This window comes from Telmatobacter bradus (genome assembly GCF_048629425.1).
Lineage (GTDB): Bacteria > Acidobacteriota > Terriglobia > Terriglobales > Acidobacteriaceae > Telmatobacter > Telmatobacter bradus.
On sequence record NZ_CP184532.1, the window covers coordinates 3339170 to 3396840 of the forward strand.

General features: G+C 56.8%; 32 protein-coding genes and 2 tRNA genes (1 of these 34 cut by a window edge). 12 read left to right on the forward strand and 22 right to left on the reverse strand.

Annotated elements, in window-relative coordinates; translation table 11 throughout:
- The 5 genes from ACOBR2_RS13750 to dacB all read right to left on the reverse strand — a co-directional run.
- Positions 1–649: the 5' portion of a hypothetical protein gene (locus ACOBR2_RS13750; protein ID WP_420236687.1), read on the reverse strand. 245 nt of this gene lie to the left of the window's left edge; only the first 649 of its 894 coding nucleotides appear in the window; its start codon is at positions 647–649; the stop codon falls past the left edge of the window.
- 633 nt (positions 650–1282) lie between these two features.
- Positions 1283–2578: a class II aldolase/adducin family protein gene (locus ACOBR2_RS13755; protein WP_420236688.1), complete on the reverse strand. Its 1296-nt coding sequence runs from the start codon at positions 2576–2578 to the stop codon at positions 1283–1285.
- Between the two features lie 274 nt (positions 2579–2852).
- Entirely contained in the window at positions 2853–4001 is a 1149-nt protein-coding gene (locus ACOBR2_RS13760) for an iron-containing alcohol dehydrogenase (RefSeq protein WP_420236689.1), read from the reverse strand.
- Positions 4002–4097: 96 nt separating this feature from the next.
- Positions 4098–5351: an L-rhamnose isomerase gene (locus ACOBR2_RS13765; RefSeq protein WP_420236690.1), complete on the reverse strand. Its 1254-nt coding sequence runs from the start codon at positions 5349–5351 to the stop codon at positions 4098–4100.
- 834 nt (positions 5352–6185) lie between these two features.
- Positions 6186–7784 carry a D-alanyl-D-alanine carboxypeptidase/D-alanyl-D-alanine endopeptidase gene (dacB, locus tag ACOBR2_RS13770; RefSeq protein ID WP_420236691.1) on the reverse strand — a complete coding sequence of 533 codons (1599 nt, stop codon included), beginning with the start codon at positions 7782–7784 and terminating at the stop codon, positions 6186–6188.
- Between the two features lie 54 nt (positions 7785–7838).
- On the opposite strand from dacB, the gene folP reads away from it, so the two are divergent.
- Positions 7839–8750 (forward strand): dihydropteroate synthase, encoded by a 912-nt coding sequence (gene folP / locus ACOBR2_RS13775; protein WP_420236692.1) that lies wholly within the window; start codon positions 7839–7841, stop codon positions 8748–8750.
- Between the two features lie 141 nt (positions 8751–8891).
- Here folP and ACOBR2_RS13780 read toward each other — a convergent pair whose 3' ends face one another.
- From ACOBR2_RS13780 to purS, 6 genes are all read right to left on the reverse strand, one after another.
- A complete protein-coding gene (locus ACOBR2_RS13780) occupies positions 8892–10412 on the reverse strand; it encodes a methyl-accepting chemotaxis protein (RefSeq protein WP_420236693.1) in 1521 nt (506 codons plus the stop codon).
- A 121-nt stretch (positions 10413–10533) separates the two neighbouring features.
- A complete protein-coding gene (locus tag ACOBR2_RS13785) occupies positions 10534–10956 on the reverse strand; it encodes a hypothetical protein (protein ID WP_420236694.1) in 423 nt (140 codons plus the stop codon).
- A 21-nt stretch (positions 10957–10977) separates the two neighbouring features.
- The gene (locus tag ACOBR2_RS13790; protein WP_420236695.1) at positions 10978–12132 is read right to left on the reverse strand and encodes a hypothetical protein; all 1155 of its coding nucleotides are present in this window, start codon (positions 12130–12132) and stop codon (positions 10978–10980) included.
- A gap of 607 nt (positions 12133–12739) precedes the next feature.
- Complete coding sequence (gene glmS / locus ACOBR2_RS13795) at positions 12740–14623, reverse strand: glutamine--fructose-6-phosphate transaminase (isomerizing) (protein WP_420236696.1); 1884 nt, start codon at positions 14621–14623, stop codon at positions 12740–12742.
- Between the two features lie 110 nt (positions 14624–14733).
- A complete protein-coding gene (locus tag ACOBR2_RS13800) occupies positions 14734–17175 on the reverse strand; it encodes an ABC transporter permease (protein WP_420236697.1) in 2442 nt (813 codons plus the stop codon).
- Between the two features lie 275 nt (positions 17176–17450).
- Complete coding sequence (purS, locus tag ACOBR2_RS13805; RefSeq protein ID WP_420236698.1) at positions 17451–17696, reverse strand: phosphoribosylformylglycinamidine synthase subunit PurS; 246 nt, start codon at positions 17694–17696, stop codon at positions 17451–17453.
- A gap of 121 nt (positions 17697–17817) precedes the next feature.
- Here purS and ACOBR2_RS13810 point away from each other — a divergent pair, with 121 nt between their 5' ends.
- Complete coding sequence (locus ACOBR2_RS13810; protein ID WP_420236699.1) at positions 17818–18366, forward strand: inorganic diphosphatase; 549 nt, start codon at positions 17818–17820, stop codon at positions 18364–18366.
- A 220-nt stretch (positions 18367–18586) separates the two neighbouring features.
- Here the strand turns inward: ACOBR2_RS13810 and ACOBR2_RS13815 are convergent.
- From ACOBR2_RS13815 to ACOBR2_RS13830, 4 genes are all read right to left on the reverse strand, one after another.
- Positions 18587–18661 (reverse strand) — tRNA-His (locus ACOBR2_RS13815).
- Positions 18662–18770: 109 nt separating this feature from the next.
- Complete coding sequence (locus ACOBR2_RS13820; RefSeq protein ID WP_420236700.1) at positions 18771–19721, reverse strand: metallophosphoesterase family protein; 951 nt, start codon at positions 19719–19721, stop codon at positions 18771–18773.
- A gap of 204 nt (positions 19722–19925) precedes the next feature.
- Entirely contained in the window at positions 19926–23408 is a 3483-nt protein-coding gene (locus ACOBR2_RS13825; protein WP_420236701.1) for a carboxypeptidase regulatory-like domain-containing protein, read from the reverse strand.
- 547 nt (positions 23409–23955) lie between these two features.
- Positions 23956–24049 (reverse strand) — tRNA-Ser (locus ACOBR2_RS13830).
- Between the two features lie 186 nt (positions 24050–24235).
- Here ACOBR2_RS13830 and ACOBR2_RS13835 point away from each other — a divergent pair.
- From ACOBR2_RS13835 to ACOBR2_RS13855, 5 genes are all read left to right on the forward strand, one after another.
- On the forward strand, positions 24236–25624 hold the full coding sequence (locus ACOBR2_RS13835) for an APC family permease (protein ID WP_420236702.1): 1389 nt from the start codon (positions 24236–24238) through the stop codon (positions 25622–25624).
- A gap of 782 nt (positions 25625–26406) precedes the next feature.
- On the forward strand, positions 26407–35664 hold the full coding sequence (locus ACOBR2_RS13840) for a pectinesterase family protein (protein WP_420236703.1): 9258 nt from the start codon (positions 26407–26409) through the stop codon (positions 35662–35664).
- A gap of 249 nt (positions 35665–35913) precedes the next feature.
- Complete coding sequence (locus tag ACOBR2_RS13845; protein WP_420236704.1) at positions 35914–37353, forward strand: Nramp family divalent metal transporter; 1440 nt, start codon at positions 35914–35916, stop codon at positions 37351–37353.
- A 164-nt stretch (positions 37354–37517) separates the two neighbouring features.
- Positions 37518–38246 (forward strand): response regulator transcription factor, encoded by a 729-nt coding sequence (locus ACOBR2_RS13850; protein ID WP_420236705.1) that lies wholly within the window; start codon positions 37518–37520, stop codon positions 38244–38246.
- Positions 38243–39676 (forward strand): sensor histidine kinase, encoded by a 1434-nt coding sequence (locus tag ACOBR2_RS13855; protein WP_420236706.1) that lies wholly within the window; start codon positions 38243–38245, stop codon positions 39674–39676. Before ACOBR2_RS13850 ends, ACOBR2_RS13855 begins: the two co-directional genes overlap by 4 nt.
- Positions 39677–39789: 113 nt before the next feature.
- Here ACOBR2_RS13855 and ACOBR2_RS13860 read toward each other — a convergent pair whose 3' ends face one another.
- The 4 genes from ACOBR2_RS13860 to ACOBR2_RS13875 all read right to left on the reverse strand — a co-directional run bounded on the left by ACOBR2_RS13860 (position 39790) and on the right by ACOBR2_RS13875 (position 45088).
- Positions 39790–40290: a Rid family hydrolase gene (locus ACOBR2_RS13860; protein ID WP_420236707.1), complete on the reverse strand. Its 501-nt coding sequence runs from the start codon at positions 40288–40290 to the stop codon at positions 39790–39792.
- A 55-nt stretch (positions 40291–40345) separates the two neighbouring features.
- Positions 40346–42235 carry a beta-propeller fold lactonase family protein gene (locus ACOBR2_RS13865; RefSeq protein WP_420236708.1) on the reverse strand — a complete coding sequence of 630 codons (1890 nt, stop codon included), beginning with the start codon at positions 42233–42235 and terminating at the stop codon, positions 40346–40348.
- Positions 42236–42295: 60 nt separating this feature from the next.
- Positions 42296–43678 carry a hypothetical protein gene (locus ACOBR2_RS13870; protein ID WP_420236709.1) on the reverse strand — a complete coding sequence of 461 codons (1383 nt, stop codon included), beginning with the start codon at positions 43676–43678 and terminating at the stop codon, positions 42296–42298.
- A 144-nt stretch (positions 43679–43822) separates the two neighbouring features.
- The gene (locus ACOBR2_RS13875) at positions 43823–45088 is read right to left on the reverse strand and encodes a cupin domain-containing protein (protein WP_420236710.1); all 1266 of its coding nucleotides are present in this window, start codon (positions 45086–45088) and stop codon (positions 43823–43825) included.
- An 84-nt stretch (positions 45089–45172) separates the two neighbouring features.
- Between ACOBR2_RS13875 and ACOBR2_RS13880 the strand changes: the two genes are divergently transcribed.
- Positions 45173–45439: a hypothetical protein gene (locus tag ACOBR2_RS13880; RefSeq protein ID WP_420236711.1), complete on the forward strand. Its 267-nt coding sequence runs from the start codon at positions 45173–45175 to the stop codon at positions 45437–45439.
- Positions 45440–45669: 230 nt separating this feature from the next.
- A complete protein-coding gene (locus ACOBR2_RS13885; RefSeq protein WP_420236712.1) occupies positions 45670–46146 on the forward strand; it encodes a single-stranded DNA-binding protein in 477 nt (158 codons plus the stop codon).
- Between the two features lie 290 nt (positions 46147–46436).
- On the opposite strand, the gene ACOBR2_RS13890 is transcribed toward ACOBR2_RS13885, so the two are convergent.
- Positions 46437–50075 (reverse strand): carboxypeptidase regulatory-like domain-containing protein, encoded by a 3639-nt coding sequence (locus ACOBR2_RS13890; RefSeq protein ID WP_420236713.1) that lies wholly within the window; start codon positions 50073–50075, stop codon positions 46437–46439.
- 1019 nt (positions 50076–51094) lie between these two features.
- On the opposite strand from ACOBR2_RS13890, the gene ACOBR2_RS13895 reads away from it, so the two are divergent.
- Entirely contained in the window at positions 51095–52684 is a 1590-nt protein-coding gene (locus tag ACOBR2_RS13895) for a malectin domain-containing carbohydrate-binding protein (protein WP_420236714.1), read from the forward strand.
- Positions 52685–52894: 210 nt separating this feature from the next.
- Here the strand turns inward: ACOBR2_RS13895 and ACOBR2_RS13900 are convergent, their stop codons facing one another.
- Together ACOBR2_RS13900 and ACOBR2_RS13905 are read right to left on the reverse strand one after the other, a co-directional pair.
- A complete protein-coding gene (locus ACOBR2_RS13900; protein ID WP_420236715.1) occupies positions 52895–53536 on the reverse strand; it encodes a TetR/AcrR family transcriptional regulator in 642 nt (213 codons plus the stop codon).
- Between the two features lie 278 nt (positions 53537–53814).
- Positions 53815–54537: a hypothetical protein gene (locus tag ACOBR2_RS13905; protein WP_420236716.1), complete on the reverse strand. Its 723-nt coding sequence runs from the start codon at positions 54535–54537 to the stop codon at positions 53815–53817.
- A 461-nt stretch (positions 54538–54998) separates the two neighbouring features.
- On the opposite strand from ACOBR2_RS13905, the gene ACOBR2_RS13910 reads away from it, so the two are divergent.
- Positions 54999–56942, forward strand: a complete 1944-nt coding sequence (locus ACOBR2_RS13910) for a PAS domain-containing sensor histidine kinase (protein ID WP_420236717.1) — start codon at positions 54999–55001, stop codon at positions 56940–56942.
- 3 nt (positions 56943–56945) lie between these two features.
- Positions 56946–57413: a response regulator gene (locus ACOBR2_RS13915; RefSeq protein WP_420236718.1), complete on the forward strand. Its 468-nt coding sequence runs from the start codon at positions 56946–56948 to the stop codon at positions 57411–57413.
- Positions 57414–57671 lie beyond the last annotated feature (258 nt).

Consider the following 57671-nt stretch of genomic DNA (forward strand, 5'->3'; position numbering starts at 1 on the left):
GGCTATTGGAGTCCATTTCATTCGCTTGACGAAGTATCTTGGCCCGCATGGTCCCGGAAATCTCCGGATAAATGCGTTTGTCCAGGTAGGCGGAGGCCAGCATATGGGGGGTAACACTGCCACTCGCTCCACGAAACATGTTGCCATGATCGACAAAAAGGGCCTTCAGGTGGCCGCTCGCCTCGCGCAGGAACAATGCCTGACGGTTGTCGGTATGGCCAGCGGCCACATCCAGCATCCAGGCCTGCAGAAAGACCTCAACATTGCGGACGCGTTTGAAGCTGGAACGGGGCAGGATTTCCAGAAGGTCCTGGTCATTTCCGCCCATGTATCTAGATCCAAAGCACATACCCTGCTCATGCGCAATTCCGCAGAGGGCAATATTTTCCCGCATGAAGTTGCGGTTGGATTCCAGAAACTCGTCTGTCAGCAGCAACTGCTTCCACTTGGGCACCGGCAGGCGCATGGATTTGAACAATTCATTGCCGGCAGCCTCATTAAAGAGAAGGTTCCTTCCCTGCGGATTGGCGAGGAACTTGACGACATAAAGTTGATCATCGCTGGCGCGGGCGAGGATGGGCTGAGAGCCACCCCGCAGCCGGCGTAGATAGTTTGTTACGCGAACTTGATCCTTCGACGAACCCCGCATGGCCTTCCCCAAAACCAGAAAATATCAGCGACAGCAAAACAACAACGAATCGGATACACCGGAAAAACGAACCCCAACCTTCAGGATCCTCTCTACGGAGGACTGGAGTTGCCACAAAATCTTCCAATGTTGAAGTTTGGAAGGGCACCGTTGGGAGGTAATTTCCACCGGATTTTGCACAACTTATCCACAAAAAACGTATCGTTTAGGGACAGTTTGTGTCAAGTCAGGAAACGAAGTCCCCCTACCCTGGTAACCAGTCGAACCAGACCTTAACGTGACCGTCATCACATTACCAAAAATTGGAGTCAGAAATTCCAACTTCAACCGTCATCACCAGGTGAATCTTTCAGGATGAAATCCACAGGTTAATCTTTTATTTGGCAGTCATATATATGGGATACCGTACATCCAATCGGCAACATTTTGCAAAGACCGGCGAGAGGGGTGGTTTCAAAACAGGACGCTATAGTTTCACTGTGGGACTATATAAATAATTCCCCGTTCCGGAAAAAATTCACCCCTTTTCCATGCCGTTTACCAAAGCCTTAGAAACGCTCTCCGCAGACAAAGAAAGCCCGCAGGACGTCAGCCGGAAAGGAGACGTCCTGCGGGCACGGACTTGCTTGAAAACTATATCCCGAAGAAAACCCGGTCCAGATCGCGGGTGATCTGGTCGTCGAGCGGCTGCAGGGTACCGATGCCCTTGGAGTTGATGATGGCCTCGGCAGTAGCCTCCAGGACTTCCAGACGATCAAAGGCCTGCAGGGGATCCTTGCCGGTGGCCAGCACGCCATCGTTTTCGAGCACCAGCGCCGGGCGGGTGGTGGAAAGCATGTCGGCTAGTTCATGACCGTCGCCGAACTGCTTGCCGTAGTCCACCCAGCCCACGTTGCGAATCACCACGTAGCTTTCGGGAATGGTGCGGCTGTCGAGCTTGTTGCCGGAGACGCTGAAAGCAGAAGCGTTGACCGGATAAGCATTGACGACCGAACCGATCTCGGGGTGCTTGTCGTAAATGGCCTTGTGGTTCATGAGGCCACGGCTGGGAGTTTTACCGGCCTCGATGCGGCCATGCGAGACGAGCACGAAGTCCTGCGGCTCGATGGTGCTGCGATCCACGCGGGTAGGCGTGATGAGGAAGGTGTCCTTGTCGAGGCGGGCCGAGTAGCTGCCCTGCGTGCTGATGAACAGGCGCTGGCGATAGGCGCGGCGCACGAACTCCGTCAGCTGGCCACGCAGTTCGTTCTCCCGGCTGGAAGGATACTGGGGTGTAAAGCTCTCAAAGCTGGCGGGACGGCGGGCTTCATCGGAGAGTTCTGCATCGGTGAGGTAGTGAATGTTACCGCCCAGCAGCTTGGCCTTGATGATGATTTTGGCAGTGAACTCCAGAGTCTCAAAGCAGCGGAAGGCGTCCAGGAAGGTCTTACCGACGGTGACGACGCCATGGTTTTCGAGGATTACAGCGCTATAGCCCTTGGCAAAACCCTCGGCCACACGTGCGCCCAGTTCGGCGCTGCCGGGAATCTCATAGGGGATAAAGCCGGCCTCACCGCAGGTGCGATGCGACTGATGGAAGAGGCGGGTGTTGGGCACCTGATGCACCAGGCTGAAGGCTACCAGCGCGGTAGGATGCGCATGGACGACGCCGCCCAGCTCGGGGCGCAGGGCGCGAATCTGCTGGTGGATGGGCAGCTCGGAGCTGGGGCGGTGAATGCCCTGCACTTCTCCCTCAGGGGTGACGCAGATAATGTCGGCGCGGCGCAGCGAGCCCTTGTCGATGCCTGCCGGAGTGATCCAGACGTTGCCGTTCGGTTCCTGAATGGAGAGGTTGCCGCCGCTGGTGGTGGTCATCCGGTAGCGGTAGATGCGTTCCATACCGCGCAGAATTTCGTCCTTGGGATGCAGATAGTTTTCCGGCTTAAACATAAAACCCCTTTTCAGCTTTCAGGCTTACACAGGCTCCACGGCCTGTAAAGCGGAGTAAAGCGCATACGCACGCCCGAAGAGCGCGCCACGGCGCAGATTGGATCAAAAGATCGGAATGAAACTTGTACAGCAAACTTGAGTGCGGCCAAAGCTCCGGAGCACAAACCGCATGGTTTCGTCGGTCTGCCTTGGTGGTTTCCCAGGTCCCAGAAGCGGGACCTGGGGCACCCAGCTTTGTTTTTGTGCCGGTGCGGTTCATGTGCTGCTCTTCTGCCTAGACCGCTTCGTTATAGAGGGCGCGAACCACGTCGGCATCGATCTTGCGCGGATTGCCGGGCGTGCAAGGGTCGTTGATGGCGGGCTGAATCCAGGCCTCGATATCGCTCTTCTTCACGCCCAGCTCGCCCAGGCTGGCGGGAATGCCGACGCGCTTGGAGAGCTTGCGGATAGCGTCGATGGCAGCCAGCGAAGCCTGCTCCGTCGTCATGCCTTCGATGTTGACGCCCATGGCCTCGGCAATGCGGGCAAAGCGTTCGATGGCGGCGGGGCGGTTGTAGTTCTCCACCACCGGCAGCAGGATGGCGTTGCAGACGCCGTGGGGCAGATTGTGCGTTGCGCCCGGCTGATGGGCGAGCGAATGCACCGCGCCCAGTCCAGCGCTGTTGAAGGCCATGCCGGCCAGAAAGGAACCGTGAGCCATCATGGTGCGGGCTTCCAGATTCGAGCCATCGTCGTAGGCTGCGGGCAGCCACTTGCTGATGACGCGGATGGATTCGAGCGCAGAGTGGTCAGTAACCGTATGCGCGCCCACGCTGACGTAGCCTTCGATGGCGTGGGTCAGAGCATCCATGCCGGTGGCAGCGGTGGTTCCCTTGGGCATTGATTTGAGCGCCGCCGGATCATTAACGGCAATGTCGGGAATGGATGCGTGGGTGATGATGACCATCTTCACGTGGCGGTTGGTATCGGTAATAACCGCGTTCGAAGTCACTTCCGCCGCCGTACCACTGGTAGTGGCAATGGCCACCAGCATTGCGCCCTTGCGCAGCTCGTGGTGCACACCTTCATAGGCCTGGATGGGACCGGGATTGGCCGAGAGCAAACGCACAGCCTTGGCCGTATCGATTACGCTGCCGCCGCCCAGAGCAATCAGGGCGTCGGGCTTGGCTGCGATAAATGCGCCAAAGGCCTTTTCCACCGTGGCAACGGTCGGGTTCGGCTCAATAGCCGAGAAGACTGCAAATGCGATTCCATTCGCAGAGAGAGATTCCTTCACCAGCCGGGCCGCATCAAGCTTGACCAGGATCTCGTCGGTAAGCAGAAGCACGGAACGCACGCCCTGCTGTGCGATGGTCTTGACGGCATCGGAGATGGCTCCCTCTCCACTGAGACTGATCTGAGGAAGCGCAAGAGTAAACGACATGAGAACGCCTTTCTTTGCAAATAAGACTGAAGCAGATCCGTGCATCTTGTAAATGAAGAAAAAGGCGGAGAGAGCCAGGCTCCCTCCGCCGGTAGGCTAGGCGCGCTTGCTTGCGACTTCCGCCTCGTAGGCGCGAACCTTGTCGAACCACTCGATGCCCGTAGGCACATTGCGGCTCTCGCAGTAGTGCTGCCAGACAGCGGTCCAAGGCAAGCTCTTGAGCTCTTCACTCCAGGCCAGACGCGCCGAGAAGTCGAACTTCTCCTGGAACTCAGCCAGCTTCTGCTGCGGAGCAAGCAGAGCGCGCAGCAGTGCCTTGCGCATATTGCGGGAGCCCACGGTCCAGGCCGCGATGCGGTTGATGCTGGCATCGAAGAAGTCCAGGCCGATGTTGATGCGGTGGACGCCGCAACGAATGATCTCATCGGCAATGGTCTGGGTGGGATCGTCGAGCAGCACAACATGGTCGCTATCCCAGCGGACGGGGCGCGAAACGTGCAGCAGAATCTCGTCGCCAAAGCAGAAGGCGGTGGAGATTTTGTCGCCCACGTTCTCGGTGGGATGGAAGTGGCCGGCGTCGAGCGTGAGCAGCACCTTGCGGGTGGCCGCATAGGCCGCATAAAACTCGTTGGAGCCGACGGTGTAGCTTTCGGCACCGATGCCGAAGAGCTTACCTTCAACAGCAACCTTGTGGTGCGTGCCATTGGTGCCCGCCAGAATGGCGTCGAGCGACTCAATCAGACGCTTGCGCGGGGTCAGGCGGTCAGCAGGCTCATCCTTCAGTCCATCGGGAACCCAGACGTTCATCACTGCGGGCGTGCCCAGTTCCTTGCCGAAGTATTCGCTGATCTTGCGGCTGCCAATGCAGTGATCCACCCAGAACTTGCGGATGCTGGCATTGGGGTGCGAGAGCGTGAGGCCGTCGGCACTGTTGGGATGCGAGAAGCAGGTCGGGTTGTAGTCCAGACCGAGATCATGCTTCTTGGCCCACTCCACCCAGGTGGCAAAATGCTTGGGCTCAATATCCTCGCGCGCCACGGCTTCCTTCGCGTCCAGATAGATGGCGTGCAGGTTGACGCGCTTCTTTCCGGGAATCAGCGAGAGAGCCAGTTCAAGGTCAGCGCGCAGCTCCTGCGGAGTGCGGGCGCGCCCGGGGTAGTTGCCACTGGTCTGAATGCCACCGGTAAGAGCACCGGCGCCGGATTCAAAGCCGATGACGTCATCGCCCTGCCAACACTGAATCGAGATGGGAATTGCATCGAGCGCTGTGAGGACCTTTTCGGTGTCAACGCCGATCGCGGCATATTGCTCGCGGGCAATTTCGTAGACCTGGTTTATTTTCTGCGACATGTTTCAACTCCAGAGAGCCGTTGCAAAGAAGGAAGGTTGAAGGTCAACGCCCGGACAACAAGCATCCAGGCGCGGGAGTACGCCAGTTTTTTGATTGCAGCAATGTAAGGGAAAGAAATCCGCGCTCACGGAGCGGCCATGCCCCGCATGCAGCAGAAAGAGGGACAGCCGTGCTCGATACAAGCCTGCTTGCAGATTGCAGCCAGCTTGCCAGCACGAAAACCTGCGGGAAAAATTCTTCGGAAGGCAGCGAAAACGGGCGCAATCCACGTGCGTCAGCTTTGGCCACCGTATTTGTAAAATCTCGCTCATCGAGCGGCGTCCTGAATTCCCAAGCCAGCTTTTCCGTCCCCCAGGCACAACACCGGCTGAAAGCCTCTAGAAGGACTTTCACAGAAGATAGCCAGGGACGTGGAACACTGGCACAAACTAGTAGTACCACAAAAAGTTCCGGAGATTAAAAAAAATCTCTATTGTAACCAGAGGTCAAAATACGTCCTGTTTTCCTGGATTTCTGTCTTGGCCATACGTGAGGATCAGACTCATTTTGAGTGATTTGAAAATACATTACCGGGTATACATTCTGTCTACATCTTCAAGATTCAAACGATATATTTCCGCCCGAATTCCGCCTTCCGGGCCAGAAATTCTTAGAGAAAAGAGGGTTTGCAGGCATTGGAAGAAAAGAATTCACATCGGAAAGGGATCGGGCGCATCCGCATTCCGGAACAGCCGGAAGACTATAGCAGCTCTCCAATGGCTGTACACCGAAGCCTCTGCAGCGGAGTGGCTTTTTCCTCAAGAAAAGGCCACTCGAAGAAGGACTGGAAAGGGTTATTCTGCTGCGGCAATGGCCTCAACGATGCGATCCAAGGCTTCCACTTCCGCATTGCTGCCGGGCCGGTGGTTATTCACAAGAATGGAAAAGGCCAGCCGCTGGCCGCTTGCCGCATCCAGATAGCCTGAGAGCGCATTGTTCTCGCTGTGGGTTCCGGTCTTGGCCCAGAGCCTGCCCTTGAGGAAGGATGTGCGGAAGCGCTCGTTGAGCGTGCCATCCATACCAGCGACGGGCAAACTTGCGCGCCAGTCTTCGCCCCAGGGCTGTCGGGCGGCATAGACGAGCAGACGGGTAAGGGCACGGGGTGCAACGCGATCATTGTAGCTCATGCCCGAGCCGTCGCAGAGGTAGAAATCCTGATCGTCAACGCCCGCGCTCAGAAGGAACTGACGCACCACGCGTGTGCCTTCGGCCAAGCTTCCCTCGCCCGCAATGAGCTTGCCAAGCAGGCGCAGGGTAAGCTCAGCATGCAGATTCTGACTAACCTTGTTGGTCACCACCAGATCCTCAGCCACGGGCGGCGAAAAACGGCTGGCAAGCACGTTGCGGCCTTCCAGCGGAGCCTCAATCAGTGGAACAGCAGAAGGCGCGAGTGGAAGCGGCTGGGCGCGCTCTTCATCAAAGCTCTGCGTGGCCATGGGCAGCTGATGATGAACCCTGGGCGCGCCGTGTACGACAATGCCACGACTGCGCAGCGCTTCAACAAAAGCAGCAGCGGTAAAGGCCGCCGCATCCTGGACGGCGATCTTGCCGTGATAGCCCTCCGGGGCGATGGTTCCCCAGGAACGTACTTCCAGAGAGCCCGGTGCACGATCCAGGCCAGGATGCGCTGACTCACCACCGACGGCGAGCGTGGCCGTATTGCTGAGCGTGTAATAGCTGACGGCTGGAATCCATGCGCCCACTGTTGCGCCAGGATTGGCCCTGTCGGCATTCAGCGTAAGAACGACCGTATTGTCATTGAAGGTGAGCGCGGAGATGGGCGCGCCATAGCTCCAGTCCAAATCATCCCAGGCCCAGCCACTGCCGTAGGGCTGATCGACGTAGAAGCTGTCGTCACCTACGATGTTGCCGTCCACCTCACGCAGACCTGCGGCGGCCAGTTGGTCGGCAAGCTGCTCCAGAGGCAGCATCGCATCGGGTTTGGGTTCGGCAGAAGAAGATTTGGCTAGAACAGCAACGGCAGCCGCTGAACGGTAGGGATAGGGCCGCGCGCTGAGGGTGGGGTCGCCTACGCCCAGCAGCACCAGATCGCCATGCAGCATGCCGTGGCTATCGATGCGCGCCGAGCTGACCACGTCGGTCTTCCAGCGCAATGTATCGACTGGAAGAAGCGCAAAGGCTGCGGCGGTGGTGATCATCTTGTTGTTGGAAGCCGGAGTCATGAGCTTGTCGTCATTGCGCGCATAGAGGGTCGTTCCATCAAGTGCCACCACGCTGATGCCCCAACTGACATGCTGCAACGCGGGCTCGGCAAGGATCGCCTGAATGCGGTCGGCGAGCGGCGCGTGCTGTTGCACAGGCTGTTGCGCGGTTGCGACCATGGGAATCGCACCGGCCAAGAATGCACTCCAAACACAGAAGAAAAACTTCATGGTCGGAGTGTAGCAGGAGCGGAATCGGAAACGGCGTAGGATAAAAACTGACCGATGAAAACTACCGCGAGAGCAAAGAAAATTTGGAAGCTGAAGGGGCGCACGCTGGCACTCGGTGAGCAGACACTGGTGTGCGCCATCGTCAACATCACGCCCGACTCCTTCTCCGACGGAGGAGCTTTTTTCTGCCCTGAAGCAGCGGTGGCCAGAGCCATCCATGCGCTCGACGAGGGCGCGGACCTTCTGGATCTGGGCGCGGAAAGCACACGGCCAAGCTCCCATGCCGGCGGCGCTGAACCGCTGGTCAGCAGTGACACAGAACAGGCGCGGCTGCTGCCGGTGGTGGAAGGCATTCTGAAGGAAAGACCGGACGCCGTTCTGTCCATCGACACCTACAAGGCCAGCACGGCGCGGGCGGCACTGGCGGCGGGCGCGGCCGTCGTCAATGACGTAAGCGGCCTCTTCTGGGATCCTTCTCTTGGATCTGTGGCCGCACAGGCTGGCGCTGGAATGATTCTCACCCATACGCGCGGCCTGCCCGACGCATGGGCTACGCTACCGTCGCTTGCGCCCGAAGCAATGCTGCTGGAAGTGCACACGGGCCTGCAGGCAAGCCTGAAAAAAGCCATGGACGCGGGCATTGCGCCGGAAGCCATCGTGCTGGACCCCGGCTACGGTTTTGGTAAACGCAACGAAGAGAATTTTGCGTTGCTGGCGCGGCAAGATGAGCTGCTGCAGTTAGGCTTTCCCTTGCTGGCGGGCTTAAGCCGCAAATCCTGCCTGGGCCATGCGCTGGCTCCGTTGTTTGGCGGTAGCACACCAACCCCAGCAGAACGGGAGCATGCCAGCATTGCCGCGCTGGTAGCGGCGATTCTGCACGGATCCGCGCTTGTGCGTGTGCATGCGGTGCGCCCTGCCGTGGAAGCGGCGTGCATCGCCGATGCGATACTAAACGCCACGCACTAAAACTTTGCACCGCTCCATGCAGCCTAAAGCGATTCTCCAATTGCTGCCCACCGAACCCCATACAGCAGAGGGTTGCTTTTTCCTCAAGAAAAAGAAACCCTCTGCAATACAGACAAGAGCTACACCTATTGGAGAACCGCTCTAAGGTCGGTTGCTCACCTTGAACTCACCCACCAGGTTGGTCATTTCATTCGCCAGCCGGGAGAGTTCCTGACAGGCTTCGACAGCCTGCTGCGAACTCGTATGGGTCTGCTGAATAAGAGAAGCAATCTCCTGCACACTACCGCTGACCAACGCTGTTGAGTTGGACTGCTCACCCGCCGCATTGGCGATCTGTGTCACCATTTTCTGCACGGATTCGGAACCTTGAATGATGCTGGTCAGCGCGTTTCCTGCCGATTTCGCTGACTGCACGCCGTCTTCTACATGGCTCATACTGGCTCGCATCGCATCGACGGCTTCCTGCGTTCCTACCTGAATGGCGCGCACGGTCGCGTCAATTTCCTTGGTCGCCGAACTGGTGCGTTCCGCCAAACGACGCACTTCCCCGGCAACTACGGCAAAGCCCCGGCCATGTTCTCCGGCGCGCGCCGCCTCAATGGATGCATTCAAGGCCAGCAGGTTGGTCTGCGCCGCAATTTCATTGATCACGTTAATGATCTTGCCAATTGCGTCGCTCGAACGTCCAAGCTCCTCGATCTTTTCCGATGTCTCATGATTGGAGTGGAGCAGATCGCTGATGGTGCGCACCGTCGACTGAACAGTATCACCACCCGATTTAGCGCTCTCTTCCGCCCTGCGAGCATCTTGAGCCGCGTTCTGGGTGGTATGACTGATCTCCTGCACCACGGACGACATTTCATCCATGGTAGCGGTAATACGCGCAGCCTGATGCTCCTGCAGTGCCGCGTGTTCGGCCGTAGTCTGCGCGGAGTGCTCCAGTTCGACAGCAGCCGTACCCAGGGTCTGAGCATGTCTCATCACTTCGCCGATAATCTTTTCAATCCGCTCAATGAAGACATTGAACCAGGTTCCGACTTCGTCGATTTCGTTGCGTCCGTTAACGGTGATTCTGCGCGTCAAGTCAGCATCGCCCTCAGCGATGTCGCGCATATAACCGGCCAGCGCAGCAAGAGGAAGAACAACTTTGTTCTGCACCACCCACCAGGCAAGAACAACGGCAAACAGAGCAAAGATCGACATGACGAACCCGGCCAAACGGCTGCGCACCGACCATGCATCCACATGATCCAGTTGCTTCTGGAAATGGGAGGAAATAGCCTTGCTGAAATCCGTCATCGCGTCGGTCAGCGTCTTGTTGTCTTTCCCCAGTTCGCCCACTTTGGCCATCAGGTCATCACTGGGTCCGCCGCTGGCCGAAAGAATCGCGGCATAGGTGTCGTGGTCCCGCGAACGGATCGAAGTGAAGCTGGCAAAAATATCCTCTGCCTGCTTGTGTAGTTCAGGATCGTCTTTCAGAGAGTTGACCACCTCTGTCAGAGCATCCTGCGTCCCCTGAGCTTCCTTCTCTCCACCGCTCAGGGAGGCCTGATCCTGCAGCACGACGGCATCGCCATACCGTTTCTTCATGCGCTCAAAAGAGGCTTCGGCCGCCTGCATCTGCAACGCCGCCGGGTAGAGCGAGGTTGAAATCTCGGACATACCCTTGTGCGTTGCCGACGCAGACACCCATACCGCAAGAAGCAACAGCAGATAACCACCGACCAGTACTCCAAGGATGCTAAGAATTCTGGCTTTGATGCTGATATTTCCCATCATCGTTTCACCTGACTGCAAGGACTTTTACCCCTTCGTGCTGAGTTGCTTTGCCGACGTATCCAATCGCACCGGAAGTGTGGGATACATACTCCACAACCGCAGCTTCGCTATCGAGGCTTTTGGGCATGGAGGCCTGACCGGAAAAGACCAGGCTGCGCCAAGCTGCTCGAAAAGTGGAATCAGGCTTACCAATGTAGGCCTGTAGAAACTCCTCGTGGACGCTTCCGCCCTTGAGCAGAATCGGAACCACATGACCACCATCGGGCAGCGTGTTCGCCGACCCAGAAAAGATGTCGCGAAGATCGCTCTTCTTAATATCACTGGCTTTCACGCTCGGGTTGGCAATAATAACAACCTGCGCGCTGAGGCTCCTGGAAAGAAGCAGCGCCAATGCCATGAACAATAGAACGGCTACATTTTTTTTCATGGTGTTCCTCCTTTCCACTCCTTAAAAGTCGACGCCGATTTTGAAAATCGTCATGCGGGTTGTGGTTTTCACATTCGTATTGTCCACGGTCAGATAGCCCATATTCGTTCCATCCATCCAATGTTGCTCTGCCTTGAGATACAGAAACTGCGAAAAGTCATAGCGGCCGGAAAGTGCCCAGTCCTTCTGGTAGCGAGCCGGACTGAGTGCGGCTTTGCGGTTGATGAGGCTGCTAAAGTACGTGCCGCCAGTCAGTTTACCGGTCAGCTTGTAACTCGCCATTCCGTACCACTCACGATTGTCGATGACGTTGTGCTGTACTCCCGAAGGTCCGGTGGTAAACACTGACTTGTGATCCGCTGGAACGCGGCTGTATTCTGCGCCAACCATCACCTTATTGTGTTCGTATTTGCCGAAGAAAAACGGAATCTTGAACGGCGCATCGATATTGTTGCCCACAAAACCCGCAGCAGGAATCTCAACCTCTCCGGTAAGATCTTCGCGATCCCATGCAACTCCGGCCATCAGACCGTCAACCGGCATGTGCCAGCGCAGCGTTCCGCCAGAGGTGGGACCAGAAAGGCCATTCGGGTATTCCGCACCACTTTCGATGATGGGAACAAAGAAACCATCATTCGAGGGAAGGACTCGTTCGCCCGCGTAAAGCTGGTATTCCAGCTTGCCAGCCTTCTGGCCCAAGCGCAGGTTGCCATAGGCTACAACGCCATAGTGCGCCAGAATCGAAGTGCGGCTGGTAATGGGGTAGGCCGACTGCGGAAGCAGACTCCACAGGAATGCAGGATCGATGTCCTGAATGTCATTCATCAAACCATTCGGAGTTTTGACCTTGCCAAATCGTAACCCCAGTTTCTCGTTCTCCTTGTAGTCGCCCGAGGCCCAGTCCAAGGTGATTTGGTTGCCGAAGTTTCCCATGATGAAGTAGCGCATTTGCGCACCCACACGGAGCTTCGGGTCGGGCTGAGCAGTGACGTTGAAGACGACTTCTGTCCACGCCGGACTGCCCTCGCTGGTTTCCATTGAATTCCAGTTGTTGTTGGTCGTATAGACCATCCCTTGCGTAGCATAGCCATGTATCTGAATATTCAAATCATCCAGACTTTGTGCCGCCAAAGGCAGCGAGGCCATTGCCAGTACCGCGACCAAAAAACGCTTCATGCCGAACCTCCGAGGAAGCAGAGAATATACCTGTGGTTCTGCCCGGGCCGCATTCAGCGGTCCACCCTCTGAATCGGCCATGTCTTAAGAGAAATCAATAAAATCGCGTCCTTCTTCACGAGGTAGTCCCCTTCCGGTTTCGTTATGAAACAAGAAGGGAAATTCCTTCCGGACGGGTGAACGGGCAATACTTTTACGCCGCCGTATGACGGTTTGGACTGCGTATTTAACCACTGCACCTCTATATTCAATTCAGGAACTTGAGCATGGACGCCTGGCGGTGAAAACCAGACTGTGCCTGATAGAGCGGCTCTGCAAGCGGTGTTGCCCTTGGCAGCATGGTCTTTGGATATCGCAATTGGAGAACTGCTTCAGTCTTGAATGTCATGTCATTCTTGTTTATAAAAAGAGCCCGGGAACGACCATCTCCTATGCTCTTGCCCACCCCCTGTGTCGTATTGCGCGAAATAGATAACTATCCAATTTCTCGTCTATAAAAATTACGCTGAAAAAACGGACGGGAGCCTCCATCAGCGAGGCTCCCGTCCTACTCTGTTCCTTAAAAGTACTTTTATTCTTCGAGCTACATCCTTACGCGCAGATCGCCCTACTCCACGGTGACGGATTTGGCCAGATTGCGCGGCTGATCCACGTCGCAGCCACGGCGGACGGCGATGTAGTAGGAGAGCAGTTGCAAGGGAACAATCTCGATGAGTGGCGAAAGCAGCTCTGGAACCTCGGGAATGCTGATCACATGCTCCACCAGCGAAGCGATCTTGTCGTCGCCCTCCGTGGCGATGGCAATCACGCGGCCGGAACGCGCCGTGACTTCCTGAATGTTGGAGAGCGTCTTTTCGTAGCGCAGCACACTGGCCGGATCATTTCGGTCGCAAGTGACCAACACCACTACGGGAAGATTTTCGTCAATCAACGCATTGGGGCCGTGCTTCATCTCGCCTGCCGGATAGCCCTCGGCGTGAATGTAGGAGATTTCCTTCAGCTTGAGCGCGCCTTCGAGGGCAATCGGGAAGTGAATGCCGCGACCCAAGTAGAGGAAGTCCTGCGCGCTTGCAAAGCTGGCCGCCAGCTGTTCGCACTGCGCCGAACGTGCACGCAGCACCTCTTCAATCTTGGCGGGCAGCTTGCTGAGCTGCTCAATCAACGCAATGGAGCTTTCCGCGTCGATGCGGCCACGCAACTGGCCCAGCTTGAGCGCCAGCAGAAACAGCGCGGTCAGCTGCGCGGTGAAGGCCTTGGTGGAAGCCACGCCAATTTCAGGACCGGCATGCGTATAGATGGAACCATGCGCCTCGCGTGCCACCATCGCATCCACCACGTTGCAGATGGCCACGGTCTTTGAGCCGAGGGCGATCATCTCGCGCTGTGCGGCCAGCGTGTCCGCCGTCTCACCCGACTGCGTAATCAGCAGACCGAGTGCGTTGCGATCGGGAATCGGATTGCGATAGCGGTACTCACTGGCATAGTCCACATCCACCGGCAGACGCGCCAGACGCTCGATCATGTACTTGCCGGCCTGACCTGCATGCCAACTGGTGCCGCAGGCGGCAATGTTAATGCTCGAAGCCGAGGCCAGTTCTTCATCGGAGATCTTCATCTCGTCCAGATAGACCTTGCCGGAATCCAGCGAGACGCGGCCCATGGTGGTATCGCGAATGGCGCGCGGCTGCTCCCAGATTTCCTTGAGCATAAAGTGCTTGTAGCCGCCCTTTTCCGCCTGAATTGGGTCCCACTGAATGCGCGTGATTTTGCGCTCGACCGGATTGCCGTCAAAATCGGTGAGCTTGACGCCATCAAGGGTAAGAACGGCCAGATCGCCATCGGCCATGAAGTAAACATTGCGCGTGTGCTGCAGAATGCCGGGCACATCGCTGGCCACAAAATACTCGCCTTCGCCCACGCCAATGATGACCGGCGGTCCGAAGCGCGCCACCACAATCTTGTCGGGCTCGGCGGCCGAAAGCACACCCAGAGCGAATGCGCCCGTGAGCCGCTTAACGGCGCGGCAGACGGCGGCTTCCAGCGGCAGCGTTTCGCCCGTGGCGGTCGCGTCCTTTTTCACCTGCTCGATCAGGTGGGCAATGATCTCGGTGTCGGTCTCGGTGACAAACACATGGCCCTGCGCGGTGAGTTCCCGCTTCAGTTCCAGATAGTTTTCCACGATGCCGTTGTGCACCACCACGATCGAGCCCGTGCAGTCGCGATGCGGATGGGCGTTCTCTTCCGTGGGACGGCCATGCGTGGCCCAACGGGTGTGGCCAATGCCGAAGGTGCCTTTGAGCGGGTGCTCACGCAGCACTTCTTCCAGGTTATGCAGCTTGCCTGGGGCGCGCGAAACCTGCAGGGTGACGCATCCGGGCGCGCCCACGGCAATGCCCGCCGAGTCGTAGCCGCGATACTCCAGCCGACGCAAACCCTCAACAATGACAGCAGAAACATTCTTCTTTCCGACGTAGCCTACGATTCCGCACATGCAGTGATTGTAAGGGATCGGCCGTCGGTTCCGCGTGTGCAAGACCCGGGGAATCCGAAAGATCATCCCCATTTCTGGAGCGCCGGGCGGGTAACGATTCCCACATTCTGTTACTGCTCCCGCAGGGCGCGCATCGGCTCCACGCGAGCAGCGCGGCGGGCGGGCAGCAGCGTGGCCAGAGCGCCGAGCAGCAGCAACAACAACACCGTTGTGAAGGCAACCAGCGGATTGTAGGGGCTGGTCTGATAGAGCTGGCTGGCGATCAGATGGCCGCAGGCAAAAGCCAGAATCAGCCCCGCCGCCAGGCCCAGAATCACCGGCTGCAAGCCCTGCCCCAGCACCAGACGATAGAGGTCGCCGGTCTGCGCTCCCACGGCGCGGCGCAAGGCCATCTCACGCTCCCGCTGGGCCACGGAATACGCCACGGCGCCGTAAACGCCCAGGCCTGCCAGCAGCGAGGCCGCCACGGCAAAGAGCAGCACCAGCTGCATAGCGAAGCGCGCCGTTCCGGCGGCATCACCGGCCACGCCGTCGAGCGTGCGAATGCTGGAAACCACTACGCCGGGATCAAGTTGCTGCACCGCCGCGCGAATTGCGTCGGCCACGCTTCCTGCAGGCAGTTGCGTACGCACCACCATGCCTGCACTCGGATCGGCGCGGTACCAGTACGGCACGTAGACCATGGGCGGATCGGCTTTGGCAAGCGCGATGGTATGGGCATCGGCCACCTCGCCAATCACCGTGAACGGCTCGTCACTGCCCGCCCGAATCAATTGCCGACCCACCGGATTCTGCGCGCCAAAGGTCGAGTGCGCCATGGTGGCTGTAATCACAGCCACGTTCTTGCCTTCGTCACTGGCGCTCAGCGTGCGACCCGCGATCAGCGGCATGCGGATCGACTCCAGATAGCCCGGAGAGATCCAGCGAATGTGCTGCATAGGAAGCTGGGAAAAGTTCAAGTGCTGATTTGGCAGGACAAAGGAATCTACCCAAAAATCCCCATCGAGCGGCAGCACGCTCACCAGACCGGCCGACTGCACGCCGGGCAAGCTGGCCACACGCTCCACCAGCCGTTTGTAAAAGCCGTTGCGGATGTTGCCGTAGGGATAGCCATGGATTGGGAGGTGAATTTTTACTGTCAGCGCCTGCGCGGATTGAAAGCCTCGCTCGGCATGCAACAAGCGCAGCAGGCTGGTGGTCAGCAGGCCCGCCACCAGCAGCAAAGCTACACTGGCCGCCACTTCGCCCGCCACCAGCGCGGAACGCAGCCGTTTGCTGGAGCGAGACTCCGAACTGGTGCGCACATCGGCCCGCAAGGCGTTTTGCGGAGCAGCCCGGCTGGCCATCCAGGCCGGAACCGCACCGGCCAGCAGCATGGAAACGAGCGCGGCGGCGATGGCGCAGGCCGCACCCGCCCAATCCACATGCAGAGGGCCTCGGAAGTCGAGCGCGGCGGGCAGATGGCTTTGCAGAACGGGCAGCAGCGCCTCGGCCAGCAGCAGACCCATCAGGCAGCCCGCGGCGGAGAGCGGCGCAATCTCCCGCAGCGAGGCCGCCATCAAGGAACGCGCATCCGCGCCCAGCGCGGCGGCAATCGCCAGTTCCTGCCGACGGCCGAGCGCCCGGGCCAGAAACAGATTAGCCAGATTGACGCAACCCACCAGCAGCAAACCCGCCACGGCCGCCAGCAGAATCATCATCGGCTTGTGATTATCGCCCACCAGCAGCATCTGCAGTGGAGTCATGTCCGCCGTCAGCGTAACTTTCAGATCCCCCGGGATCGTCTCAACGATGCGCTGCTCCAGCGAATCAATCTCGGCCAACGCCTGCCCCTGGCTGACTCCGGGCTTCAGACGACCCAGGCAGAAGTAGTTATAGTCTCCCATTTGCTCTGCCAGTTGATCGGCGTTAAAGGCCATGGGAATGATCGCCTGCGGCAGACCGGAGTGGGTGACTTCGGTGCCGGGCATCAGTTCCAGGCTGGGCAGATGAAAATCGCGCGGCATTACGCCCACCACCGTGAAGGGAAAACCGCTTAAATAGACGGTTTTACCCACAATCTGCGGGTCAGCATTGAACTGCCGCCGCCAAAGCTCATCAAGCAGCACGATCACATGCTCGTGCCCCGGCTGGTCATCGCTGGCAGTCAGCAGACGGCCCTGCGCAGGATGCGCCCCGAGCACGGAAAACAGCCCCACCGTGGAGCGCAACACCTGCGCCTGCAGCGGCTGGTTGCCCGATCCCAGCGGTATGAACTCCACCTTCATGGCCGCCATCGACTCAAAGCTGTGCTGATTGCGCTGCCAGAAGGCAAAATGATTGGCCGAAACCGGCAGCCGCGGGAACTGCGCCTCCATCTCGGCAATGTGCTCTTCGACGGCGATCAGCCGATCCGGCTGCGCATAGGGCAGCGGCTTGAGCAGCACATCGTAAACCAGCGTGAAGATGGCCGTGGTAGCACCAATGCCCAGCGCCAGCGTACACAGCGTGGTGAAGGCAAAGCCGGGCGACTTGCGAAGCTGACGAAGACCAAAACGCAGCGAACCAAGCACGTGAACTCCTGACAGCCGGTGGGCTTATTCAGTACAGAAGCAATCGACCGGCCAAAGCCAGAAAAGATCAAACTGTTTAAAAAAATAATGGTTTGCTAAAAATCTCCCAGTACTTTTCTCTTGTCCACTGTCCGGAAACGGCGAACACTGTCCGATTCCGGTCAGCCGAAAACAGAAAAAGGCGGAGCCTGCACTGGGCAGGATCCGCCTTCCTCAAAAATCAGAGACACACCACGCGACAGCCGCCCTACATCCACGACCGTCGGATCGAGAAACTAGCCCTCGATCGTGTAGGTGTACTCCTCGATAATCGGGTTGGTCAGCACTTCCTTGGCGATGCGCTCCACCTGGGTGCGCGCTTCATCCGTGCTGAGCCCGTCGGCCAGCGTGAGTGCGAAGTATTTGCCCTGACGCACTGCGGTCACATCCGCGTAACCGATCTTGCGCAGAGCGTTCTGGATGGTTTGGCCCTGGGCGTCCAGGACCGAGGTCTTCAGTGTGACGTAAACGTGCGCCTTCATTGATTCAATTATAGTCGCTGTTGGCCTCTGGCGGGTACAATGACCGCAGATGGGTCCCCGCCGGCTGACGATCGAACGTCAGAGCGGCATTTTGCCATTCCCCAAGGAGATCGAACGACCAATGATCAATTATCTGGAACTGCCGATAGGCGAACGCGCGCCCGAAATCTTTCGCGCAGTCATCGAAATACCCAAAGACAACACCAATAAATTCGAGTACGACAAGCAGTTACACGTATTCAAGCTGGACCGTAACCTGCACTCTCCCGTTCATTATCCAGGCGACTACGGCTTCATTCCTTCCACGCTGAGCGACGACGGCGACCCGCTGGACGTTGTGGTTCTGGTGCCCAGCCCCAGCTTTACCGGCTGCGTACAGGAAGTTCGTCCCATCGGGCTGCTCGAAATGCTCGATCAGGGCGTACTCGACGAAAAAGTGCTGGCCGTGGGCAACAACAATCCGCGTTTTACCAACATCTGGAACTACACGGACATCTACCCCCACCTGCTCAAGGAAATCACTCACTTCTTCTCGATCTACAAGGATCTGGAAGGCAAGCGGGTTGAGGTCAAGGGCTGGCATGACGCCGCCTACGCCCGCGACCGCGTGATCTACGCCATGAAGCAGTTCGAAAAGAACAAGCAGAAACCGCTGCTCGAAGCCAAGTAACGCCAAATCTGCAGCGAACTACCAAGTTACTTTGCCTCTGTCCTTTGCTGGCAGAGGCAAAGTTGTATTGCTTCTGGAAAGCCCGGCATCTCACCCACAGCAACGTTATCGCCAGTAGACTTCCACGCGCAGCTTTTTCATGTGCGCGAGAAAACTTTGGTCTGGTTGTGCTGGATTGCGCTACGGGAGGGATGGTACTTGTAAGTTGTTGATTTTATGATGGGGCGGCTAGAGGGGATCGAACCCTCGACATCCTGAGCCACAGTCAGGCGTTCTGCCACTGAACTATAGCCGCCATCAACTCTTTGATTGTAGCAAAGAACGGCTCAGGCTCCAACAGAGCCCTGTGGAACGCTCCTGCAAAATCCATTGCGCCCCACGGGCTCATTGTGTCTGCGGAAAGGTCAGCTCTGCTGGTAGGGCTTGGCGTAGTGCGTGCTCCACTCCACCAGTTCCTTATTCAGCCACCGGTAGCCGCCGGTCTGCGAGTCAATCTCCAGCAGCATCGTGGCGTTCTGATCGTAGCGGGTGGCGGCCATGATGTAGTGCTGCGGTCCATAGGCATGCTGGTAGTCAATCCATTTGTGCACATGGCCGGTGACGACCAGTTGCACCGTGTCCTTGTACTTTTGCAGCAGAGAATGCAGGCCGAACTCCTTCACCTCGGTGGGCTGAATGGCGAGGAGCGGATAGTGGGTGAAGAAGTAGGTCGGTTTGCGTTCGGCAAACTGCGCTTCCAGCCACTGCAACTGGGGTTCGCCAAGCGATCCGATGCCCGGATTGAAGTCCGCAGCGGTGCGATCCTGCGTGGAACCGAGGAAGTTGTTGCCGAGCACGAAGCGCACGCCCTTGTGATCGACCACCGAGTAAGGATCGGCGTTGAATTTGGCCTTGAAGAGACGATGGCTCATGGAGCGATCGACCGTCTTGACGGCGTAATCGTGATTGCCAAAGACCAGATGCACCGGCATTTTGAAGCGGTCAGTGATGGCCTTGGCGTTGTCGATCCGGGTCGTGTTTTTGAAGTAGAAGTCGTAGTCGGTAGAGGGGTAGTTATGGAAGTAATCGCCCAGCACGAAGACCTTGTCAATGGCGGGCGTCAGCGAGTTGATCATATCGCGGGCGATTGCCAGCCGTTCCGCGGAGTGCAGAATGCTCTCGTTATCTTCCGCGCCGTTTTCCGATCCTTTTACGTAAAAGTTATCGATGATGTGGGTATCGGAAACCAGAGCGATATAAAATTTGCGGCCGGTGGGATCGACGGGGACCGTGCGCGCCCAGAGTGAGCGGGTCAGCCCGGCGGCGAAGGCAGCAGCGGCAATGGAGTTGAACTTGCGGCGGGTAAGAATGCTCATGGGGACCTCGATTCAATTGTATGAGACGAGCCAAGTTTGACGGTGGGGGGGATTCTTGCCTTCTCTTTCAGGGAAAGAAAGTAGAGGTGCAGAACGCCCATATCTGGTTCGGATGCGTTGCAGAAAAATCCGGGAACCATGCCCGTGTAAAAGCATGGTCCCCGGAGAAGTCCCGGCAGGTTCGCCCGGGGCTCATTGCTGCAGTTAGAAGCTGATCTTGCCTGCAATCTGGAACTGGCGGGCAGGAAAGGCTGAAGTGATGGAACCGAAGCTGCTGGAGCTACGGCTGGAGGTAGGTGCCGCGTAGTTGACCTTGTTCAGCGCATTGAAGGCTTCGCCGCGCAGATCCAGCTTGGTGCGGCCCAGCAGATCGAAGCTCTTGTGCAAGCCCAGATCTAACTGGTTGAAGGTCATGTCGCGCAGTGAATTGCGGCCGGCGTTGCCGTAGGGCTGGTTGGCGCTGGTCGGATTCGTGACGTTGGTCGAGCTCAGGTAGCCGGTGAGCGCAGTGCCGGTCTTCACCCAGTTCTTCTTGGGCGCGATCGGGTTGCCACTCACGTTAGGACGCTGCACCAGCAGTGAGCTGAGGGTGTAGGCGGCCGAGGGGCTGTAGTAAAGGTTGACGGGCGAACCGCTGGTGTCGGTGTTGACGGCGGTCACCTGCCATCCGCCGATCACGCGATCAAGCGTATTGGAGATGTGACTGGCAAAGGCTTTACCACGGCCAATGGGCAAGTCCCATACCGCGCTGAGCGTTTCGTTGATGGGCTGATTGTAGGCCGACTGGCCGCTTTCACCCTTGAGGTTGGCTAGGTTGACGCGCGAGGTGTCACCGTTGGGCGTATCCAGATGGCCAGAAGCGTTGTCGATGGCGTGCGACCAGGTAAAGGAGTTCACCAGATAGAGGCCGCCAGAGAAGCGGTGCTCGAACTTGGTCTGCAGGCCCTCATAGCGGAGGAAGCCGGCAGGAATCGACTCTTCAATGATGTAGAAGCTCTGGTAAGGACGACGGGCCTGCACACTGAGCGTACCGCCGCTGGCGTTGGCAGTGGCCTGGTTCAGGTCAGCCAGCGCCCAGATGTGTACACCATGCTCGCCCACATAGCTAACCGTCAGCACCGAGTTATGCAGTAGTTCACGCTGCACGTCCAGATGCCAGCTCTGCACGTAGCCAGTAGGAATGTTCTTGGGAATGTAGCGCACTTGCGAGTTCAGCGTGCTGTAGTTGCTGCTGGAAACAAAGTTGCTCGGGTAACCCTGAGCCACCGTGCGGTAGCAGCCACTATAGTTATCGCCCGAGCAGAGACTTTCGCTCGTTCCCAGGCTGGCAACAGCGTTGGGTGCAACCTGGGTGACGCTGGTGTTGATGATGTAGGGACCGTTGTAAGCCAGCAGATCCTCGCCGCCTTCGCGGTTGAACTGGTCATAGCTGATGCCATAAGCAGAGCGGACAACTGTCTTCGGATTGAGCTGATAGGCGAAGCCGAAGCGCGGAGCAAAGTCCAGCTTACGCATGTTGATCAAGGAGCGGTTGTAGAGCGAACCGCCAGAGGCCTGAATCATCGAAGTCGAGGTGGGATCGAAGTTGGCCAAGTGATCGCCGTCCACATACTGCGGCGTAGCCAGTTCGTAGCGCAGACCGGCGTTGATGGTCAGCTTGGACGAGACGCGGAAGTCGTCCTGTGCGTAGAAGTGGCTCATCCACTGGTGGTAGTTGACGACGCGGTAGTTGTTGAGCTGATAGGTATCGCGCGCGCCCAGCAGGAAGTCGGTCAGGTAAGCAGCTTCAGCCGCGCCGGTATCGCTGGTGCCACCGCCATTCTGGCTGAACCCTTCGTTGAAGGTTTCCGCGCCGTAGACCGGGTTGAAGTCGTCAATCTCGGTGTTGATCGACAGATATTCCCAGCCGAACTTGAGGCTGTGATGGCCCTTCTGCCAGGAGTAGTTGACCTTGGGATTGATGACGAACGGGTTCTGGAACTGCGGATTCGAGGTCTGCGCGCCAAAGGTCGAGAAGTCCTTCACCGCTTCGTTCGAAAGCCGACGGATGACATTGGAATCGGTGGGCAGACCGGTGATGCCGGCCTCGGTGTTCAAGCTCTGCTGACCATACAGATAGGGCGTCTTGCCACCCTTGGTCCAGGTAAAGCCAATACGGGCGTCGATGGCAGAATTGGTGCTTAAGAAGTGGGTAAAACCTGCCGCCAACTGCTTGTTATAGGCGTGAATGGTGCCGTTGCCGCCATCGCCAGCGTCGCCAGGAATGGTGGAGGCATCCACGATGTCGCCATGGTGATTGGAGAAGCGGCCAAAGACGGTGGTCTTGTCGCTCACGGTGTAGTCAACGCGGCCATCGCCCTTGTTGTCGGTCAAATAGGCCTTCGGGAACCAGGCGTAGTTATTCGAAAACCCAGAGATCTTCGGTGCAGGAAGCGCATTCATCACCAACGTGGCCAGCGGCGTCCAGGCAGTTTGCGGAACTGCCCCAGCATAGGTTGTTACATTCGTGCTGGTACCGGCGAGAGGGTTGCGCAGCGGAACCGCTGTGCCAGCCAGTGCCGCCGTAGCCGTGGTATCACCCTTGTAATAGAAGTTGCCCTTACGCTGATCGGCGTTGGGCACGGTGGCCGTGGTGTACTGGCCCTGCACCTGACGGTTGCCTTCATAGTCGGCAAAGTAGAACAACTTGTTGTGCAGGACTGGGCCGCCGATTGCGCCACCGAACTGATTGCGGATCAGAACCGGCTTCTGGGACTTACCGGTAAGCGCACTGGTGGGCGCTGCGAACGGACCTATAGAGTTGAGCACCGTGTTGCGGTGATACTCCCACACGCGGCCATGCATCTGGTTAGTGCCGCTGTTGATGGAAACGTTCATGACCGCACCCGAGGCACGGCCAAATTCGGCGCTGTAGTTGTTGGTCTCAGCGCGGAACTCGTTAATCGCATCCGGTGAAGGAGGCATTGCCTGATTCGAGAAGCCCTGATTGGATGTGCCGTAGGCGTTGTTGTCCAGGCCATCGAGCAGGAAGTTGTTGAACTCGGAGCGCTGCCCGTTCACGTTGTAAGAGGAATCGCGGCTGGTGACCGTCTGGTTTTCCAGAATGTTACGACGTACACCAGGAGCCAGCGCCATCAGATCGCCATAGGAGCGGCCATTCAGGGGCAGATCATGCACAAGGGTTTCAGCGACGGTGGTACCGTTGCTGCTGGTTTCTGTTTCCAGCGCGTCTGCTTCGCCGGAAACAGAGACTGTTTCCGTCACGCCACCCGGCTTGAGTATCAAATCAATACGCTGGCGGGAGTTCACATCCGCATGAAACGGCGCGGACTCGGAGTCAGAGAAGTTGTTGGCCGAAGCACGAACCTTGTACTGGGCGGCGTGAACGTCGACAAACTCAAAATGGCCTTCGCCATCGGAGGTTCGCACGACCGAAATGCCGGTGGCGACGTTCAGCAGAGTGACGCTGGCATTGGAGATGGGCGCGCCCGAGCTGTCACGGACGTAACCCAGCACCGAGGCTGTTTCAAACTGAGCCTGGGCCGCAGTTCCGGCGATGAGCCAAAAAGCCGCCAGAACAAGGGAAAAGCCGAGGCAAAACAATGAGGGGAAGGAATGTTTCTGACGCTTGCTACACGTGTGCAAGCGATCGAGAGACGCAACTGGCTTCGAAAACAGAGATGGCATGAAATTCTCCAGGTAATCCCTGAGCCATTTGAGATCGCAGCAAAAGCCGCAAAACACCTTCAAGTAGGGTGAACCTACTTGTCCGGGACAGTTTGAACAGCAAACTGCCTGACAGACGATCGCAAACTGGCCCAAGGGGGGACTTGGTTATGGGCCTGCGAAAACAGAATGAATTCGCAGGACTGACGCTGCTGAATCCATTCCTATCAAGTTGATGTAAAGCTCCGGTTAAGAAAATACGTGGGAGGGTAGAACTTACAGAACAATATCCTGCGACCATACTCGTCGTTTGCCTACCGCACATCGCTGTAGGCAATACGGATATACATCGGCCATGACGGCCTGAATCCGACACCCATTGCGCTATACGAATATTTTTACTGACAGAAAACATCGGGCAGGCCAGGAATGAAAATTCACCCGCCAAGACAGCCAAAACTCTGGTTTGTCCTGGACAACGGTGACCCAAGAAAACATAAAGCCTAGCTTTTGCTAGGCTTTACATAAATCTTTTGGATTTGTCAGATCCCCATGGAATGGGTAATTCTGGCGGAGAGAGGGGGATTCGAACCCCCGATAGAGCTTTTAGGCCCTATAACGGTTTAGCAAACCGCCGCCTTCAGCCACTCGGCCATCTCTCCGCGCTTTCGTGATTATAACTAAAGGAATGGTTTGTGCGCCAGTTGGGAAAAAGAATCAGCGGAAAACTAGAGAAAAATTCATCCTGCAGGCCGCAAATTTCTTCCTCCATGGAATGCATTCTTTGCTGGGGCTAATTTTGCGCATTTTTATCTTTTTTGCAACCCTGCATTATTGATACATTCACAATGATGATCCTCGCCATGAAACCCGCTTCCAGCAAGATGCGGCTGCTGCCGCTGATTGCCGCCACCTACTTTATGGTGTCGGGAGGCCCCTATGGCATTGAGGACATTCTGGGCGGGGCCGGCTACGGAGTGGCGCTCATCATTCTGCTGGTGCTCCCTTTTTTGTGGAGCCTGCCGACGGCTCTGATGATCGGCGAACTGGCCAGCGCGATTCCCGCCGAGGGCGGCTTCTATATATGGGTGCGCCGCGCCCTGGGGCCCTTCTGGGGCTACCAGGAGAGCTGGCTGTCGCTCTCTGCCTCCATCTTCGACATGGCGCTTTACCCGTCGATCTTCGTTCTGTACCTGGGCAAAATCTGCCCTTCCTTGGCCTCCGGGTGGAGCGGTTACGCCTGCATGCTGGCCGTGGTGTTGCTTTGTTGTTTGTGGAATCTGCTGGGTGCGCCCGAGGTGGGTGAGGACTCGGTACGGATGTTCTTTCTGCTGCTGGCTCCGTTTGCCGTCTTTGTGGTGCTGGGGCTGTGGCATGGCCTGAGGATGCATCCGCACATTCAGTGGGGACTTCCAGCGGGAGCCAGCGGCTTTGGCTCTGGCTCGGCCTTTTCTACGGCCGTGTTGGTGGCCATGTGGAACTACATGGGCTGGGACAATGCCTCGACAGTAGCGCAAGAGGTCGAGAATCCGCAGAAAAATTATCCGCGAGCGATGATTGCGGCCACTGTGCTGACGGCGGTCACCTATATTCTGCCGCTGGCGGCGATGGCTGGCGCAGGACTTTCCGCCACCAGCTTTGCCACCGGCGACTGGACGACGGCTGCCTCGGCGCTGGGCGGTCCGTTGCTGGCAATTGCCATCGTAGTGGGCGGCTGCATTACCGGCGTGGGCATGTTCAACGCGCTGGTGATGAGCTACACCCGCCTGCCCATGGCCATGGCGCAGGACGGCATGCTGCCCCCGGCGCTGGCCAAACAGAACAAGCGCGGCGTGCCCTGGGTAAGCGTGATTCTGTGCGGCGCGGCCTGGGCGCTGGCGCTCAAGCTGCCCTTTGAGCGGCTGATCTCCATCGACCTGATTCTGTACGGCACCAGTTTGCTGCTGGAGTTTGTGGCTCTGGTGGTTCTGCGCATCCGCGAACCTCGGCTGGCGCGGCCCTTCAGGGCGGGTGGACTGCTAACGGCCAGCCTGCTGGGGGTAGGACCGGCAGTGCTGATCGGCTACGCGCTGTGGGTTTCGCGCAATGAGAAGCTTTTGCCCGACAGCCCCATCTTCGGCGCAGTTCCGGCGCTGGGTTTTGCCGTGGTGGTGGCGTTGCTGGGACCGGCGATGTACTGGCTGGTGGCAGCACCGCTCACACGCTACCGGCTGCGGCTGGCCGAAGCCGCCGACTAGACCACCTGCGGTGGGGCCAACTGCTTCGCCTGCCACCTGCGGTGAGGCCAACTGCTTCGCGTGACTTGGCCTGGATTCTTGATCGATTTTTTGCGCCGTCCCTACGGGACTCTTTCCACAGTTGAGGCTGCGTACCCCACGTTGAAACGTGGGACTAAACTGCGCTGCGCCTACGGCGCGGACTCACTCTTCCATACTGTTTGCAGTCAAAATATCCCCAAGCGACGGAACGGTAGTTACCTCTAGCAGTTACCCTCCCTAGTTACTTGCAAACCTGCGCACTACCACCGCACACAACCATCAAAACAAAGGCATAGCCCCTACTAAGAAGCGCAAAAAAGCAAAGTACAGGTGTACCACAGTCTGGTTGAAGCCGCACAAAAGCTGCTGATTCCCTGTTTGGGTGGCTTGACCTTCCCCGAGTGAAAACTATGCCCCTTGCGCAAGACAACCTGTTGATCCACAATCATTAAAACCTACTCACAAAAACCCATTTTTAGCATTTCCGCGCCTGTATCGCTCAGCGACAGAAACGCAAAAAGATTTTTCTTCGCTTAATCGATTTATGTTTGACAACTGCGAATGGGAACGCGTACAAGGTTGTCGAACTTTAGAACACTCTAATTTTGAATTTCAGGTCTGACCACGCTTTGAAGTGAGCTGTCATCAACATCCCGCCAGCCGTGTATAGAGCCATGCGGGACGTAGTTCGAATTGTGTCTATTTGCGTTGTGACCTTTGGAGGAACAATGTCCGCAAACCCTCATCCTTTCCGCAGGTTAATGTCCATTTTTCTGGTCGGCCTCACGGGACTACTCTGTCACGCACAAACACCCGTCGCCCTGCCGTACACCATGACCACCCTTGCCGGCGGTCTGGTTCCAACGACCTATACGGCCGGAACCACCCTCTGCCCTGGTTCGACCACCGTCAAGGCCACGACGACGTATGGAGACGGTTGTGCGGCCGTTGCCGGAAGCTTCGCCGCTGCTGGCCGCGGTGGCGTTGTGGTTGATCAGTACAACAACGTTTTTGTTGCGGACGACACTTCCACCAATAGAGTTGTTCACCGAATCGACCAGAACACGGGCATCATGAGCGTAGTTGCGGGCGCGGGAACGGTCTGCAGCACTAGCGCTGGAAAAATCGACTCGGCGGGTGATGGCTGTCTGGCAGCCTCGCAGACCGTTCTGGCTGGCCCGCGTGGCATTGGCCTGGACGCCTACGGCAACGTTCTCATCCCGGAATACAGCCAGAATCTGATTCACATTGTCTGCCGCTATGCATCGCCGCTCTGCACTACGGGCACACCCACAGCGACTTCCGCCAATCCCATTCAGGTGAAGATCGGATACATGGGGATTGTGGCAGGCTGTTCGAGCGGAACCGCTACCACGGGAGCGGCCGGCCTGGGCTACGATGGCTATCCGGGCTTCAGCACTGCGACCAGCGCCGTTTCGGCATTCAATAACAGCGGCGCCTGTAGCTCATACTATGGTGACGTGGAAGCCCCGCGTGCGGCATGGGGAGATATTTACGGCAACATCTACTACGCCGACACCTCCAGTTCGCGTACACGTGTGATTCTGGGACCTCTAACTTCAAGCTACTTCAGCGGCAACAACCCCCTTTATGCGGCGCTGGAAGTAAATACCAACTGGACATCCAGCAACCTGCTTCCGAGCTATGTTTACACCATCGTGAACGTCTCAGGCATTTCAACATCCACAACCACAGCGGCAGCGGCAAGCAGTACATCTGCATGCCCCACCTCCATCACCAGTCCATCAGGGAATGGCGCAGTCGCTTACAAGTATTCAGGCTCGGACACCGGAACAGACACGCACTACGATGGCTGCCCGTTCTTTGACAGCGCCGTCACGGCCAGTTCCGGTTATACCAATACGACGCAGACCGATGCGGCAGGCAATCTGGTCTTTACCGACCCCGGTTCTCCAGGATTCCTGCGCGTCTTTTTTGTGCAGGGCTGGTCTTCGACGGCCAACGCGACCACGGCTGGCGCAACCGGATCGGTGGCCTCAGCCGGCGTTGCCATGTATAACGCCATCGTAAAGAACAATTCAGGGAAGACGCCCACGCCGGGTTACATTTATGCGCTGGCGGGTGGCGGCTCCACGACGATTTCGACCACACCCACGCTGGGCGCGAGCGCCTCCATTACCGACACCACTATTACCAAGATCGCCATCAGCCCGCAGGGCAATATCTACATTGGCGACAGCACCAAGGTGCTTTTCTACGACATCTACAACGGCACCATCCGCACTCTGCTCACCTCGGGCAGCTCACCTTCCAGCGTGGGCACCGTATGTAACGGGTCTACCGGAGCGGTCTCCACGAGCATTTATGGCGATGGCTGCCCGGCATCCGCGCTGGGCTCCTACGCAAAATTTGGCAACACCAGTGGTTTGGGCGTAGCGGTGGATGCGCAGGGCAACCTGTACATGTACGATGGCAGTTCCGGCTACAGCAGCGGCATGCTGGTGCGCAAGGTGCTGGCCCAGGGCATGGGCGTGCAGCCCAGCGCCACACTGGCGGCTCTGGCGACGGTCACCGCGGCCTATCCGTTGCAGTCGATGGGAACCACGCAGAACCAGACACTGATGGCGCATTTTCCCGTGTCCACCACATCGGACAGTGCCTCGCTGACCCACACGACCAACTCCGCAGCCAGCTTTGCTACGCCTGCCTGCACGTATTACGCGGTGGACGGCTCGGCAGATTGCACGGTGGCTGCCACCTACACGCCGACCGCTGCGGGCCCACAATCGTCCATCCTCACGCTGGCAGACGCAGGCGGCGAAGTATTGACGATGAATCTGGCCAACTCGGCAGCCGGCTCGGTTCTTGCCGTGGATGGCGCAACGTCGGCTGGCACCTCCATTCTGAACACCACCTCACAGATGAGCGGCTACACACCCACGGCAATCGCCGTGGATGGCGCGGGCTACATCTACGAGATTGCAGGCTCCAGCATTGTGGAACAGCCTGCCGGATCGTCGAGCATCTATACGCTGGCCACGCCGAGCAATACGCCCACCCAACTGGCCGTGGATGCGGCGGGGAACATCTACTACCTGAATGGAACGTCGACGATTCAAGCGTTGAGGTTGACGAAGGCAGGAACGCCCTCCATCTACACCTCAACCGCCATCAACTACGTCCCGGCGAACTTTGGCACCGCCAATCCTGAGGCAATTGCCGTGGATCAGGCGGGCAATCTTCTGGTGGCAGACGGGCAGGGCTCGACCATCGCCAGCACCATCTATCGCATCTCGCCTTCGGCCTACACAGCCAACGCATATACGAGCGGTACTGCGACCACCTGCAACTACGCTTCGGCTTCCAGCACGACGCCTTCGCTCTGCCAGGAGACGGTTTCGGCAGTGGGAGCATTCGCCAGCGTGGATGCCATGACGGTGGACCCGGGCGGCAACATCTATGTGGCCGACTCAAGCAACACCGTATACAAGCTGACGCCGAGTGTGGATGGAGCCTCAGGCGACACAACGTACAAACAGTATGTGTACGTGCAAACCACTGCCCATTCGGGTGCAGCCAAAGCTCTGGCCACCGATGCGGCCGGCAATCTGTATGTGCAGAACGCATCGACCAGTGCGGGAGTAGTTGAGTATCCGTTGAGCGGTCCCACCACGGCAGGTGTTACAGTGCTTGGCGCAGTGGGAACACCCGCGGGCATTGGCGTGGACGGCTCGGGCAACCTCTACAGCGCCGACACCAGCACGACCGCCGTCACCGAGGTGCAGCGCAATGCCATTGTCGAAAACTTTGCCTCCAGCACGACCACGGAGTTTGCGGCAACGCTGACCAACGTCGGCAACCAAGCATCGAGCACCCAAACGGCCACCTACAGCACCGGCTCAGATGCGGCGGACTTCACATTGGCTGGAGGCTCCAGCTACGGCTGCTCCTTCAGCAACGAACTGCTGGAATCGGTCAGCGCCGGTCAGGCGTGCAGCATGACGGCCTACTTCCCTGCCCTCGGAATCTCACAAGAGACCGACTACATCGCCTTTGGTCCAACGACTCCGGCAACAGCGACCTCCGGCCTGCTCACGCTGACCGGACTGGGGGATACCGAGGCTTATGCCACCGGCATCACTATCGGCACGGCGAGTCCGACCTCACCGATCTATGCTTCCAGCGGAATAGAGGCCAGCTTCCCGATCGCGGTGACTGCCAGCACCATTTCAACGGACGGTATGATCACCACCAACACCACCGGCCCAACGATCAGTAATTACATCACCGTCAGCATCGATTCCGGCACGGCGACACAGTATTACCTGACCAGCGCCAGCGGCCTGACCGCCACGCTCACGCTGAACCTTTCCGGCCTGACGGCGGGCAATCACAGCTTTACGGTGAACTTCCCGCTGCAGGGCGAGTTCACAGCTTCTACCGCTTCCTCAGGTTCGTTTACGGTGGCGCGGGAGTCAACCTCACTCACCTGGAGTCCCAGCGCAAACAGCCAGCAGGTAAGCGCTCCCATCGGCACCGGTGTTCTGAACGCCACGATCAGTCCGAGCATCAGCGGCTACACGGTCTACTCCTCCACCGCTTCGCCGAGTTGCACGGGAACCAGCGGAGGCACGATCGACGCGTCCACCTATCTGCCGATCAACAGCTATACGCTGTATGCCATCTTCTGCCCGAACGATTCCACCGACTACGCATCTACCACGGCATCCATCAGCTACTCCGTGGTGCAGGCCAGCACAACGGCCAGCGTAGGCGCATCCACAAGCGTGGTGGCAGCCGACGGCACGGGCAACTACACCAGCCTCTCCTCGGCTCTGGTGGCACTGCCGGTGACGGGCGGAAGCATCTACATCAAACCCGGCACCTACACCGGGCAGAACGCCATCAGCTACCCAAACGTGGCCCTGCGCGGGCTGGGCGGCGATGCAACCAAGGTAATTCTGACCGCCGAGGATGGCGCATTCAGTTCTCCCTTCACCGGCTACCTGGGTACGGGAACCGGCACGGGCAACGCCAATGCCAGCGGCGATCAGGGATCTTCCACGCTGGACGTAACCAAGAGCTACTACATGGGCGAGACCGCGGGCAGCACTTCCAGCCCCATCGGCCTGACCAACTCCACGCAGTACACGCCCAACAACTTCTTCGCCGAGTATCTGACCATCCAAAACACGTATGACATGGATGCCACGACGAAGAGCACCTACTACTACAGCAGCAGCACCTGCAACTCTGGAGGCACGGCGACATCACTGCAAGCCCTATACAACGCGGGTACGCTGTGCAACTCGCAGGCGCTGGCGCTGTGGATCGAGTCCGACCAGGCGGTGCTGAACAACGTCAACCTGTATAGCCAGCAGGACACTCTGTATGCCGGCAGCCAGGGTTGCGGCACCTACTGCACGGCAGCCCGCCAGTACATATGGAAGGGCCTGATCAGCGGCAACGTTGATTACGTCTTTGGCGATGCGGCGCTGGTCTTTGACCACACCTACTTCTTCACCACATGGCACGGCACATCGGCCACCGGAACCGAAACCATTGAAGCGCAGAACAAGAAGCAGGAAACCGGAAGTTCCTACGATTATCTGAGCGGCTACGTCTGCAACGGCTGCACGCTGATGTCGGAAAGCACGGGCATGTCGGCGCTCTACTATGGCCGGCCGTATGGCGCTTACTCGACGTGGATTCAGCTAAACAACTACGTTGATCAGGTGGCCCCGGTAGGCTGGATTGAATTCAGCGGCGACACGAACCTGCCCACCTCAACCTACGGCGAATACAACTCGATGGCCTACACCGATCCTGCGCTAAGCACAACGGCCAATCCAACGGTCTATCCGGCGTCGATCAACGGCATCACTCCCGCAGGTGGAAACACCGGCTCAGGCGTCACCAGCATCAGCTCGCGGGAAATGACCTCGACCAACCCTGGCACGCTACAGGTCAACAACAGCATTCCCACGCAGCTGACGGCGGCCGAGGCCGTGCAGTACTACCCGATCAACTTCCTGTCGAGCACGGTTTCGTCGGCCACGCTCTCTTCGGGTTCCTCTTCTTCCTGGAATCCGGTTTCGGCGCTGACCTCGTGGGTGAACAACTTTGCTCCCACGGCCAGCCTTGGCGCGCTGACTCCCGGCACGGTAGTTACGATTCTGGGTCGTCCGCAAACACCGGGCGCTGGCGTCATTCCCACCGGAACTTATGCCTTCTATGACAGTCTGAACAGCAACACGGTTTGCAGCACGGCCGGCGGCAACTGCACGCTGCTGCAAAGCGGCTCGCTCGATGCCAGTGGCGAGGCTTATCTGACCACCAGTGCGCTGGCCAGCGGCACGCATTCCATCACCATGGTGTATGGCGGCGATACGAACTTTGCCGGCAGCACCTCATCCACCTACAGCATTTACGTGCTGGGCACAGGGCAGGTAGCATCGAGCACCACGCTGTCGGTGGCCAACACCAGCTCCACCACGGGTACGGCAATTACTGGCACGGTCACTGTGAGCCCGAGCGCCGCCCCCGGAAACGTCCTGTTGTATCTGGACGGTGTGAACACCACCAGCTGCACACTGGCTTCGGGCAGCTGCTCGTGGTCGCTGAGCGGCCCAGCGGCAGGCACACACACCCTTTACGCTTACTACGGTGGCAATACCAGCTACGGCTACAGCACGTCGAGTTCCGCAACCCTGGTGGTGGAAACGCCTATAGCCACCGGCGATACCCGCACGGTCACAGAGCCCAGCTTCCCGGCAGTCTGCAAGCAGCTGACGGCAGGGCTGACCACCGATGCCAGCACGCAGGATCTGGACACATCAGTGGATGCCACCACAACAAACCCCGACGGAGCACGGATTCAGGCAGCCCTCAACGCCTGCTCTGGTACCGGCGAGGCAGTGGAATTGTCGATGGACAGCACCAGGGCCTACAACGCCTTCCTGAGTGGACCACTCAGCATGCCGACGAATGTGACGTTGCTGGTGGATCCGGGCGTGACGCTGTACTTCTCGCGCAACGTACAGGATTACGACAAGGTCAGCGGCACACACACCTGCGGCACCATCAACAACAACACAGCCACCAACAGCTGCCTGAACCTGATCGATATACCCAAGACCTCAACCAACGTGGGCATCATGGGCTACGGCAAGCTGAACGGCCGTGGTGGCGATACGCTGCTGAATGCCTTCACCACCTCGGGCTTCGGCATGCCGAGTTCGCCCACCTGGTGGAGCATCTCATCCACCGCCAACGGCGAAGGCAGCCAGCAAAATCCGCGCTTCATCCAGATGGAATCGGGCACGAGCAACATCACGCTGTACAAGATCAGCCTGCTGAACGCACCTATGTTCCATGTGACCACGGGCGGAGCAGTGTCGAACTTTACCGCATGGGACATCAAGATCGTCACGCCCACTGCGGCGCGCAATACCGACGGCATTGATCCCGGCGCAGTGCAGAATGCCACGATTGCCTACTCGTGGATTTCCGATGGCGATGACAATATCGCGGTTGCAGGACACAACGGCATAGGACAGAACATGTCCATCATCCACAACCACTTTTACGCTGGCCACGGTGAGTCTATTGGCTCGCTGACCGACTCCAACGTCACCAACATTCTGTTCGACCACAACACGCTGGCTGGCAACGCCTTCACAGGCTATGGCAGCGCGCAGTGGGGTCTTACCAACGACACGAACTCCACCGGCCTTCGCATCAAGACCTCCAGCGATCGTGGTGGAACGGTCTCCAGCATCCAGTACTCCAACTCCTGCTTCCTGGACCACAAGGCGGATATTCAGTTCACGCCGTATTACAACTCCACCGACGGAACCGAATACCCCAACTTCAACAACATCCTGCTGCAGAATCTGGTTTTCATGAACGATGACAGCGGCAGTGGCACTGTGGAACTGGACGGCTACTACAACTCCAACGGCGACGTCAGCGGCGGCAGCGCCGTCACCCATCCGCTGGGCATCACGATGGACAACGTCACCTTCCCGTCCACCTTGTCGAGCCTGGTGGCCAGCACCTCACCGTCCGAGGGAACCTCATCCTGGAACTATGGCGGATATAGCGGCGGCACCGGCCAGTATGTCGGCCTCACTATTGGTCCGGGAGAAGTCTCAAGCAACTTCCTGACCCTTTACAACGCACTGGCCGCCACCGCGACCAACTACGACACACTGACCAACAACCTTGTGCAGAGCTCGCTCGATGCGCCCACCTGCACCTTCACGTATCTGGCTCCGGAACTGGCCAGTCCCAACGGGAATAACCAGACAATCAGCTACGGAAACACCGCCACGCTGTACGTCCTCATGACGCCCACCGTGGGCGGCGCTCCGTATCCGACCGGCACGGTTACGCTGACCGATGAGACGACCAACAGCACCTACACTGGCACCTTTACCGGCACTAGTGACACACTGGCCTTCACCATCCCTGTCGCCAATCTGGGCGTCGGCACGCACACCTTCGAAGCTACCGGTTACACGGGCGACAGCAACTACACCGTTCCCACTGCATACCAGACCTTCGGCTCGCAGGCAGTTACCGTCAATCAGGCAGCGCAGAGCATCACTTTTGCGCCTGCCACAACCTCCTACACTTACGCTTCCGGCCTGAGCTTCGGCGTAAGTGCTACGTCAACCTCGGGTCTGGCGGTCAGCTTTGCCTCATTGACCAGCAGCGCCTGCACGGTGGGTAGCAGCACGCTCAGCAATGGAACCAGCAGCGCTACCGTCTCGATTCTGACCGGCGGCACCTGCACCATTGAAACCACGCAAACAGGCAACAGCAGCTATCAGGCTGCCACTCCGGTGGACGTCAACTTCACCATCAGCACCACGACGCAGACGATCACCTTCGCGCCATCGACGACTGCCTACAGCTACGCATCGGGTCTGACCTACAGCATCAACGCTTCAAGCAGCGTGGGACTGACGGTCAGCTTCGCCACCAAGACCAGCAGCGTCTGCGCGGTCAGCAACAGTACGGGTACAGAGCCGACGAAAAACATAGCGATCCTGCCAACCAGCGCCACGGTCACGGTGCTAACGGCCGGAAGCTGCACCATCGAAGCATCGCAGTCGGGAAGCGCCAATTATTCCGCAGCCACACCGGTGGACGTTAGCTTCACCATCCAACAGGGAACGCCCAGCATCGGCCTTACCCTGAGCAGCGGAAGCAGTCCTTCCACTGTGGATGAATCGCTGACCTTCACGGCCACAGTCACCTCCACCGTAGGATCGCCCTCCGGTACGGTGACGTTCCTGGATGGCACAACCACGCTCAGCAGTGTTTCGCTTACCAGCGGCGCGGCAGCCTACACCACCACAGCGCTGGCCGCCGGATCGCATTCGATTACGGCGGTCTACTCCGGCAACACAAACTTCACCACCATCACCAGCAGCACGCTATCGCAGAGCGTGGTAACGGTGGTCATCAGCACTGGAAGCAGTTCCAGCAGCGACTCCGGCAGCGGCAATTCGCAAACCGTTGCGGCGGGCGATACGGCAACGTATTCGGTGTCGATTCTGCCCAGCGCCGGCAGCAGCTTCCCGACGGCATTAACGTTGACGTTGAGCGGCCTGCCTACCGGCGCTACGGTGAGCATTACGCCCAGCGCCTGGACGCAGAGCTCCAGCACCACCTGGACGCTGGCCGCCGGCACAACCCTCAGTGGAAACACTCTGGTCAACATCAAGTTGCCGAACACCTCCACAGCCAAGTCCGAACCCAAGAGCACGCTCTTCGGCCGGGGTGGAGCAGCGGCACTTGCCTTCCTGATTCTGCTGCCCTTTGCCAGCCGCATGCGGCGTACCGGCAAGCGGCTGCGCAACATGGTTCTGTCTCTGCTGCTGCTGGGCGCTCTGGCGGCTGGCATAACGGCCTGCGGTGCGGGCACTGGCTACTACAGCAGCCCAACCCAGTCCTACACGGTTGTTCTTACGGTTGCTTCGGGCAGCTACTCGCAGTCCACCAACCTGATGCTCAACGTGGAATAACCGGGAAAAACGCCTGCATCGGCCCGAGTGCCGGTGTAACCCATCCTCTGCAACCAGCAAACATCCTTCGGCAGTGCCGGAGACTGAACGACAACAGGTCCCATCAAGGGGCCTGTTGTCGTTCATGGCAAAAATTAGGCACACAGGAAGGATCCTCATCATAATGTAGGGAAAATGTCAGGACAAATTCTGCTTAGATAGCATCACCATCTCTGTATGGTCACCTTCGCAAGATGATGAAAGCTTTCCGTGAGCACATCCAACCAGACAGTCCTTCTTTCTGATGCAGCTATCGCTCCTGTATGGGGCGAAGATGAGTATCTGGTTCCGGAATTACAGCCGTCCCTGCAAGGACTTCGTCATTCCGTTGCAGTCCCGCAGGCGGCACGCGGCTTTCTCTCTCAGCTCAAGGCCTTCATTGGCCCTGCGGTACTAATCAGCGTTGGTTACATGGACCCCGGAAACTGGGGCACGGACCTGCAGGGTGGAGCGCAGTTTCGCTATGTCCTGCTGAGCGTGGTCGCGCTGGCCAGCGCCATGGCCGTCATTTTGCAGATCCTTTCCGCGCGTCTGGGAGTTGTTACCGAGAAGGATCTGGCCCAATGCTGCCGCGACTGGTATCCGCGCTGGACACGCATTCCCAACTGGCTTCTGAGCGAAGTTGCCATCGGCGCATGCGATCTGGCGGAGGTTCTGGGCAGCGCCGTCGCCATCAATCTGCTCTTCCATGTGCCCATGCTCTGGGCGGTCCTGCTCACCGGTTTCGACGTGCTTCTTTTGCTTACGCTGCAAGGGCTGAGAATGCGCATGATTGAGGCGCTGGTTGTCGTTTTGGTGACCACCATTGCCAGCTGCTATGGAGTTGAAATCTTCGTTCTGCCTGCCGCGCATCCTGACATCCTCACTATGGGCAGTGATATTTTCCGGCCTCATCTGCAGGCAGACATGGTCTTTGCCGCCATCGGCATTATTGGCGCAACCGTCATGCCGCATAATCTGTACCTGCACTCGGCCCTGGTACAAAGCCGCAAGGTGCAGCGGGACGAGCCTTCTATTCGCACTGCGTTACGCTTCAATACGCTGGACTCCGTGGTGTCTCTGAGTGTGGCCTTCCTGATCAACGCTGCCATCCTGATTCTTGCCGCGCACGTTTTTTACAACCGCGGCAGCGTCACCCTTCCCTCCGGTGAATCCATTGCCCTTTCCGCCGACTGCGACTGGATCCGCGTGGCCTTCCTGACCCTGGCTCCGCTGCTGGGCACGGCCGCCGCCAGCACCCTGTTTGCCTGTGCACTTTTGGCCAGTGGGCAGAGCAGCACCATTACCGGCACGCTGGCCGGCCAGGTAGTGATGGAAGGCTTCATGAACTGGCGCATTCGTCCCTGGGTACGCCGCCTGCTTACGCGCTCTCTGGCCATTCTTCCTGCCGTTGTTCTGATTGCCCTGCGCGGAGAACGCAGCATTACCGACCTGCTCATCCTCAGTCAGGTCGTGCTGGCGCTGCAACTCCCCTTTGCCATGTTTCCGCTCCTGCACTTTACTGGTTCCTCCAAGCGCATGCGGCAATGGAAGAGTGGACGATTTTTGATGATTGCCGGGTGGGCTTCCGCCATCCTGATTACAGCGCTCGACATCTATGGGCTTCCCGGTCTCATCCGCCAAACCTGGCAGATTGTCTTTGGCGCATAACGAAGGCGCACACAAACATCCTGACCGCAACAAGCGTGCAGAAATGGGACTCCTTCTTCTCTGGAAGGAGTCCCATTTCTATCCATGCAGCCTTTGGATCTGGCTCAATCACAAGCCGCGCACCCACGCCTAACCCAGAGTCCAATGAGGGGTATCATAAAAAAATGACAGGCCCGAAGATCCTCAAAGAGGAATCCGAATCCGCAGCGACGTTGCATGTATTGGTGGTTGAAGATGAGCGCAGATTTGCATCCGCTCTGCAGCAGGGGCTGGCAGAAGAAGGATATGCCGTCACGCTGGCCTATTCGGGAGAAGAGGCATTGGCCATAGTGACAGAGTCCACGCCTGACCTGATCGTGCTCGATGTCATGCTGCCCAAGCGCGATGGTTTAAGCGTGGTGCGGGAGTTGCGCCGCTGCAGCATTCATGTTCCAGTGCTTTTGCTCACCGCCCTCGATACAGTCGAAGACCGGGTGACGGGACTGGACTCCGGCGCCGACGACTACCTGACCAAGCCCTTCGCTTTTTCTGAACTTCTAGCCCGCATACGCGCCCTGCTGCGTCGCCCGCTTGTAGCTCCCCAAACCGTTCTGCAATACTCCGGAATCCAGATGGATTTGACCCGCCACACGGTCAGCCGCGATGGAATCGCGCTGGAGTTGACCATGCGGGAGTTTGATATTCTGCAGTATCTGATCGTCAATCGCGAGCGCATCGTATCGCGCGAGATGCTGATGCGCGACATCTGGAAAGCCAATCTGCGCTACACCTCGCTGGACAACCTGATCGACGTGCAGATGGTGCGCCTGCGCCGTAAAGTGGATGGTCCGTTTGAAACGCGTCTGCTGCAAACCGTACGCGGCATGGGGTACATGCTGCAGGAGAAAAAATGATCCCTCGTTTATTTTCCAGCAATCTTCGCTGGCGGCTTACGTTCTGGTACGGCGTTGTTTTTACCCTGATCCTCCTGCTGCATGTGGCCATCTCTTCCTTCGTTCTGTACCGGGAACTGGTGGCGCAAACATTTCATGACGAAATCAATGACTTAAAGTCCGTGGAAGGACTTATCTATCAGGATGCCTCCGGTCACATCCAGATCCACGAAGACTATTTCAACCATCCACAGGTGCGCCTGACGCTCGAACACATGATCCAGGTGATGGATCAAAATGGCGCAATCCTCTACCGCAACTCCCGGCTGGAAGACGAGAGGCTGGGCGGGCCACTCACCGCCAGCGAAATGGGAGACGGCTACCATCGATCCTTCGTCAAACTCAGCGATGGCCGGGTCGTTCTCATGGTCAGCCATGTGCACACCATGGGAGGAAAAACTCTTCTGCTGCGCCTCGGCTATGAAGGCTCCTCCATCTATGACGGAGTGCAAGCCTTCGTTCTGGTTCTTCTCGCTCTCACGCCGCTCTCCATTGCCCTCACCTGCTTCGTGATTTATCGCGTAACCAGCAGCGCGCTCGCCCCGCTCAGCATCATGGTCAAGCGCATGCGCCGCATCAACGCTGAAAAATTGCAGGATCGTCTCCCTGTTTATCATCAGGAAGATGATCTGGGACAGGCTGCCATTGAGTTCAACAGCATGCTGCAGCGCATCGACGAATCCTTTCACCAGCTCCGGCGGTTTACCTCGGACGCATCCCATGAATTGCGTACGCCGCTTTCCTCCATGCGCAGCATCGCAGAGGTCTGCTTGCACTCCACAAAGACGCCCGCCGAGTACGAGGAGACACTAGCCAGCATACTCGAGGAGATTCGCCGACTCTCCCAGATGGTCGATGCGCTTTTTGTGATTGCGCGCAACGACAGTGGGCAGGTTGTGCCAGAAGTTGAGCTCGTCCATGGAATGCAGATTCTACAGAATGTTTGCGAGATGCTCAGCATTCTGGCCGAGGATAATCTTCAGGCTCTGGAGATACTGCCCGGCGCGGATGTGATGTTTTATGCTGACCGCTCCATGCTGCAACAGGCACTGGTCAACGTTCTGGATAACGCGATGAAGTATTCTCCGCATGGATCGCGCATCGAAGTTGAACTCGTCAAACTTCCCGGGTTTGCGGAAATCCAGATTCGCGATCAGGGCCCCGGCATTCCAGAGACGGAACGCAAGGCCATCTTTGAGCGCTTCAGGCGCTTGGATCATGGAAGATCGCGCGAGCAGGGCGGATCCGGGCTGGGGCTCTCCATCGCGAAATGGGCCATCAGCAGCTGTGGCGGAGAGATTGGCATGCGCCCCAACCCGAGTGGAGGCAGTTGCTTTTATATGCGCCTTCCGCTCACGCTCGTCTCTGCGGAATCAAACGACCTGGACTGATTTTTATCGTAACGCAAGCATCTTCCAGAGCAGCGCAAAAGGCTACAAGTGCAACGGGACTTTTCTTGAGAAAAAGTCCCGTTGCACTTGTAGCCTTTTTGCAGAAAAATGCCTTACTTCTTTTCGCCGGTGGTCTTGAACATCGCAATCGCTTCAATTTCGATGAGCAATTCCGGGCGGCACAGGTGCGCCTGAATGCCGGTGGAGGCAGGCACCGGGTCGAGTCCCTGCCCCTTGAAAAACGCCGTGCGCTCTTCGTTAAAAGCATCGTAATCACGATCGATGTCGCGCATGTAGCAACTGGTGCGCACAATATCCTTCCAGGTTGCGCCTTCCGCCTTCAGTAACTGGCTGATGTTATAAAAAGTGCGCTGGCACTGGGCGCGGAAGTCGCCAATATGAATGCTGACGCCGTTCTCGTCAATGCTGGCCGTGCCGGAAATCAGCAGGATGGCCACATTGCCAATATCAATGCGCATGCCACGGGCAAACGAACTCGGCTTCTGGTAATCCCATGCCTCATTCAATACATTCAGATTGGTAATTGCGCGCTTCTGAATCGGCTCATGCGAGGTGGCGGCTTCAAGGATCAAGTGTTCAATGCTCATCATCATTCTCCTGTGTTGCTCTTTTCTTGTTCAGGGCAGGCATCCACGGGGATCAGTGGAGTTACAAGGTCTTGAGGAATTCCACCAAGTCGTGTAACTCATCTTTGGTAAGATCCGTTGTTTGTCCGTGCTTGTTGTCCATGTTGTAAAGCGTCCAAATCTCTTCGAGCGTGCGGGCGGAGCCATCGTGCATATACGGCGCCATCAACGCAACGTTGGTCAAATGCGGGGTATCGAATTTTGAAGTTGTGTCCGTCGCATGCCCGGAACCCACATCAAAACTTTTTTGGTTGGTATACTTCGGCCCGCTGTGGCAAAACGAGCACTGGTTCTCCAGTGGAATCGGGCTGCCCGCCTTGTTCGTCGTGCGGTAAAAAATCTCCTTGCCGCGTTGCTGCGAAGGCGTCAATTGATGATCCGCGGCCAGAAAGCGGTTGGGCCGCGATGGAATACTGCGAATATACAGCACAAGATCCGCCAACGCGCGTCCGTCGTATCCTTCCGAACGATAGAAATAAAGCGACGTACGAATGCCGCACTCCTGGGCAATCGTCGGATTGGAACCAACCCACTTGAAGGGCTCGGTTCCGCGTAGATTTTCGAGCAACCGATTCTGCACAATGTTTCTTCCAAAACCATCCGGCTCCAGATCCCAGCTCAGGCCGTCGAGCGTGCCGTCAATATGACAGTTCGCACAGCTGAACTGGCCATGGTATGCGTATTTAGAGCTATAAAAGACCTGCTCTCCGCGCCGCATCGCATCTATCTGCTTGGAACCACCCAGGTCGATGTTTTCCGTCACCTGATTCTTCTGCGTATCGATCACCGCGATGGAATCATCCATGCGACTGGCAACATAGATGAACCTTCCATCCTTGGACATTACCATCCCACGCGGATTTTTGCCCACCGAAATCTGGCGCAACACGTAGTGCGCGCTGGCACTCAGGTCACTGGAAAAATCGCGGCCATGCGTATGCACATACTGCAGCAACTTGCGCACATCAAGGACTGTCACCTGATCGGAACCGGTTGCCGACACATAGATGCGCGTCTTGTCCGGCGTCATGGCCATAGCGTAGGGGTAGGAGTCATAGCGCTCCAGCGAGTCCAGCGGGATATGCACGGGCTTTCCCACATCGCTACCGAAAAGCATCAGGTCATAGCCGAAAGCCCAGCCATGCTCAACGTGCGCCAGTGGAACCAGATTCTTGGGGCGCATCTCGGCAACCACGCCCAAGCGCCCATCCGCAGAGAACGCCATATGAAAAGCGCCTGCCACGTCGTGCTCGGGAATCAGCTGCATTTGCAGTGTCCGCGTATCCACGGCCGTAATCGCAGATTCAGGTTGCTTGCGATCTTCCAGCGGATTCACATCCACATGGATGCTTCCGATCCACGGCATGGAAAGCTCGGAAGGCGTGCGATCCTTACCTACCGCAGGGTAGACATGCGAACAGTACACATGTTGCCCATCCGGAGAAAGAGCAAGATAGCTGGCGCCATTGCCTGCGGCAATGCGGCGAATTTCCCTGCCATCCTTTGCATCAAGAACGGAAATATCGCTGCTGATGCGATTGGCCACGTAGAGCCGTTGGCCCACCAGAGCAATCCCGTAAGGCTCCATGCCGGTTGCCATGCTGCGCACCACGCGCATGCTTGCCGCATCAATCACACTGACCGAATCATCCGAGGAATTCGTCACGTAGAGCAGCCGTCCATCGGGCGAGATGACAATACTGCGGGGCACGCGGCCCACTTCCACCGAGCGCATGGGGCGCACGTGCTTCAGATCGACGGCCTGCACCGTCTGGCTCTGCTCGCAAACCACATAGAGCGTATTTCCATCGGGAGAAAGCGCCATCTCGGAAGGCGAAAGATAGTGTGGATCCTGCGCTACAGGTACAGCCTTGACTGCATGCCCCTTGAGAAAGACACACGTGGTCGCCAAGAGGGCAAGCACAAAAAAAATTGAAGCGAGTCTTTTCATGGTCGTTGTGCTTCCTGGGCGTCAGCGCCCTGCGGGGATTGTACTGGTGCCAGACAAATCAGTGGGGTCCGTTGAGCGCAGCAGAATTTGCGGCACGCGGTTTTCCGGGCTTCTCTCCGGACCGGCATGGCAGCCTACGCAAATGCGCTGCTCTCCACTGGCGCTCCAGAACCAGCCATGTTCCTGGCGCAGAACGCGTCCCTGACGGTCGAGCAACGCATATTGCAAAGGCTGATTGCCAGGGACCATCACAAAAAACGATCCGTCTTTTTCTACCGGAGCCGTGCCCTGCACCTGAACGTGGCCCTGCGCATCGCGCGTGCTCACCTGCACCTGCGCGATCTCCCCGTGCAGCAATGCGCCATGCTCAATCCTGTAGCTATTCAGCGACATCAGATTGGCCGTCTTCCAAGGATGCAGCGCGGAAGGAAAGCGGAGCGGGCGCTCGTAAGCGCGCAGAAGCACGGGCTGCACATAGTCTGAAGAAGCATCTGCCAACAGAGGCCGCAGACGACCATTCTCCATCCAATCCAGAGCATAATGCGAAGCTCCCACACCAGCCTTCGATGCATGCAAAAGAGGCGAACGCCGCGAGACAATCCAGTTGTTGGCGTCGGTTGCGGCAATACCGCCGCTGTAATCACCGGCAGGCGCTTCAAAACTAACTTCCTGCGCGGAGTCATCGGTGAAGCGCGCCAACCCGCTGCGCGAGGCAAAAAGAATGTCGTGGTTGCTTTGCTCTGCGGGGGCAAAACGCGCATGGGTGTGGTCGCAACGGTACGCCTCTACGCCACTCCCATCCGGATACACCGTGTAGACCTCTGCTTGTCCCTGCGAACCCAAGGGAAAACCGGAGAGAAACAAAATTCGTCCATCCTGCAAAACTCCGGCAGGCAGATAGTTTCCGGCGGCATGACTAATCTGTGTTTCCTTGCCGCTTTCCGTTAGCGAAGCCACGGTAAGAACAAATCCACTTTGCAGCTTTTTTGCATACACAAAGCGTCCGTCCGGCAGATAAAAAGGAAGGATGCAATCCTCTGGTCCCTTGGTGAGTTGCCGCGGGGCTGCGCCGTCGCGCTGGGATTCATAGATCTGCCAGGGCTGCGCCGCGCTTTTGCGTCCCGCAAAAAGGAAGCTGCCGGGATGCACATTCGCATCGGCACTGGCATAGAACGTGGGGAAGAGGCTGGTTGTTGTGCTGCCCTGCAGCAGCACTAACTGCGCTCCCTGCGGAAACCGTTCTTTCCCCTCAAGGTCTGCGGTAGGATACGCAACCGGAGCACGAGTAACGAGGATCGGTTGCGACTCGCTTCCGTTGACCTGACTTTTGACCCCCATCAGCAGACAGCCGCTCACCCCAGCAAAGACAACCAAAGCGATTTGCAGACGTTTTACAGCCGACATGAAGAACACTCCTGCTTTCTGAGCCAAAACACCAATAAAAATGCTGGTGAACGCTGTGTGTCGTGAAATACGACACGCGCTTTGAAGCGTCGTGACTCGTCCTCAAAGCACAACGTTCACCAGGAAAAAAAGGGATACAAACGACTACTTAATGAGGGTCTGCTTTTCCTTCGGAATCAACTTCAGATCCGCATCGCTCAGATTCAGATGTTCCTTGGCCATCAGCGGCGGAACAAGACGAATCCAGTTATTCAGCGAGAAATCAAGGAAGCGATCGGCGTGGAAAATCTCCAGAAAGACCAGATCACCGCTGCCGGTATTTTGAATCACATGGCCGGCGACGGCTGGAACGTAGCCCACATCATTTTGCTTGAAGCTCATGGTGCGCGCCTTGCCGCCAGCATCGAAAAGCGTCATGGAGCCGCTGCCCTTTACCCAGTACTGCCATTCGGAGCCATTGGGATGCCAGTGCATTTCCCGCATCCCGCCAGCCTTCACTGTGACCACGGCGGCAGCCATATTGGTAGAGGCGAGGAAGTTGGTTGAGTCAACCACGTACACCGATCCACCAGCCGTTTCGCGCGTAGGCTTCACATCTTTCAGGTGATAGGTATAAGGGATTTTGGTGGTCACGGCCTGGCCGCCCACCGCCGCGCGATCCGCTTCCAGCGAGCCCGGAACCGTACCCGGGAAGATGTACAACTCTGCCTTGGGCAGGTTGCCAATCTTGTCGGCAGGAAGCTTCAGATTCTTGCTAAGAATGGAATCGGAGGTGTGCGCAATCCAGTCGGAGAGCAAGAAGGTTTCATACTCGGAGAACATTGCGTTATCAAAGACCAGCAGGAACTCGCCGCCGTCCGGACCGAGGCCCTGAATGGAGTGCGGATAGCCTGCGGGGAAGAACCAGATATCGCCCTCGGGCACATCATCAATGAAGATGCTTCCATCAGGAGACATCAGCGTAATGCGCACGGAACCAGCCGTCACATAGGCCCACTCATCGGCCGTGTGCCAGTGCAGTTCGCGGTAGCTGCCCGCCGTCAGACGCATCTTTACGCCGGCAACTTCCTTGGAGGCCGGCAGGTCGCGCTGCGTTACCTGGCTCGTCCATCCACCTTCCTGAATGCGGCGATGGGCAATGTCAAAGGAGTACCAGAATGAGGGCACATCGCCACGATCGGTCTCGGGAGGATTTTCGGAATCCGCTGCCGCGCGGGCAATGTCCTCATTCGCGCCACTCATCTTGGAGACCGAGTGGTCGGCCTTTCCGGCATGAATCTCGGAACGGCTTTGGGCAGTGGCGGAGGCCGTCAGAAAGGCCGCACCAGCAATGGCCGCAGCACCTGCGCCCAAAAATCCGCGACGGTTGAGTTGCTTGTTCTCCACGTTGGGTTGCTGTTCTTTTTCCATTGGAACTCCTCGGCACATGGGTGGGTGGTTGATCAGGCTGTGTACTGTGCCATGCACATGCGAACCTGAGTGCAAACTTGCAGAGTGATGGTTGCCTTCCAGAAGATGAAGCTCGGAAGAGCGGAATCTGTCTTGGGGGACATCTTTCCGGGGAGTGCGCCACGCTGGAATCTCTTCGCCGATTCTGTCCGCGCCGGCATCATCGTCACAGAGCGGAACGGCACTCCAGAAGGCATGATGTGTGTTGCAGAATTCGTCGTGAAAATGAGCATTTGCTCCACCTCGGGCGGCACTCAGCCTGTGAGCGATTGGAGCACACTACTTCCCTACATTTTCCTGACATATTGCTGACGGGGTTCCGCTCCGGATTCATCCGTTACGCAGGCGGAAACTCCGTCTTTTATCTGCGTCCTCTATAGAATTTCCGGCCAGTCTTGCACAGGATCGCCCCTGCTTACGCCGGGGTCGGCGCATTACCGCAGGATTTTGATTTCACATGCGATAGCCATAATTTAGTCCAAATTTTCCTCATCCTTCGGTTGGCTCTCTGCTATGCTTTTTCTTTGATCGGAGTGTATCGCATGGCCAAAAGTGTCAATAAAGTCATTCTTCTCGGTAACGTAGGCAAAGACCCCGAAATTCGTTCCACCCCCAGCGGCACCATGGTCGCCAACCTTACCCTGGCCACGACAGACCGCCAGAAGGACCAGCAGGGCAACTGGCAAGACCGTACGGAATGGCACAATCTGGTTGCCTTCACCCGCACGGCAGAAATTATCCGCGACTACGTAAAAAAGGGCACCAAGCTCTACGTGGAAGGCAAGATCCAGACCCGCAGCTGGGACGACAAGGAAAGCGGTCAGAAGCGCTACCGCACTGAGATCATCATCAACGATCTCTCGCTGCTCTCGGGCCGCGATGAGAACTCGGGCGGCGGCGGCGGCAACTACAACCGCGCCAGCTCGAACAGCTACGACCAGCGTCCCCAGCAGGGCGGCAGCGGTGGCGAAGAACTCTCCCACGCAGCCGAGATCTCGGACGACGACATTCCCTTCTAGGACATACCTGCAACCTAGAATGTAAACTTTTCTGCACAACGCTCTGATTTATCAGGGCGTTGTGGCGTTTTACGGGAAAGAAAAGTTCTAAGTCTATCGGAAGAAAAAATTAGTTATGTTCTACCTTATTATTTGCCACTAGCCCCCATGAGGACCAGTGGCAAACAACCCAACAACCTTCCTCGACTACAGGGAAGATTGAAAGTGCAAAAGATGCTGAACACTATCGCTCTCTTTCTGCTCTATATGCAGCAGGAAGAGAGCCGCACTAAGCTAATCACCTTTTTGAACTAAAAATCATAGTGAACGCTTAGTTTCAGAATTCTCCGTCCTTCCCGCAGCGGAGCATAACCAAAAATGGCATTCTGGTTTCTGGCAGCGCTGATGGCGTCGGAAGCGGCAAGGCTAGTGGATGTTTGGTTGAACGCTGTGAGTTCATACGTATTGGGCAGCACAGAGGAAAAACTGCGATTCGCGCGATTCAACACGTTGAATGCCGACACGCTGAATCTGGTGCTTTGTCTCTCGCTGATCTTGAAAGTTTTTGCCAGCGTCGTGTCCAAATCAAAGAAGGGCGGACCGGGCAAATACGGCATGCGATACGCACCGTTCGTTCCGATTGCCGCCACGCCGAAAGCATCATTGTTGAAGTAATGATGATTTCCGGTAGCCTTCGGATTGGAAAGCAGCGTAGGTTGCAAGTTTACGTCGGGTGTACCGAGCAGGCTTGTATTGCTCACCGAGATGGTGCATGTTGTGGCGGTCGTTGAGGTGCAGGTGCTCACCGAGCCATTGGTCGTCGCCGTCGTTCCAAGGGGTACGGTAAGAGTACCGCTCATGCCGAAGTTCATTGAATATGTTGAGGGCAGGTTTGCACCGGCCTGATATCCCATGATGCCGGACACTTCCCATCCATTCGCCAATAAACCAACGGCACGCTCCTTGAAATAGTTCTTCTCCGTATACGAGAAGGTTGCATTCACGATGTGACGGCGGTCGTAGGTTTCGTAGGTGTAGTCGTTGCGGTAGTTGAAAGGATCCGCACCGTAACCGTTATTCATGCCAAAAAGCACGCCCAATGCCTTGGACCATGTGTAGTTGGCCGTAAACAACATCTGCCCGGTCTGGCGCGTAACAGCTACCTGCAAGGCATTGTAGTGCGCATAAATGTTATGACTGGGAACATAAACGTGATCATAGAGAGGGTACTTCTTGTAAGAGTCGATCTGCGCCTGTGTTAAACCAGAAGCAGCCAGCGTACCGAACATGGTTGGAGTCTGACCCGCTCCCGTCACACTGGTCCCACGATTAGGCATGACCGTATAGAGCGAACCAATGGGCAGAGAGTTGAGATCGGCAGCGTTGGTGTTCTGCGATGAACCATTATTCAAAATCTTGTCACTGGTGTTTCCCACGTAGGCGATCTCCATCGTTATCTTCTTGGGAAACTGCTGATCGATCGATAGGTTATAGGTGCGCACACGCGGCTCTTCATCGTCACCTCGCTTGTATGCGGTCAGGTTCGAATCGGCCACAAAATCGTTGGCAGCGCATGTTGTCGTGTTCGTGCACCCCGTCAGCTTTTGATAACTGGAGAGAGACGAGAACAGAGTCTTAGTCGCGGTGTAGGTTCTCTGCCCCAACGCGGTGGTCATACCCGCCGAAGCATCGTTATACGAATCATGAGCGCGATAGATGCCATATCCCCCACGCACCACGGTCTGTCCGCGGCCATTCGGATCCCAGGCGAATCCCAGGCGCGGCTCAACAAATACGCCCCGCGTCGGACGGCCAGACAGCGGAATAGTTTTATCCAGCGTATGCGTCAACATTCCAGGCTCAACCGCTCCTCCAGCAATGGCCGAAGCAGCTTTAGTGGCGTAATCGTTTGCGTCGAAGATCGGAATGCCCGTACCGTGTGCATCGGACCACGGAGTCAGGTGTTCCAGGCGGATACCAATATCGGCTGTCAAGGTACGAGTTATCCGGTAATGATCCTGCGCGTAACCGGAAAGGTTATAGAAGTAAAGGTTCGGTTCAACCTGTTTGTTCATCTGCTGGTAAGTAACAGCAATACCTTCCATCAGATTTGCCAAATAGTTCCCGGACGTATACTGGGTACCCGCCACCGGATCGACAAAGCTGGATCCGATGTAGTACTGGGAAATTGATCCATTGGTAATCTGGAAAGCCTGTGATTGCGGATTGCTCTCGTACTGATAGAAGAGGCCAGCGCGCAAGGTATGGCGCTGCAACTGCTTGGTTGCATTGTCTCCAAACATTCTGAGCTGCTTGATGGCATACACGCCGCCATAGGTTCCATCCGTCAGCCGCGACAGCGGAAGTCCGTCATTGCCATAATCCTGCAACGCGGGCATCACAGAATCCTGCAATGCGAATACGCCTTCATATGGGTTGCCCTGGGTAGCAGCCAGACTTTTTGGCTGGAAGGTTTCATGATAGTAACCAAATCCGCCATAAAGTTCGTTGGTAAAGGTCGAACTCAGAATCGACGTCCAGTTGACGCTTACCACATGCGAACGTTCCTGGTCGAGCAGGCCACCTCCCGGCGTGTTGATGCCTCCCATCGTGCCCCGCTCTGAGTACCATGGGTTTTGCGGAATGCCCTTTTTGCCTTTGAAGACACTGTATGAAGCGAACAGCTTTTCACTCTCGCTGATGGAATAGTCGACTCTGGCTTTTCCTTGCCAGAAATTCGCATCTTGAAGATTAGTCGTCACATAGTTGTAGTTGTTGACGTTGGCTGTATTGGGGTCGGGCATGCCACTCATAATCGCCTGGCCAAGTGGATCGATAAATGCGGAAATGTTACCGTTGCTGATTGCACTCTTGTTTAAGGAGAGAGTAGGAACAGCGCAAATATTCGGATCTACCTTTGAGCAAGTACTGCCGGTCTGATACTCAGAGCCAAGATACTTCTTGAGTTCATCCGAGCTGAAAATGCCCTTCTTCATGTTCGGGGTGGGAACAAGAGCCGTCAGGGTTGCAGAACTTGCGCTGTTGTAGGCATACACACTCCGCTGTGCATAATCCTCGCCGCCTACAAAAAAGGTAAGAGCCTTGCTGCGGTTGAAGCCCGTGAAGGGCAACTTCACCGGACCGCCCAGCGTAAAGCCTGGATAAACCTGATGATCTGGCGGTTTGCTCTGGCTGGTATATTTGGCAATCCAGTCGGTTGTATCCAGTTGATTGGTTCTGGCATGCACGTACATACTTCCGTGATAATCGCTGCCGCCGGATTTGCTTACGGCATTCATCACGATCGGTCCGTGCGCCGTATCCGCCGTAAAGCTCGATGTTTGAATCTTCATCTCCGAGATCTGGTCGAAGTTGATTGGCTGCAGCGCATGTCCATAGGCTCCGGGATCGGTAATATCCGCGCCATCTGTCAGTAGAGCCTGGCCATTCAAGGGCGTGCCATTGGCAGCATATTGGCCCAACGCGCCAGAGCGTGTCACCTGCGAGGGATCATATGCAGTGTTATCAACCGTTCCATCACTGTTGGCAATCGCCATTCCTGGCAGGATCTTCAGCAATTCGGTAGCATCGCGACCTTCAATCGCCAAATGCTTCATGTCATTCGCGGTAATCAGCGAGCTTTGTTCGCCCGAATCATAGTTGATTTGGTCGGTGGCCGCTGTCACTGTGACCGACTCATTCACCGCGCTTTGCACGCTCAAGGCAATTTCACGGACCGTTCTCTGATCTCCTGGATCCAGATGAATATCCGTCTGAATATACTTGTTAAATCCCTTAGCCGAGATATCCAGTTTGTAGTCACCGGTGGGCACGCCCGAAAACGAGAAAATTCCCGCAGAATTTGTCGTCGTCTTGCGAAGATCGTTCGTTAGAACATTCGTGAGTTGCACACTTGCCTGTGGAACAACCGCATGCGTCTGATCCGCCACGGTTCCTCCAAGAGATGCGGTGATTGCTTGCGCGCATATCCTTACTGGCAAAGAGACAACGCAACAAAGAAGAATCGCCAAAGCTAACCAGCGTTTCTTCTCATTCAGCTTCTTCGAAATGCTTTGAAGTAAGTTCATTCTTTCTCCTTCATTCCGCTAAGCCCGATGCAATCCGGGTCGATATCTGTGAATTCCATGCATAACAAAAAAAGCATTCAGCGTCTGCTGGTGCGGAAGAGTTCCCCCGCTTCGCTCCTTCCTTGCAGTCAAAATTCAAGGAAAGAAAAACCGGAATGCAGCCGACAATCTTCTGCCAAGACTTGCATCAGGAATGCTCCGCACCATCTCACGGATTTTGCATGTACGCCTTCTTGGTTCGCACACAATTCAACGGCACCCTAGAGAGGCCATAAACGGCTTGTAAAGGTTAAACTTGTTCTGGCATGTTTCAGGACAAAATGAAACACATCAACATGCAGAATATAAATGGCTTATGCTTACTTTTCAGGGAGGTTGACCAAGCAGTCATTGGGGATGACCTGCATGAAAAATCGATTTAGTTATGTATGACGATGCATGGTAAGACTGCAGTTCGTAAACTAAACCGCTTTTTACTGCTATAAATTTGACCTTTCCCCCGCAAAACTTCCCCACTCTATCGCTCTGAGATGCTTGCGAAGGATCAGCGAAGATGGAGCGTTTACCGCGGAAGATTTACACCTACAAATTCAAGCTGAAAGCGGTGCGACTGGTTGAGTCGGGCCAGAGCATCGCAGAGGCTGGGCGTGGAAGATGCTCGTCTTAAAATGGGGCCAAATATTCTGGGGAAAAACGGCAGAGTGCTTCTCGCGAAGCCAACAGTACACCTGCATCTGCATGCACGCTTTCTCGGGCGACCATCAGCATCCGTTACGACGCAAGCGCATTGCCGCGCGAGAGAACGAGCAGCCAAGGGAGGCGGTAAAATGATGTAAGATTATTTTTTCATAGTTTTAATGTATCCAGGAGGCTCTAAAACAGTGAGTTCATCCAGTGAAAATCTGGTAGGCAAGGAGCAACTGGAACTTGATGCGCTCAGAGAAGTTTTCGAGCGAACGCCGCGCATCATGAAGCTGTTGCGTTATCTCGGGGAAAAATATTTTGCGAATGAAACCGACCAACTCACCGAGTACAACATTGCCGTTCGAGTCTTTGAAAGAGATCCCAACACGTTCATCGCCAGTGAGGATGCGATTGTGCGTGTTGAGACGCACCGTTTGCGCAAAAAATTGAAGGCGTATTACGAGGCCGAGGGGAAGGATCACCAGATTCATGTCTCGATTCCTCCTGGATCCTATGCATTGCTTTTCTACTATCAAGAGGCAAAGTCCAACCCTGATGCCGTACCTGAACAGAAGGCAGAAGAAACCGTAGGAACGCCCGATCTTTCCGTCATTGAGCCGGCAATTGCCCTACCGTTGCAAGTAGAGAAGGCTCCAGAGGAGCACCATGCAGGAAAATGGGCAAGAAGAGTTCTTTATGGCGCAGTTGCTGGTGTCCTGCTTCTGGCGGTAGTCTGGCTGCTTTTCCGGAGCCACAAGTATCCACCAGCAACGCCCTCCGTTGCGAATCAGCCGGGAGAGACAGCAGGAGTAACTCTGGCGTCAGGCCGTGTACAGATTCCTCTAAGAATGATTTTGGGCTACTATGGTCCACCACAGCGCGATAGTGTTGGAGATGTCTGGCAGGCTGATCAATTTTATGATGGCGGATGGTCAACGCCTCGGCCGGTTCCGTTTCTCTCCCGAACCAGCGACCAGTTTTTGTTTCATTACGGACGGTATGGGGATTACAAATACAATATCCCTCTGGCACCTGGCACGTACGAACTGCATTTTTATGCGGTTTCACCCTCAACGGTTCCGCTGTCGGAAGATGAACAACTCAATACTGTTTTCCGCATTGAGATCAACGGACAAACAGTGCTCGATAGCTATGATCCGGTTTCCGACGCTATGGGCATCAACGTAGCGGATGAGCGGGTGATTCGTGGCGTAACGCCTGCGCAGGATGGAAAGCTGCATCTGCGCATCAGCACGGTGATCGGCACGCCCATTCTGAATGCCCTTGCCATTCTACCGGGGCCTGCGAACAAGCAACTTCCTATCCGGATAACCATGCAGAACACGCCCTGGACGGATCGTAATGGGCAAATCTGGCATCCGGATAACTATTTCCAAGGCGGACGAAGGCGTTTTCACGCCCTGCCCTCTGCATGGATCGCCGATGCAGGGCTGTATTCAACGGAACGCTATGGACATTTTTCCTACGCCATTCCGGTCGATCCCAGAGATCGCTATACGGTAATACTTCATTTTGTGGAGTTATTTTTTGGCGTAAACGGATCAAATACTACAGGGCCGGGACAGAGAGTCTTTCGTGTTCTCTGCAACGGAAATACGATTTTAAACAATTTTGATATTGCGCAAGAAGTAGGAAGTGAGCATCCCCTGAGCAAAACTTTTACGCACCTGAAACCAACCGAGCAAGGTAAGCTCAATCTGACCTTTGAGCCAATCAAGAATTATGCGACCATCTCCTCGATCGAAGTTCTGGACGAGTCCAAATAATGCACAGATCCGGTACGAAAGAGGATGAGGCTGTTTTGCTTTGATAGTACTTTCTGAATTGCTGTAAGCCGAAAAGCTGGCTTCTATAGAAGCCGACCCGAAAATACTGTGAAATTTCGGGCGCTGCCCCTCGCCGCGTCTTTGTTTTTGCAGCCAGGCTGGGGAAGCAAGGAAACTCTTTTCGGGCCGGATCAATAAAGTCAGGCCTGTTCAGCCCCGAAGGGATGCTTCCCCCTCCACCTGCAGAACCATCTTCTGCAGCAGATCAAATCCCTCCAGCAAATCGCTGCGTTCGGGATTCATCAGGTACTGCATGGCAATGCCAAAGGTTGTGGCCAGAATGGTATTGGCCAGCGTGGCTACGGAGGAATTCTGTAATGCAGGGCTCTCTACAGCGGAATCCGCTACGCCGGACGTCTCCATGTGGCTCTCGATTACCTGCGAAACTCCGTCCAGAAACTCATTCATTTCCTTCTGAAAAGAGGAGGACCAAAGAGCCAGTCCAAAGAAGTCGAGAAATGCGCGATAAAGGGCCTGATTGGTCACCAGCAGTTCGCGATTGTAAGAGATAAAGAATGCGGCCTTCTGCGGCACGCTCTGCATCGCAGCCATCCGGGCTTCTACATTCTCGAGATATTCCTGCTTCATCATGCGCAGCACCGCGGCAAAGAGCTGCTCGCGATTGACGAAGTAATAATTGAGCTGGCTCAGCACCACACCGGCCTGCAAAGCAATTTCACGCAGGCTTACGCTGGCCGATCCTTTCTCGGCAATGCATTGGAAGGTGGCAGCCAGAATCCTTTGCGCGGCTTCATTCTTTCGATTTGTATTTTTTCTTTCTTCCGCAGCCATCCCGCCCTCTATTCCTCCGCAAAAAATATGCGCTACCTCAACTTTATTGCATGAGGGCCTGTTCCCACCAAGCCGACAACTGTCGCCGGAAGTGTATAGCATTTCGGAATGGCTGTAATCCGGAAGCTGGCGGCAAGGTGCCTTTTTCCTTAAGAAAAAGGCACCTTGCACGCCCCTTAAAAAGTCTACGTGGATTCCGAAAATGCTCTATACAGACCCTCGATCCTACAGCTTTCCCTGCTTACAGGCAGAGCTGCGTTCTACCGCTTCACAAATTCTTACTGACCTGATTCCTGCTGCAGGGCGTGGCTCAGCTTCAGGTTCTTGGCCATGGAATAGCCAATGATGGCCGTGAACAGAGCATAGGTAACGAAGGCCACGTGGAAAGACCAGTAGCCGTTCAGGGCAAAAATCCCCGATTTGAAGTACGGTAGGAAGGTCAGCGGCAGGAACGAAAGACCGGAGAAGAGCGCCAGCACGCCCGTCCACTTGGGAATCAGCACCGGAAGCTTCTTGTCCGTGAAAGCAAAGATGCAGATGGCGATGGTCTCGATAGTGGTGATCATGTAGGTCATGTCGTAGGTGTACCAGCCCAGGAAGTGGCCCATCTTGATCAGCGTCGGATCAATCGTGCCCGCATATTCGGCGCACAATATCCAGAAGACCGGGCAGAAGGTCAGCACCCAGGCCGTCAGCAGTCCGCCGGTCAATTGCAGCAGCGAGAGGATGTGATTCTTCTCGCGCTCCCACATCATGGCGGTCAGAGCGCAGGCCCAGGGCAGGTAGAGCATACCCAGGCAGGTGGAAAGCGACTGACCCAGCAGAATGTCACTGCGGTACTTCAAATAGAAGTTGTTGACCAGATCGGTAGCACTCATGGCCGGGTCCGGGGGCGGATAGTTGTGGCCCAGGATGCACCAGCTGATGCCATAGAGCAGGACAAAGGCCGGCCCGCACCAAGCGCTGACCTGCAGGGTTTTGCGCAACACATTCTCGTTCATTTCATCTCCTGAAGGCGGCCAGCTTCGTGGTTTCTTGCTCCGCCATATTAGGACGTACGTCCGAACTTATTTCGAGATTAGCACGCTTCTGTTCCCCGTCAATTCCTGGCACTGCAAATTTCCATTACCGAAGTTTCGGATGTCCGTACTAAACTTTTTCCGCTCTCTGCCGAACCTGCCTCCCTCCGCTGCCTCTTCCAGCAAAAATCATTTGTCTTTTTCAGCATGTGAGATTACGCTAGTCACTTAGCACGAGGGGGGCTTTCCGGGCGGAATCGCCTGCCCTTTTTGTGCAAGATGACCAGCCACACCCTGCCCACGGGCCATCCCCTGAAGCAGATCTTCCCTTTCAGTGAATCTCCCTTGCTTCACACTTCGCTTGCGAGCGATTCATTTCGTCGTTTACTGGCAACACGGCGCATCTTCCGAGGCCAGATCACCTGCAATTTTCCAGGTTCTCTATGGATAAAACCGGAAAGGCAAAAAAAAACACTGAAGCTCCACGGTCCGCTGCCAGTCAGACAGAGCAGCAGCGTGACTCGGCTGGAGAAACGGCTTTTCTGGCCGCCATCGTTGCCTCTTCCACCAACGCCATCGTGGCCAGCAACATCCTCGGAAAGATCACTGCATGGAATTGCGCCGCCGAGCAACTCTTCGGCTATACCGCCGCCGAAGCCCTCGGCAAACCTTTTTCCATGCTGCTGACCGAAGCTGAAAAACCAGCCATTCCCGCCTACCTGAAGCGGGTCCAGATAGGCGAAATTCTCCATCTAAATGATGTCCAGCGCATCTGCAAAGACGGCTCCTCGGTTGACGTCTCCCTCTCGCTGGTTCCGGTTCGCGATGCCCAGGGCAAGTACATTGGCAACGCCGCCATTCTTACCGACATTACCGAAAAAAAACGTGCCGAGCAGGAGTTGAAGGAGCGCGCCCGCCACTCGGCCCAGTTGGCTGCCATCGTCGAAAGCTCGCCCAACGCCATCGTCGGCACTGACCTGGAAGGTTGCATCACCAGCTGGAACAAGGCAGCCGAGATGCTCTATGGTTACTCGGCCAGCGAGGTGCTCGGGCAGGCTGTCACCCTTCTGTATCCGTCAGAAAATGATGCCTGGCTGGGACAGCAGTTATCCACGACGCCCCGCACCAGCCACTGCGACGCCCAACGACGCTGCAAGGACGGCAGCCTGATCGACGTTTCCCTCTCCATTGCGCCGGTGCTGGACGAGTACGGCATCGTGATCGGCACAGCCGGCATCCACACCGATATTCGAGAACGCAAACGGGCCGAGGAGCGACTGCGGCTGGTCATTGAGTGCTCTCCCAACGCCAAGGTTCTGGTCAATGCGCAGAACAAAATCACGCTGGCCAACCAGCGGCTGGAAGAGATGTTCGGCTACCGGCGGGAAGATCTGCTCGGCCACACCTTTGAAATGCTGATCCCGCCGCGCTTCCATGCCGTTCATGCCGAGCATGTGCGCAACTATCTGGCTTCGCCCGCCAACCGCCAGACCGGAGTCGCTCTCAACATGTTTGGCCGCTGTAAAAACGGCACTGAAATTCGCATTGAGGTCTTTCTCAGCCACTTTGAGCTGGACAACGAAAAATACACGCTGGCCGCCATTGCCGACATTACCAGCCGCCATCAGGCCGAGCAGGAACTGCAGACCCGCACCCACGAACTTTTGCGCTCCAACCGCGATCTGGAGCAGTTCGCCTACGCCGCCAGCCACGACCTGAAAGAGCCGTTGCGGGCCGTGGCCGGTTGCGTCATGCTGCTGCGTGAACACTTCAAAGATCTGCTCGACGACCGCGCCCGCCAGTACATCCGCCACACCGTGGAGGGCGTGGAACGCATGCAACAGCTCATCGACGACCTGCTGGCCTACTCGCGCCTGAGCCGCAGCGGAGAGCTCATGCGCATAGTGCCACTGGACGAAGCACTGAATCGCGCACTGGAATGCCTCTCGGCGACCTGCATGGCTAAGCAGATCACCATTCACCGCCTGCCGCTGCCCGAAATCCGCGGCATTCCCTCGCAGCTCTCCCTGCTGTTGCAGAACCTGCTCAGCAACGCCATCAAGTTCAGCAAACCGGAAGAGCCGGGCATCATCAGGGTCAGTAGCCGGCAGGAGGGCCACACCTGGATCATCGCCATCGAAGACAATGGCATCGGCATCGAAGAAGCCTATTTCGAGCGCATTTTCGAAATATTTCAGCGTCTGCACACCCGCTCGTCCTATCCTGGAACCGGTGTGGGACTGGCCTTGTGCAAACGGATCATGGAGCGCCATGGCGGGCGCATCTGGGTTGACTCCACCCCCGGCGTCGGCTCAACATTCTCTTTTTCCCTACCTCAGATTTCCCTTGACGAGCATGATTCCACCGCCCCTTCCCCCGGAGGCTAAACAATGGAAAAAAGTGTAATTCTTCCCGAAATTCTACTAGTGGAGGACAGCCCTTCCGACGTCCTGCTGACCCGTGAAGCCATGGAACGCGGCAAGCTGCTGAATCCTCTGGCCGTGGTGGAGGACGGCGTGGAGGCCATGCTCTACCTGCACCGCCAGCCGCCCTACCAGAATGCCGCCCGGCCCGGCCTGATCCTGCTCGACCTGAACCTGCCCCGCATGAATGGCCGCGAAGTTCTCAAGGCCATCAAGCAGGACCAGGAACTGGCCACCATCCCGGTCGTGGTGCTGACCACCTCCCGCGCCGAAGAGGATGTGTTGCGCAGCTACGAGCTGCACGCCAACAGCTACATCGCCAAACCGGTCGACTTTCTGGAGTTCGTCAACGCCCTCAAGTCACTGCATCATTTCTGGTTCTGCGTCGCCGCGCTGCCCGGACGGGAAGCGCAAACGCCCTCCGCAAACAGTTAAAGTAAAAGCCAATCTTCAAGGAATGCCCTACGCTTCCGTCCGCTATCGCCGGGACAGAAGCGCCTTGTCCACATGGCGGAATAAATATTTTAAAGTCAAAAAGTCAGTTTCAATTCAGAAGCTCTTTACTTTCTGCAAAGTAGCCAGATTTAACGTGTTCTTCGGCAATTAAATGCACAAAACTTCATAGTTAGACCTCTGAATTCAATTTCGATCAATATGGAAGGAGAAATCTGTCCGTTTTTTCTTCCAAAAGTC

Bases quoted from the DNA above. Each gene is read 5' to 3' on its own strand.
- ACOBR2_RS13755 (WP_420236688.1), bottom strand. From the start codon at position 2,578: ATGTTTAAGCCGGAAAACTATCTGCATCCCAAGGACGAAATTCTGCGC.
- ACOBR2_RS13760 (WP_420236689.1), bottom strand. From the start codon at position 4,001: ATGTCGTTTACTCTTGCGCTTCCTCAGATCAGTCTCAGTGGAGAGGGA.
- ACOBR2_RS13765 (WP_420236690.1), bottom strand. From the start codon at position 5,351: ATGTCGCAGAAAATAAACCAGGTCTACGAAATTGCCCGCGAGCAATAT.
- dacB (WP_420236691.1), bottom strand. From the start codon at position 7,784: ATGAAGTTTTTCTTCTGTGTTTGGAGTGCATTCTTGGCCGGTGCGATT.
- folP (WP_420236692.1), top strand. From the start codon at position 7,839: ATGAAAACTACCGCGAGAGCAAAGAAAATTTGGAAGCTGAAGGGGCGC.
- ACOBR2_RS13780 (WP_420236693.1), bottom strand. From the start codon at position 10,412: ATGTCCGAGATTTCAACCTCGCTCTACCCGGCGGCGTTGCAGATGCAG.
- ACOBR2_RS13785 (WP_420236694.1), bottom strand. From the start codon at position 10,956: ATGAAAAAAAATGTAGCCGTTCTATTGTTCATGGCATTGGCGCTGCTT.
- ACOBR2_RS13790 (WP_420236695.1), bottom strand. From the start codon at position 12,132: ATGAAGCGTTTTTTGGTCGCGGTACTGGCAATGGCCTCGCTGCCTTTG.
- glmS (WP_420236696.1), bottom strand. From the start codon at position 14,623: ATGTGCGGAATCGTAGGCTACGTCGGAAAGAAGAATGTTTCTGCTGTC.
- purS (WP_420236698.1), bottom strand. From the start codon at position 17,696: ATGAAGGCGCACGTTTACGTCACACTGAAGACCTCGGTCCTGGACGCC.
- ACOBR2_RS13810 (WP_420236699.1), top strand. From the start codon at position 17,818: ATGATCAATTATCTGGAACTGCCGATAGGCGAACGCGCGCCCGAAATC.
- ACOBR2_RS13820 (WP_420236700.1), bottom strand. From the start codon at position 19,721: ATGAGCATTCTTACCCGCCGCAAGTTCAACTCCATTGCCGCTGCTGCC.
- ACOBR2_RS13825 (WP_420236701.1), bottom strand. From the start codon at position 23,408: ATGCCATCTCTGTTTTCGAAGCCAGTTGCGTCTCTCGATCGCTTGCAC.
- ACOBR2_RS13835 (WP_420236702.1), top strand. From the start codon at position 24,236: ATGATGATCCTCGCCATGAAACCCGCTTCCAGCAAGATGCGGCTGCTG.
- ACOBR2_RS13840 (WP_420236703.1), top strand. From the start codon at position 26,407: ATGTCCATTTTTCTGGTCGGCCTCACGGGACTACTCTGTCACGCACAA.
- ACOBR2_RS13850 (WP_420236705.1), top strand. From the start codon at position 37,518: ATGACAGGCCCGAAGATCCTCAAAGAGGAATCCGAATCCGCAGCGACG.
- ACOBR2_RS13855 (WP_420236706.1), top strand. From the start codon at position 38,243: ATGATCCCTCGTTTATTTTCCAGCAATCTTCGCTGGCGGCTTACGTTC.
- ACOBR2_RS13860 (WP_420236707.1), bottom strand. From the start codon at position 40,290: ATGATGATGAGCATTGAACACTTGATCCTTGAAGCCGCCACCTCGCAT.
- ACOBR2_RS13870 (WP_420236709.1), bottom strand. From the start codon at position 43,678: ATGTCGGCTGTAAAACGTCTGCAAATCGCTTTGGTTGTCTTTGCTGGG.
- ACOBR2_RS13875 (WP_420236710.1), bottom strand. From the start codon at position 45,088: ATGGAAAAAGAACAGCAACCCAACGTGGAGAACAAGCAACTCAACCGT.
- ACOBR2_RS13885 (WP_420236712.1), top strand. From the start codon at position 45,670: ATGGCCAAAAGTGTCAATAAAGTCATTCTTCTCGGTAACGTAGGCAAA.
- ACOBR2_RS13900 (WP_420236715.1), bottom strand. From the start codon at position 53,536: ATGGCTGCGGAAGAAAGAAAAAATACAAATCGAAAGAATGAAGCCGCG.
- ACOBR2_RS13905 (WP_420236716.1), bottom strand. From the start codon at position 54,537: ATGAACGAGAATGTGTTGCGCAAAACCCTGCAGGTCAGCGCTTGGTGC.
- ACOBR2_RS13910 (WP_420236717.1), top strand. From the start codon at position 54,999: ATGGATAAAACCGGAAAGGCAAAAAAAAACACTGAAGCTCCACGGTCC.
- ACOBR2_RS13915 (WP_420236718.1), top strand. From the start codon at position 56,946: ATGGAAAAAAGTGTAATTCTTCCCGAAATTCTACTAGTGGAGGACAGC.